The organism is Streptomyces sp. NPDC006435 (genome assembly GCF_040612315.1).
Taxonomy (GTDB): domain Bacteria; phylum Actinomycetota; class Actinomycetes; order Streptomycetales; family Streptomycetaceae; genus Streptomyces.
This window is the reverse complement of record NZ_JBEXPY010000046.1, coordinates 1-57,671: the sequence shown is the minus strand read 5'-3', so window position 1 is coordinate 57,671 and position 57,671 is coordinate 1. Positions and strand designations below refer to the sequence as shown.

The 57,671-nt window shown below is 71.2% G+C and carries 51 protein-coding genes and 2 pseudogenes; 36 read left to right on the top strand and 17 right to left on the bottom strand.

Annotation, left to right across the window (positions count from 1 at the left end; genetic code table 11):
* Positions 1-205: 205 nt before the first annotated feature.
* The 3 genes from ABZZ04_RS32215 to ABZZ04_RS32205 form a co-directional block, all read right to left on the bottom strand.
* Complete coding sequence (locus ABZZ04_RS32215; RefSeq protein WP_356935764.1) at positions 206-565, bottom strand: hypothetical protein; 360 nt, start codon at positions 563-565, stop codon at positions 206-208.
* 336 nt (positions 566-901) lie between these two features.
* Complete coding sequence (locus tag ABZZ04_RS32210; RefSeq protein WP_356935770.1) at positions 902-1,096, bottom strand: DUF397 domain-containing protein; 195 nt, start codon at positions 1,094-1,096, stop codon at positions 902-904.
* A 13-nt stretch (positions 1,097-1,109) separates the two neighbouring features.
* A complete protein-coding gene (locus ABZZ04_RS32205) occupies positions 1,110-1,961 on the bottom strand; it encodes a helix-turn-helix transcriptional regulator (protein ID WP_356935763.1) in 852 nt (283 codons plus the stop codon).
* Positions 1,962-2,206: 245 nt separating this feature from the next.
* Between ABZZ04_RS32205 and ABZZ04_RS32200 the strand changes: the two genes are divergently transcribed.
* Both ABZZ04_RS32200 and ABZZ04_RS32195 read left to right on the top strand, forming a co-directional pair.
* Positions 2,207-2,674 carry an ATP-binding protein gene (locus tag ABZZ04_RS32200; RefSeq protein WP_356935762.1) on the top strand — a complete coding sequence of 156 codons (468 nt, stop codon included), beginning with the start codon at positions 2,207-2,209 and terminating at the stop codon, positions 2,672-2,674.
* Positions 2,675-2,765: 91 nt separating this feature from the next.
* Positions 2,766-3,269 carry a hypothetical protein gene (locus ABZZ04_RS32195; protein WP_356935761.1) on the top strand — a complete coding sequence of 168 codons (504 nt, stop codon included), beginning with the start codon at positions 2,766-2,768 and terminating at the stop codon, positions 3,267-3,269.
* A 111-nt stretch (positions 3,270-3,380) separates the two neighbouring features.
* Here ABZZ04_RS32195 and ABZZ04_RS32190 read toward each other — a convergent pair whose 3' ends face one another.
* The gene (locus ABZZ04_RS32190) at positions 3,381-5,234 is read right to left on the bottom strand and encodes a bifunctional metallophosphatase/5'-nucleotidase (protein ID WP_356935760.1); all 1,854 of its coding nucleotides are present in this window, start codon (positions 5,232-5,234) and stop codon (positions 3,381-3,383) included.
* A 359-nt stretch (positions 5,235-5,593) separates the two neighbouring features.
* On the opposite strand from ABZZ04_RS32190, the gene mshD reads away from it, so the two are divergent.
* From mshD to pstB, 11 genes are all read left to right on the top strand, one after another.
* Positions 5,594-6,517 carry a mycothiol synthase gene (gene mshD, locus ABZZ04_RS32185; RefSeq protein WP_356935759.1) on the top strand — a complete coding sequence of 308 codons (924 nt, stop codon included), beginning with the start codon at positions 5,594-5,596 and terminating at the stop codon, positions 6,515-6,517.
* 152 nt (positions 6,518-6,669) lie between these two features.
* Positions 6,670-7,077, top strand: a complete 408-nt coding sequence (locus tag ABZZ04_RS32180) for a GntR family transcriptional regulator (RefSeq protein WP_356935758.1) — start codon at positions 6,670-6,672, stop codon at positions 7,075-7,077.
* Positions 7,077-7,973: an ABC transporter ATP-binding protein gene (locus ABZZ04_RS32175; protein ID WP_356935757.1), complete on the top strand. Its 897-nt coding sequence runs from the start codon at positions 7,077-7,079 to the stop codon at positions 7,971-7,973. Before ABZZ04_RS32180 ends, ABZZ04_RS32175 begins: the two co-directional genes overlap by 1 nt.
* Entirely contained in the window at positions 7,970-8,950 is a 981-nt protein-coding gene (locus tag ABZZ04_RS32170) for an ABC transporter permease (protein ID WP_356935756.1), read from the top strand. Before ABZZ04_RS32175 ends, ABZZ04_RS32170 begins: the two co-directional genes overlap by 4 nt.
* A 281-nt stretch (positions 8,951-9,231) precedes the next feature.
* Positions 9,232-11,487 (top strand): RNA degradosome polyphosphate kinase, encoded by a 2,256-nt coding sequence (locus ABZZ04_RS32165; RefSeq protein ID WP_356935755.1) that lies wholly within the window; start codon positions 9,232-9,234, stop codon positions 11,485-11,487.
* Positions 11,474-12,466: a CHAD domain-containing protein gene (locus tag ABZZ04_RS32160; RefSeq protein WP_356935754.1), complete on the top strand. Its 993-nt coding sequence runs from the start codon at positions 11,474-11,476 to the stop codon at positions 12,464-12,466. Before ABZZ04_RS32165 ends, ABZZ04_RS32160 begins: the two co-directional genes overlap by 14 nt.
* Before the next feature lie 143 nt (positions 12,467-12,609).
* Positions 12,610-13,041, top strand: coding sequence for an NUDIX hydrolase (locus ABZZ04_RS32155; protein ID WP_356935769.1), 432 nt, complete (start codon positions 12,610-12,612; stop codon positions 13,039-13,041).
* A 390-nt stretch (positions 13,042-13,431) separates the two neighbouring features.
* Positions 13,432-14,565 (top strand): phosphate ABC transporter substrate-binding protein PstS, encoded by a 1,134-nt coding sequence (pstS, locus tag ABZZ04_RS32150; protein ID WP_356935753.1) that lies wholly within the window; start codon positions 13,432-13,434, stop codon positions 14,563-14,565.
* A gap of 171 nt (positions 14,566-14,736) precedes the next feature.
* Positions 14,737-15,732, top strand: a complete 996-nt coding sequence (gene pstC / locus ABZZ04_RS32145) for a phosphate ABC transporter permease subunit PstC (protein WP_356935752.1) — start codon at positions 14,737-14,739, stop codon at positions 15,730-15,732.
* Positions 15,729-16,814 carry a phosphate ABC transporter permease PstA gene (gene pstA / locus ABZZ04_RS32140; RefSeq protein WP_356935751.1) on the top strand — a complete coding sequence of 362 codons (1,086 nt, stop codon included), beginning with the start codon at positions 15,729-15,731 and terminating at the stop codon, positions 16,812-16,814. Before pstC ends, pstA begins: the two co-directional genes overlap by 4 nt.
* Before the next feature lie 27 nt (positions 16,815-16,841).
* A complete protein-coding gene (gene pstB / locus ABZZ04_RS32135) occupies positions 16,842-17,618 on the top strand; it encodes a phosphate ABC transporter ATP-binding protein PstB (RefSeq protein ID WP_148837114.1) in 777 nt (258 codons plus the stop codon).
* A 334-nt stretch (positions 17,619-17,952) separates the two neighbouring features.
* Here pstB and ABZZ04_RS32130 read toward each other — a convergent pair whose 3' ends face one another.
* Both ABZZ04_RS32130 and ABZZ04_RS32125 read right to left on the bottom strand, forming a co-directional pair.
* Complete coding sequence (locus ABZZ04_RS32130) at positions 17,953-18,951, bottom strand: inorganic phosphate transporter (RefSeq protein WP_283852999.1); 999 nt, start codon at positions 18,949-18,951, stop codon at positions 17,953-17,955.
* 5 nt (positions 18,952-18,956) lie between these two features.
* On the bottom strand, positions 18,957-19,577 hold the full coding sequence (locus tag ABZZ04_RS32125; protein WP_148837112.1) for a DUF47 family protein: 621 nt from the start codon (positions 19,575-19,577) through the stop codon (positions 18,957-18,959).
* 200 nt (positions 19,578-19,777) lie between these two features.
* Here ABZZ04_RS32125 and ABZZ04_RS32120 point away from each other — a divergent pair, with 200 nt between their 5' ends.
* A complete protein-coding gene (locus ABZZ04_RS32120; RefSeq protein ID WP_356935750.1) occupies positions 19,778-20,134 on the top strand; it encodes a metal-sensitive transcriptional regulator in 357 nt (118 codons plus the stop codon).
* A 36-nt stretch (positions 20,135-20,170) separates the two neighbouring features.
* On the opposite strand, the gene ABZZ04_RS32115 is transcribed toward ABZZ04_RS32120, so the two are convergent.
* Together ABZZ04_RS32115 and ABZZ04_RS32110 are read right to left on the bottom strand one after the other, a co-directional pair.
* Complete coding sequence (locus ABZZ04_RS32115; protein WP_356935768.1) at positions 20,171-20,362, bottom strand: hypothetical protein; 192 nt, start codon at positions 20,360-20,362, stop codon at positions 20,171-20,173.
* Positions 20,363-20,578: 216 nt separating this feature from the next.
* Entirely contained in the window at positions 20,579-21,502 is a 924-nt protein-coding gene (locus tag ABZZ04_RS32110) for a hypothetical protein (protein WP_356935749.1), read from the bottom strand.
* A 133-nt stretch (positions 21,503-21,635) separates the two neighbouring features.
* Here ABZZ04_RS32110 and ABZZ04_RS32105 point away from each other — a divergent pair, with 133 nt between their 5' ends.
* Positions 21,636-21,824: a hypothetical protein gene (locus ABZZ04_RS32105; protein WP_356935748.1), complete on the top strand. Its 189-nt coding sequence runs from the start codon at positions 21,636-21,638 to the stop codon at positions 21,822-21,824.
* Positions 21,825-21,966: 142 nt separating this feature from the next.
* Positions 21,967-23,580, top strand: coding sequence for an FAD-binding oxidoreductase (locus tag ABZZ04_RS32100; RefSeq protein WP_356935747.1), 1,614 nt, complete (start codon positions 21,967-21,969; stop codon positions 23,578-23,580).
* A 252-nt stretch (positions 23,581-23,832) separates the two neighbouring features.
* Here ABZZ04_RS32100 and ABZZ04_RS32095 read toward each other — a convergent pair whose 3' ends face one another.
* The 5 genes from ABZZ04_RS32095 to ABZZ04_RS32075 form a co-directional block, all read right to left on the bottom strand.
* Positions 23,833-24,564: a phosphatase PAP2 family protein gene (locus ABZZ04_RS32095; protein WP_356935746.1), complete on the bottom strand. Its 732-nt coding sequence runs from the start codon at positions 24,562-24,564 to the stop codon at positions 23,833-23,835.
* Positions 24,565-24,883: 319 nt separating this feature from the next.
* Positions 24,884-25,894 (bottom strand): bifunctional lytic transglycosylase/C40 family peptidase, encoded by a 1,011-nt coding sequence (locus ABZZ04_RS32090; RefSeq protein ID WP_356935745.1) that lies wholly within the window; start codon positions 25,892-25,894, stop codon positions 24,884-24,886.
* A 313-nt stretch (positions 25,895-26,207) separates the two neighbouring features.
* The gene (locus ABZZ04_RS32085; RefSeq protein WP_356935744.1) at positions 26,208-26,822 is read right to left on the bottom strand and encodes a hypothetical protein; all 615 of its coding nucleotides are present in this window, start codon (positions 26,820-26,822) and stop codon (positions 26,208-26,210) included.
* Positions 26,819-29,194: an alpha/beta hydrolase gene (locus tag ABZZ04_RS32080; protein ID WP_356935743.1), complete on the bottom strand. Its 2,376-nt coding sequence runs from the start codon at positions 29,192-29,194 to the stop codon at positions 26,819-26,821. Before ABZZ04_RS32080 ends, ABZZ04_RS32085 begins: the two co-directional genes overlap by 4 nt.
* Positions 29,195-29,473: 279 nt before the next feature.
* A complete protein-coding gene (locus tag ABZZ04_RS32075; protein ID WP_356935742.1) occupies positions 29,474-31,372 on the bottom strand; it encodes a hypothetical protein in 1,899 nt (632 codons plus the stop codon).
* 275 nt (positions 31,373-31,647) lie between these two features.
* On the opposite strand from ABZZ04_RS32075, the gene ABZZ04_RS32070 reads away from it, so the two are divergent.
* Positions 31,648-32,418: a DUF4232 domain-containing protein gene (locus tag ABZZ04_RS32070; protein WP_356935741.1), complete on the top strand. Its 771-nt coding sequence runs from the start codon at positions 31,648-31,650 to the stop codon at positions 32,416-32,418.
* Positions 32,419-32,628: 210 nt separating this feature from the next.
* On the opposite strand, the gene ABZZ04_RS32065 is transcribed toward ABZZ04_RS32070, so the two are convergent.
* Positions 32,629-34,080, bottom strand: a complete 1,452-nt coding sequence (locus ABZZ04_RS32065; protein WP_356935740.1) for an endonuclease/exonuclease/phosphatase family protein — start codon at positions 34,078-34,080, stop codon at positions 32,629-32,631.
* Between the two features lie 76 nt (positions 34,081-34,156).
* A complete protein-coding gene (locus ABZZ04_RS32060; protein ID WP_356935739.1) occupies positions 34,157-34,600 on the bottom strand; it encodes an ATP-binding protein in 444 nt (147 codons plus the stop codon).
* A gap of 196 nt (positions 34,601-34,796) precedes the next feature.
* Here ABZZ04_RS32060 and ABZZ04_RS32055 point away from each other — a divergent pair, with 196 nt between their 5' ends.
* The 9 genes from ABZZ04_RS32055 to ABZZ04_RS32015 all read left to right on the top strand — a co-directional run bounded on the left by ABZZ04_RS32055 (position 34,797) and on the right by ABZZ04_RS32015 (position 42,468).
* Positions 34,797-35,648, top strand: a complete 852-nt coding sequence (locus ABZZ04_RS32055) for a helix-turn-helix transcriptional regulator (protein WP_356935738.1) — start codon at positions 34,797-34,799, stop codon at positions 35,646-35,648.
* An 11-nt stretch (positions 35,649-35,659) separates the two neighbouring features.
* Positions 35,660-35,851, top strand: coding sequence for a DUF397 domain-containing protein (locus ABZZ04_RS32050; RefSeq protein WP_356935737.1), 192 nt, complete (start codon positions 35,660-35,662; stop codon positions 35,849-35,851).
* A gap of 45 nt (positions 35,852-35,896) precedes the next feature.
* A complete protein-coding gene (locus tag ABZZ04_RS32045; RefSeq protein WP_356935736.1) occupies positions 35,897-36,088 on the top strand; it encodes a DUF397 domain-containing protein in 192 nt (63 codons plus the stop codon).
* Positions 36,081-36,344, top strand: a complete 264-nt coding sequence (locus tag ABZZ04_RS32040; protein ID WP_356935735.1) for a DUF397 domain-containing protein — start codon at positions 36,081-36,083, stop codon at positions 36,342-36,344. The genes ABZZ04_RS32045 and ABZZ04_RS32040 overlap by 8 nt, the downstream gene beginning before the upstream one ends.
* A 76-nt stretch (positions 36,345-36,420) precedes the next feature.
* The gene (locus ABZZ04_RS32035; RefSeq protein WP_356935767.1) at positions 36,421-37,206 is read left to right on the top strand and encodes a serine/threonine protein kinase; all 786 of its coding nucleotides are present in this window, start codon (positions 36,421-36,423) and stop codon (positions 37,204-37,206) included.
* Between the two features lie 180 nt (positions 37,207-37,386).
* Entirely contained in the window at positions 37,387-38,895 is a 1,509-nt protein-coding gene (locus ABZZ04_RS32030) for a serine/threonine-protein kinase (protein WP_356935734.1), read from the top strand.
* Between the two features lie 197 nt (positions 38,896-39,092).
* Positions 39,093-40,055, top strand: coding sequence for a hypothetical protein (locus tag ABZZ04_RS32025; protein ID WP_356935766.1), 963 nt, complete (start codon positions 39,093-39,095; stop codon positions 40,053-40,055).
* A gap of 76 nt (positions 40,056-40,131) precedes the next feature.
* On the top strand, positions 40,132-41,121 hold the full coding sequence (locus ABZZ04_RS32020; protein ID WP_356935733.1) for an esterase family protein: 990 nt from the start codon (positions 40,132-40,134) through the stop codon (positions 41,119-41,121).
* A gap of 126 nt (positions 41,122-41,247) precedes the next feature.
* On the top strand, positions 41,248-42,468 hold the full coding sequence (locus ABZZ04_RS32015) for a DUF4185 domain-containing protein (protein ID WP_356935732.1): 1,221 nt from the start codon (positions 41,248-41,250) through the stop codon (positions 42,466-42,468).
* Between the two features lie 60 nt (positions 42,469-42,528).
* On the opposite strand, the gene ABZZ04_RS32010 is transcribed toward ABZZ04_RS32015, so the two are convergent.
* Positions 42,529-46,692, bottom strand: coding sequence for a hypothetical protein (locus ABZZ04_RS32010; protein WP_356935731.1), 4,164 nt, complete (start codon positions 46,690-46,692; stop codon positions 42,529-42,531).
* Positions 46,693-46,788: 96 nt separating this feature from the next.
* Between ABZZ04_RS32010 and ABZZ04_RS32005 the strand changes: the two genes are divergently transcribed.
* The 8 genes from ABZZ04_RS32005 to ABZZ04_RS31970 all read left to right on the top strand — a co-directional run bounded on the left by ABZZ04_RS32005 (position 46,789) and on the right by ABZZ04_RS31970 (position 55,898).
* Positions 46,789-47,223: a hypothetical protein gene (locus ABZZ04_RS32005; protein WP_356935730.1), complete on the top strand. Its 435-nt coding sequence runs from the start codon at positions 46,789-46,791 to the stop codon at positions 47,221-47,223.
* Between the two features lie 216 nt (positions 47,224-47,439).
* Positions 47,440-48,066: a DUF402 domain-containing protein gene (locus tag ABZZ04_RS32000; protein WP_356935729.1), complete on the top strand. Its 627-nt coding sequence runs from the start codon at positions 47,440-47,442 to the stop codon at positions 48,064-48,066.
* Between the two features lie 301 nt (positions 48,067-48,367).
* On the top strand, positions 48,368-48,676 hold the full coding sequence (locus tag ABZZ04_RS31995; RefSeq protein ID WP_283852979.1) for a hypothetical protein: 309 nt from the start codon (positions 48,368-48,370) through the stop codon (positions 48,674-48,676).
* Between the two features lie 177 nt (positions 48,677-48,853).
* Entirely contained in the window at positions 48,854-49,729 is an 876-nt protein-coding gene (locus ABZZ04_RS31990) for a hypothetical protein (protein ID WP_356935728.1), read from the top strand.
* Positions 49,719-51,056 (top strand): hypothetical protein, encoded by a 1,338-nt coding sequence (locus ABZZ04_RS31985; RefSeq protein WP_356935727.1) that lies wholly within the window; start codon positions 49,719-49,721, stop codon positions 51,054-51,056. Before ABZZ04_RS31990 ends, ABZZ04_RS31985 begins: the two co-directional genes overlap by 11 nt.
* Positions 51,053-52,594 (top strand): SCO6880 family protein, encoded by a 1,542-nt coding sequence (locus tag ABZZ04_RS31980; RefSeq protein ID WP_356935726.1) that lies wholly within the window; start codon positions 51,053-51,055, stop codon positions 52,592-52,594. Before ABZZ04_RS31985 ends, ABZZ04_RS31980 begins: the two co-directional genes overlap by 4 nt.
* 158 nt (positions 52,595-52,752) lie before the next feature.
* On the top strand, positions 52,753-54,171 hold the full coding sequence (locus tag ABZZ04_RS31975) for an ATP-binding protein (RefSeq protein WP_356935725.1): 1,419 nt from the start codon (positions 52,753-52,755) through the stop codon (positions 54,169-54,171).
* 2 nt (positions 54,172-54,173) lie between these two features.
* On the top strand, positions 54,174-55,898 hold the full coding sequence (locus tag ABZZ04_RS31970; protein WP_356935724.1) for a type VI secretion protein: 1,725 nt from the start codon (positions 54,174-54,176) through the stop codon (positions 55,896-55,898).
* 57 nt (positions 55,899-55,955) lie between these two features.
* On the opposite strand, the gene ABZZ04_RS31965 is transcribed toward ABZZ04_RS31970, so the two are convergent.
* Positions 55,956-56,516 (bottom strand): GNAT family N-acetyltransferase, encoded by a 561-nt coding sequence (locus ABZZ04_RS31965; RefSeq protein ID WP_356935723.1) that lies wholly within the window; start codon positions 56,514-56,516, stop codon positions 55,956-55,958.
* A gap of 154 nt (positions 56,517-56,670) precedes the next feature.
* Here ABZZ04_RS31965 and ABZZ04_RS31960 point away from each other — a divergent pair.
* Both ABZZ04_RS31960 and ABZZ04_RS31955 read left to right on the top strand, forming a co-directional pair.
* Positions 56,671-57,339, top strand: a pseudogene (locus ABZZ04_RS31960) (histidine kinase); the annotation flags it as partial.
* 17 nt (positions 57,340-57,356) lie between these two features.
* A pseudogene (locus ABZZ04_RS31955) lies at positions 57,357-57,542 on the top strand (LuxR C-terminal-related transcriptional regulator); the annotation flags it as partial.
* Positions 57,543-57,671 lie beyond the last annotated feature (129 nt).

The following is a 57,671-nucleotide window of genomic DNA, read 5'->3' as shown; positions in this document are numbered from 1 at the left end:
CGAACAGCCGTTCGTGCAGCCATCTCTATCAACCATGACGTCGCTTGTGCAATCAGCAAATTAGCAATCGGCCAACTATGGCCGACATCAGGCACCCACAGGTCACGTCCTCGCACCATCACTCCACGGGCATCCGACCGACCCCATCAGACCTCACCGGACGTTCGCAGTCGCCATGCTTCCGGCCACCGATTCGCCACCGCGACTACTCCGGCGGCAGATCCTCGGCAACCGCAGGAAAATTGAAGCCCGGACGTACGGTCCACTCGATCCAGGCGTCGCCACAGCTCAGCGAGAAGCCGCAGGGCTCGCCGCGGTGGAGAGCGCCGATGGCGCCGACGCAGCCGCCGCCGTCGACCCAACTCAGCGCGCGGTGACGTTCGAGCGGGTGCAGGCCGGCAGTCAGCGCCCGCACGTTCAGCCGGATGAAGCGGATCGCCTCGGCGGGGTCGAGTGCCATGTGCCGGGACACCTCGGCGATCTCGTCCGCCTCCATCGTGCGGTAGGTGACCCGCTCACACCAGAACACGCGCGTCGCGGACGGTAAGGGTTGCTGGTCGAGCACGGGACCCCTCCTGGCGCCTCATCGGAACCGCCCCGCGCCCGCAGCCGGCGTGACGAGCCGCGAGCACAGGGCGGTCCTTCGGAACTCCGCCCAACTGGCGCAGAGATGAACGGAGTTGTGCATCCCGAACGCCGACCCACCGAGGCCCGGACCAACCGGAAGCACACCCCGAAGCTAGCGTTTTACGCGAGAGCGTTTCAAGCGTTTGACGTCTAACGGGTGAGACCAGTCCGCGCGACGCATGAAACTCAGCCACCCACCTCAAGGCCCCGCACACGCAACGGGCGGCCCCCATCTGCGCCGATGGGAACCGCCCGGTAGCGAGGACGCTAGAGATCAGGCCAGATCGTCGAACTCACCCTCCTTCGCGCCACCCAGGAAGGCTCGGAGCTTCACTCGGGTCGTACGGATGATCACGTCGGGGTTGTCGCTCTCGCGCATCAGGATCTCGCCACCGTGCTCGGCCAGCTCAAGGCAGGCGTTGCCCTCGGCATTCGATGACTTCGACGACTTTCGCCACTGGATTTCGATTGTTCTCACGCCTTCATACTTGTAGTGCGATGGTACGAATGAAGTCCCGCGTCTTCTCCGGATCGAGAGAACGCTCTTCGGTCCGATTCAGAGCGGCCCGCCAGTTCTCGAGACTTGTTTCGGCGTCCAGGAACTTCGATCCGGTCGAGGTGTCCGTCTGCACTGTGTCGAGCTGCGGCACAGGACCGTAGAGATATTGTGCCGAACTGCTGGCGTGCGGGAAACCGCCCGCCGCGAACGGGATCGCGCGGACAGCCACGTTGTCCCGCTCCGACTGGAGCAGCAGATAGTCGAGTTGGCTGCGCGCAATGGCGGAGCCGCCATAGGTCATCCGCAGCGCCGCCTCGTGGATCAGGAACACGCATCGGGGCTGATCCGCTCGATCGAGTACGTCCCGGCGCTTCAGCCGATGGGAAAGCAGCCGCCGTTGACGCGTCGGGCTGGGCGGTGGGACAGCTTCCGCGAACACGGCCCGCGCGTAGTCCTCGGTCTGGAGCAGCCCGGGAATGTGCATGATCTCAATCGCCCGGAGACCGACGGCGTGATGTTCCAGCTCGGCCAGATCGAGGGGATCGCTGGTGAATTCGCCCCGGTAATCCTCCCACCAGCCGTTTATGCGCTCCCGCGCCATCTCCGCGAGCGCGTCGATGTACGCCTCGTCGGAACAGCCATAGTGCTCGGCCCAGGTGCGAACCCGCTCCGTGCTGACGCCGAACCGCCCGGACTCGATGTTGCTCACCGTGGTGCGGTCCGTGCCGAGCATCGCACCCGCCTCCGTGAGCGAAAGCCCCATGCGCTCCCGCATCTTGCGCATCTCGGCACCCAGTCGGCGCTGGCGCGCCGTGGGCGCCTTCCTTGATGGCATCGACTTCTCCTCTCCCCGGGCCAGTGTGGACCGTTACCAACCGGGACGCACATCGTTCATGACATTACACAGATGCGTCCAACGCGTGAGACGTATCGGCTATGGTCGCCACACCTCGCGTCGCACGCCGGTGAACCCGAAGTGCAGCTGTGCTCAGGTGTGTTGAGCCATGCCCGTACACGGCCATCGCCACGGACGACGAGTGACGCACGCCCGTTCACACCGCACCGCGTTGGGAGAACGACATGCCCCACGGCCATGGCCACACCACTGCCTACTCCGCGCCCCCGGGCCCGCAGGGCGGCGAGATCTACCGGCTCGTCCTGCCGAACACGTCCGGCGCCGCGAAACTCTCGCGTGACTTCGTCACGTCGCTGCTGACCTTCAGCAGGCACTGCGCCCTGGTCGACGACGCACGCCTGTGCGTCACGGAAGTGGTGACCAACGCCCATCGCCACACGCGCACTTCGCTGATCCGGGTCCGTGTGACCGTCCGGCGCAAGCAGGTCACCGTCTCCGTCGCGGACGACGACCACTGGGCCCTGCCCGAGCCCCCGGCCTTCCGCGAGGTGCGTGGTGAACAGGAAGGCGGGCGGGGGCTGTTGCTCGTGGAACGGCTGGCGTTCGCCTGGGGGATGACCGTGCTGGGCGGCTGTCTGCCGTACCGGAAGGCGGTCTGGTTCACGCTCACCCGAGCCGGGGCGACGCCCTGAATCGTCATCGTCCGGAAATCCGGAAATACCGAAGGACCGACAGTCGCGGCTGTCGGTAGGGTGCATGCAGGCCACCGGAGAGGAATGGTCGATGGGTCTGTTCGACAAGCTGACCGGTACGAGGCGTCCCGCCGACGGCGTGGCGCCGCTGCCCGCCCACGAGGTCCGGGATGCGCTGCTCGCGCTCGGCGAGCAGGACGTGCCCTGGCTGGTGCGGGACGGTGCGGCGGAGGGCGCCGACCTGGTGGCGGAGTGGCGCATCCTGGAACCCGCCTGGCGGACCTTCTTCCTGCGTACGCAGGTGGAGGAGCTCCTCCAGATGCGCCTGCGGTTGGCCCCCGACCGGCGCGAGGTCCGCTCCGTGGACCGGATGTGGCAGGTCACCTGGGCGGGAGACAGCCCCAGCATCGCGCTCTCCGCCGAGGCGGCCCGCGGCCGGGTGAGCACGAGCAGCCGGAGCTGGACGATCGGGGGCGGGGAGGACGGTCCGATGGAGACCTTCCGCGCCGACAGCTCCGATCTGAAGGACCCGGTGCGCGACGCGGTGCTCGCGGCGGGGTGGACCTGGCGCGGGGTGGCCTTCGGGAAGCTCTGACGACGGCGGGGAGAACGAGGCCCCGGCAACCCCTCATACGCAGAAGAGCGGTGGGTCCGCCGACCCACCGCTCTTCCTCACCCGCGTACGGGAGTCACTGGGATCACCGCGTCACTGGATGACCGTGATCCGGTCCGCCGCCGGCGGGGCCAGCGGGGCGTCGGCCGTGGAGTGGGCCGCCAGGTAGGCGTTGAACATGTCCAGGTCGGAGGCGCCGACCAGCTTGTTCGTGCCCTCGCCGAGCGCCGCGAAGCCGTCGCCGCCGCCCGCCAGGAACTCGTTCATGGCGACGCGGTAGGTCTTGGCCGGGTCGATCGCCTCACCGTTCAGCTTGATGGTGTCGGTGACCACGCGGTCCGCGCCGGACTTCGTCATGTCCAGGGTGTACGTGAGGCCCTTGGAGATCTGGAGGATCTTCGGGCTGGCCTCGTTGGAACCGCTGACCTGCTGCTGGAGCGCGGTGACCAGCTGGGCGCCGGTCAGGTCGACGACGTTCATCATGTTGGTGAAGGGCTGCACGGTGAAGGACTCCCCGTACGTCACCACCCCGTCGCCCTCGGCACCGCTCGCCTTGTGGACCAGGTCCGCGCGGATGCCGCCCGGGTTCATGAACGCGACGACCGCCCCGCCCTTGTCCGCCGGGGCCAGGCCCTCCAGCTGGGCGTCGGCGATCAGGTCGCCGAGCGGCTTCTCCAGGGCTGTGGAGCCGCGGCCGTTGATGTCGGCACCGATGTAGCCCTGCGGCTTGTTCGCGATGGGCGCCGCGAGGGCGTTCCAGCGGGCGATCAGGGCCGTCATGTCGTTGGCCTTGGGCTGGTCCCGGCTGACGATGTGGTTCGCCGACTTCGGGTTCTTCGCACCGGCCGACTTCACCGACGTGCGGACGATGTCCTTGGTGCGGCGGTCGTAGGTGAGCGTCGTGTCGGTGTAGAGCTTGCCGAACGAGGACGCCGAGGTGACCATGCGCGGGTTGCCCGCCGGGTCCGGGATGGTGCAGACGTACGCCTGGTGGGTGTGGCCCGTGACCAGCGCGTCGACCTTGGGCGTGATGCCCTTGGCGATCTCCGTGATCGGACCGGAGATGCCGTCGCCGGGGCCGGAGCTGTCGCAGTCGTAGTTGTACGAGGTGGAGGCCGGGGCCCCGCCCTCGTGGATCAGCGCGACGATGGACTTGACGCCCTGCCGGTTCAGTTCCCTGGCGTACTTGTTGATCGTCTCGACCTCGTCGTGGAACTTCAGGCCCTTGACGCCGTTGGCCGTGACGATGTTCGGCGTGCCCTCCAGGGTCACCCCGATGAAGCCGATCTTGACGCCGTTCTTCTTCCACACCGTGTACGGCTTGAGGATCGGCTTGCCGGACTTCTCGTTCGTCACGTTGGCGGCGAGGTAGGGGAAGTCGGCGCCGCCGAACTCCTTGCCCTTCTCGTAGCAGCCCTCGTCCGGGTGGCAGCCGCCGTTCTGGAGGCGGGCCAGCTCGGTGGCGCCCTCGTCGAACTCGTGGTTGCCCACGGTCGTCACGTCGAGGTCGATCTTGTTGAGCGCCTCGATGGTCGGCTCGTCGTGGAAGAGACCGGACAGCAGCGGGCTGGCGCCCACCATGTCACCGCCGGCCGCGGTGATCGAGTACGGGTGGCCCTTGCGCGCGGTGCGCAGCGAGGACGCGAGGTACTCGACACCACCGGCCGGGATCGCCTTGGTCGTGCCGTCGGGCTGCGTCTCGGTGACCGTGCCCGCCGAGCCGGCCGGCGGCTCCAGGTTGCCGTGCAGGTCGTTGAAGGACAGCAGCTGTACGTCGACGGTACGGCCCTTGTGGTGCCCGTGGCCGTGGCCGTGGCCGTTCCCATGACCCTGGCGGTCCTGGGCTCCGGCGGGCATCGCGGCGACGAGCGCGCCGACCGTGGCGAGCCCGGCCGCGGCGGCGAGCACCCGCCGGGACGCGCGGTTCTTCTGCGGTGTCGCTGACATCGGTCCCCTTGTGAGTTCAGCGTGAGGTTTGACAGTGGTGACGAGTCTGGAGACTTCGTGCCGCAGCCTAGGGTCAACGCGCGTAGCGCGACAGATGTTCGGGGTTACGAACTGGTTGCCATGCGGTCGGTATCGGGATGAAGCGGAACACATCACCCGTACGGGGCAGGCGAGATGCGGGCGAACGCGCCGAAGACGCACTCCGCCCGCCCGTCTCCCCGTCCCCGTCCGCCCCTCGCTCCCGCATCCGCCCGTCCGCCCCTCGCCCCCCTCCCCCGTTCCCGCCGCCGCGCCCCGCCCGCCACCCGACCGCACCCGCGTCCCTCCCCGTGGCCACCCCGTCCCCGTAGGCTCGTGGCATGACGACTGACGCACCTCTCCCCGCTCCCGGACGTGAGATCCGGACGCTCGACGAGCTCTCCCCCGAGCAGGCCGCAGCCGTGTCGGACCTGCTCGCGGAGGCGGCCCGGTCCGACGGCAGGCAGGCCGTGTCCGAGCAGGGGCGGCTGCAGCTGCGGGGCGGGCGGCGGGAGGGCGTGCGGCACCTGCTGCTCCTCAGCGGAAGCACCCTGGTCGGGTACGCGCAACTGGAGGACACCGACCCCGTCGAGGCCCCGGCCGCCGAACTGGTCGTGCACCCGGCGTACCGCGGGCAGGGGCACGGGCGGGCACTGGGCGCGGCACTGCTCGCCACGACCGGGAAGCGGCTGCGGGTGTGGGCGCACGGCGGGAAGTCCGCGGCGCGGCACCTCGCCCAGGTCCTCGGCCTCTCGCTCTTCCGCGAACTGCGGCAGCTGCGACGCCCGTTGGTGCCGCCGGCCATCGCGGAACCGGTGCTGCCGCCCGGCGTCACCATCCGCACCTTCGTGCCCGGCGAGGACGACGCCGCCTGGCTCGCGGTGAACCGCGCCGCCTTCGCCCACCACCCCGAGCAGGGCTCGCTGACCCAGCGCGACCTGGACGACCGCAAGGCGGAACCCTGGTTCGACCCGAAGGGCTTCTTCCTGGCCGAGCGCGACGGCGAGCTGATCGGCTTCCACTGGACGAAGGTGCACGCCGAGGAGCAGCTCGGCGAGGTGTACGTGGTCGGCATCCGGCCCGACGCGCAGGGCGGCGGGCTCGGCAAGGCGCTCACCGCGACCGGGCTGCGCCACCTGGCCGCCGAGGGGCTGCCGACCGCGATGCTCTACGTGGACGCGGACAACAAGGCGGCCCTGGCCGTCTACGAACGGATGGGCTTCACCACCCACGAGGTCGACCTGATGTACCGCACGGAGTCCTGAGCACGTACCGCACGGAGTCCTGAGCCGGGTACGACACCCGGTCCCGGGCCGGGTACGGCACCCGGGTCGGACCGGCTTCCGGGGGCGGCGTTCCTTGACGCCGCCCCCTCCTTGCGCCACCCTTTCACTACTCAACTAGTGAAAGGGTGGAAATGGCAGAGTCCGCAGCGGTCGAGTACCGCATCGACCGGCGCAGCGGCGTCGCCACGTACCTCCAGATCGTCCAGCAGACCAAGCAGGCCCTCCGCCTCGGTCTGCTGGAGCCCGGTGACCGCCTGCCCACCGCACGCGAGGTCGTCGAGGCCACCGCCATCAACCCGAACACCGTGCTCAAGGCGTACCGGGAACTGGAGCGCGAGGGGCTCGTCGAGGCACGGCGCGGGCTGGGCACCTTCATCACCCGGAGCCTCGGCGGCGCGGCGGCCGCCGACGACGCGCCGCTGCGCGCCGAACTCGCCGACTGGACCCGCAGGGCCCGCGCGGCCGGGCTGGAGAAGGACGACGTGAGCGCGCTCTTCACCGCCGTACTGGACAGCACTTTCGAGGGGGATCGAGCCTGATGACAGGCGTTGCGATCGAGGCCGCCGGCCTCGGGATGAAGTACCGGGGCAGAGGCGGGGCCCCGGCCCTGCGCGACTGTTCCTTCCGGCTGCCCGCCGGGCGGGTGTGCGCCCTCGTCGGACCCAACGGGGCGGGCAAGTCCACCCTGCTCTCCCTCGCGGCCGGGCTCCTGCGCCCGTCGGAGGGTTCGCTGCGGATCCTGGGCACGTCCCCGGGGGAGGCTCGCGCGCGGGTGGCCCACGTGGCCCAGGACAGGCCGCTGTACCCGCGGCTGACGGTCGCCGAGACGCTCTGGGCGGGCGCCGAGCTGAACGCCGCCACCTGGGACCGGGACATCGCCGAACGCATCGCCGGCCCCCTCCCGGCCGGTACCAGGGTCCGCGCCCTGTCCGGCGGTCAGCGCACCCGGCTCGCCCTCGCGCTCGCCCTCGGCAAGCGGCCCGAACTGCTGCTGCTGGACGAGCCGATGGCCGATCTCGACCCGCTCGCCCGGCACCAGTTGATGGGCGTGCTGATGGCCGAGGCCGCCGAGCGCGCCACCACCATCGTGATGTCCTCGCACATCCTCACCGAGTTGGAGGGCGCCTGCGACTACCTCCTCCTCGTCGACGGCGGCCGCGTCCGTCTCGGCGGCGAGACGGACGACCTGCTCGCCGCGCACACCCTGCTCACCGGCCCCGTGCGGGACCTCGCCCCGCACACCGTGGTCGAGTCCCGCACCACGGGACGGCGGCAGACCGCGCTCGTCCGGCGGGAGGGCCCGGTGGACCCGGCCTCCGGCTGGGAGGTCGCCGAGCCGTCGCTGGAAGAACTGCTGCTGGCACACCTGCGGGCACCCGACGCACCCGCGCTGCTCACCCCGAGCGCGGCGGCCGGCCGGGCGGTGGCCGCATGAGCCTCACCGTTCCGCGCGTCCGTGCCGTGCCCGCCGAACTGCGGGCCCCCGTAAGGGTCCTGGTCCACCAGCACCGTCGCGCGCTGTGGGCGGCCTGCGCACTCCTGGTCCTGGGCATCGCCCTCGTGGTGGGGCTGCGGATCTGGGTCGCCACCTCGTACGAGCGCTGCGCCGACGGCGACACCACGCGCTGCGGCGACGGCACCTACCTGCCCACCTACGCTCGCACCACCGCCGAGACGTTTCTGGCGGACGGCGGGACCGCCGTCCTGGTGCTCGCCGGGCTCATCGGTGTCTTCGTAGCAGGTCCGCTGATCGCCCGCGAGCTGGAGAACGGCACCTTCCGGTTCGTCTGGGCCCAGTCGGTGTCGCCCGCCCAGTGGCTGGCCGCCCGGATCGCGCTGCCCGCGGCCCTGGCGGCCGCCGGGACGACCGTCCTGGTCCTCGTCTACCAATGGGGCCTGTCGGCCCTGCGGGGCGACACCCAGGACCTCGGCCGGTACGCGAGCGGGGTCTACCCCGCCCTCGGCCCGACCGCCGTCGCGTACGTCCTGCTGGCCGTGGCCGTCGGTGCGCTGTGCGCCGTCCTGGTCCGCCGCACGCTCCTGTCCATGGGCCTCACCGCGTTCATCCTGGCCATCGTCATGCTGGGGTTCGGCAAGCGCCGCCACGAACTCTGGCCGACGGTCCGCGCCCTCGGCCGGCACACCTGGGAAGGCAGCCCCTGGGTCGTCGAGACGGGCATGCTCACCCCGTCGGGCCGGGAGCTCTACTGGAAGGACTGCTTCGGGCTGGGGCTGAGCCCCGACGAGCACGCCAGTTGTCTGACCGACCGGGGCGGGGTCACGCTCTTCACCGACTACCATCCGGCCTCGCACTTCTGGCCGCTGCAACTCGTCGAGAGCGCCGTCCTGCTCGCCCTCGCCGCCGTCGCCGTCACCGTCGCCTTCCGCGTCCTGCGCCGCCGCCACGGCTGAGCGGACCGCACGGGGCCGTGCCCGGGCGCCTTCGGGCACCCGGGCACGGCCACACCGCTTCCTGCACGTCATGTCGCCGTTACCGGCCATTCAGAAGCGCTTGCAAACCTTTCAGGATGCAGCCAGCTGTGCCGACCCCCCGCAACGGGAGAGATCCCGGCGACGACCGCGCGAACCCGACGGGCCGTGCGAGCCGTACGGGCGCCGCGAACCGCGCGTTTCCCGCGATCTCCAAGCCCTCCGGCGCGCCCTTCGAGCCATCCGCGCGGAACAATGGGTCCATGAGCCAGCAGCCCAGCTCCGAGGTCCCGGTCCAGCCCGCCGTGCAGCCGTCGGTCGGCTCACTCGCCGCGCACCGGCCGCACGCCGTCGCCACCGCTTCCTCCAACGGGGCCGCGCTGTCCACCGCGGCCGACCTGGACCCCGACATCGACAACGACGCCGACGCGTACGAACCCGATGTGGACGGCGACGAGCTGCCCCAGGGCCGTTTCCTGGACCGGGAACGCAGTTGGCTCGCGTTCAACGAACGGGTGCTCGAACTGGCCGAGGACCCCGCGACCCCCCTCCTCGAACGGGCTAATTTCCTCGCGATCTTCGCCTCGAACCTGGACGAGTTCTTCATGGTCCGGGTCGCCGGGCTGAAGCGCCGCATCGCCACCGGTGTCGCCACCCGGTCCGCCTCCGGACTCCAGCCCCGCGAGGTCCTCGACCTGATCTGGACCCGCTCGCGCGAGCTCATGGCCCGGCACGCCGCCTGCTACCAGCAGGACATCGCCCCCGCCCTGTCCGACGAGGGCATCCAGCTGATCCGCTGGCCCGAGCTGACCGAGAAGGAGCAGGCCCGCCTGTTCACCTTCTTCCGGCAGCGCGTCTTCCCCGTGCTGACCCCCCTCGCCGTCGACCCGGCGCACCCCTTCCCGTACATCTCCGGGCTCTCGCTCAACCTCGCCGTCGTCGTGCGCAACCCGGTCAGCGGCCACCGCCACTTCGCCCGGGTCAAGGTGCCGCCGCTGCTGACCCGCTTCCTGGAGGCGTCGCCGCAGCGGTACGTGCCCATAGAGGACGTGATCGCCGCCCACCTCGAAGAGCTCTTCCCGGGCATGGAGGTCCTCGCCCACCACATGTTCCGGGTCACCAGGAACGAGGACCTGGAGGTCGAGGAGGACGACGCCGAGAACCTCCTCAAGGCCCTGGAGAAGGAGCTCATGCGGCGCCGCTTCGGCCCGCCGGTCCGCCTGGAGGTCGAGGAGTCCATCGACCCGTACGTGCTCGACCTGCTGGTCCGCGAGCTGAAGGTGTCCGACGCCGAGGTCTACCCGCTGCCCGGACCGCTCGACCTCACCGGACTGTTCGGCATAGCCTCCCTGGACCGGCCCGAGCTGAAGTACCCCAAGTTCGTCGCCGGCACCCACCGCGACCTCGCCGAGGTCGAATCCGCCTCCGCGCCCGACATCTTCGCCGCGCTGCGCGAACGCGACGTGCTCCTGCACCACCCCTACGACTCGTTCTCCACCTCCGTCCAGGCCTTCCTGGAACAGGCGGCGAGCGACCCCGACGTCCTCGCCATCAAGCAGACGCTGTACCGGACGTCGGGCGACTCACCGATAGTGGACGCCCTGATAGACGCCGCCGAGTCCGGCAAGCAGGTCCTCGTCCTCGTCGAGATCAAGGCCCGCTTCGACGAGCAGGCCAACATCAAGTGGGCCCGCAAGCTGGAGGAGGCCGGCTGCCACGTCGTCTACGGACTCGTCGGCCTCAAGACCCACTGCAAGCTCTCGCTCGTCGTCCGGCAGGAGGGCGACACGCTGCGCCGCTACTCCCACGTCGGCACCGGCAACTACCACCCCAAGACGGCCCGGCTGTACGAGGACCTCGGCCTGCTGACCGCGGACCCGCAGGTCGGCGCGGACCTCTCCGACCTCTTCAACCGGCTCTCCGGCTACTCCCGCCGCGAGACCTACCGCCGCCTCCTGGTCGCGCCGAAGTCCCTGCGCGACGGGCTGATCGCCCGGATCAACAAGGAGATCGCCCACCAGCGGGCCGGGCGGACCGCCTACGTCCGCATCAAGGTCAACTCGCTGGTCGACGAGGCGATCGTCGACGCCTGCTACCGGGCCGCGATGGCCGGGGTGCCGGTGGACATCTGGGTGCGCGGCATCTGCGCGATCCGCCCCGGCGTCACCGGCCTCTCCGAGAACATCCGGGTCCGCTCCGTCCTGGGCCGCTTCCTCGAACACTCCCGGGTCTTCGCCTTCGGCAACGGCGGAGAACCCGAAGTGTGGTTCGGCAGCGCCGACATGATGCACCGCAACCTCGACCGCCGGATCGAAGCACTGGTCCGGGTCACCGACCCCGCCCATCGCGCCGCGCTCAGCCGTCTCCTGGAGACCGGCATGGCCGACACCACCTCCTCCTGGCACCTGGGTCCCGACGGGAACTGGACCCGGCACTCCACGGACGCGGAGGGCCAACCGCTGCGGCACGTACAGGAAATGCTCATTGACGCCCGGAGGCGCCGGCGTGCGACGCCATGACCACCAGACGACGCAGGCGGACCTCACGGCGGGCGCGGTGCTCGCGCCCTACCTCCAGGAACAGGCCGCCGAATTCCTCCGCAGCCTGCGCCTGCACCGCGAGAGCAGCGCACCCACCGACGCCGGCGGCCTCGGCGCCGAACAGGCATCCGTGGCGCTGCGCCGCTCGGCCCGCCGGATCAGCGGCACGCTGCACACCTTCCGGGCGACGCTGGACACCGCCTGGGCCGAGCAGCTGCGCACCGAACTGGCCTGGCTCTCGGGCACCCTGGCCCGGGAACACGCCTACGCGACCCGGCTGAACCGGCTCCTCGAAGCACTGCACGCGCTGTCCGGCACCTCGCTGCCCGCCGCCCGCAAGGGCTCCGACACCGCCGGGGACAAGGAGCGCGCCGCCCTCGGCGTCGGCGCCGCCCGCGCCGGGGCGCTCCTCGAACGGCAGCTGACCCTCGCCCGTACCCGCGCCCACTCCGCGGCGCTCCAGGCGCTCGGCTCCGCCCGCTTCCACGCGGTGGCCGACGCCGTGGCCCTGCTCGCCTCGGAGGTGCCGCTCGCCTCCTCGGCCGGGGCCCCGGCCGAGGAGATGCTGCACGGCCCCGCCGACCGGGCCGAACAACAGCTGCTCGGCGCGGTGGCGGCGCTCCCCTCGGACAGGACGGCCGAACCGTACAACGAGGCGCAGGACGCCCCCTGGCACCGGGCCCGGCTGCTGCTGCGGCTGCACCGGTACGCCCACGAGGTGGTGCGGGGCGCCCCCGACCCGGTCCTGACCGCGGCGGGCCGCGCGCTGGATCTGCACCGGGACGCGGCGGAGGCCGCCGCGGCGGCGTCGTCGGCGGCCCGCACCCCCCGCATCGCCCCCGCGACCGCGTACGCCCTCGGGGTGCTCCATGCCGACCAGCGGCACGAGGTGGAGGCGGCCCGCGGCGTGTTCCGGGAGAGCTGGCCGTACGCCTCCGCGGCCGTGGCCGGGCCATGAGCGGGACGGCCGGCCACGGCACCGCGGGCCGTCCCGCCGCCCACGACCGGGACCGGGACCGTGGCCACGGCCCTGCTCCCGACCCGCCCGGTCGCGCCCCGGACCCGTCCGGTCGCACCCGTGGCACCCGCAAGCACGGGCCGGTGCTCGCCGCGGGATGCGTGCTGTGGCGGCGCGCCGAGCACTCCGGCGAGCTGGAGATCTGTCTGGTCCACCGGCCCCGCTACGACGACTGGTCGCACCCCAAGGGGAAGCTGAAGCGCGGCGAGCCGGCGCTGGCGGCCGCCCGGCGCGAGGTGCTGGAGGAGACCGGCCACCACTGCGTGCCCGGCGCCCCGCTGCCCACGGTCCGCTACCTCGTCGACGGCCGCCCCAAGGAGGTCTTCTACTGGGCCGCCGAGGCGACCGACGGCGCCTTCGTGCCCGGCAGCGAGGTGGACCGGGTGTGCTGGCTCTCCCCCGCGGCGGCCCGCACCCGGCTCACCCGGGACCGCGACCGGGACGTGCTCGACGCCCTGCTCACCGCCCTGCCCGACGGCCGCCCCGACCACCCCGGCCGCACGCCCGGCAGCTGAGGACGCGCCCGTACCCGTAGCACCCCGTCCCCCGTACCGGCCCGACGTCCCGCACCCCGTCCCCTCCCCGTACCTGCCCGGCCGTCCGGGCACGCCTCCGTGCCCTCCCGTACCCTCCCGTGCCCTCCGGCGCCCGAGGACACCCCCCGCGCCCCGTACACCGTCCGCGGCGCCCGGGGGCGTCCCCGCACGCCCTCGCGCCCCCGCCCGGCGGAACCACGTCGCCCCGCACGGTTCACCTTCCGTTCACTCTCCCCCGTAGGCCACTTCACCTGTCCTGCCTAACTTCGGCAGTGCACGGTGCGCGGCGCGAGGCCGGAGCACCCACCACATCGCACGCCGTCGTAAGAACGAAAAGACCTCGGCGGCTCCTGGAAGGAACACCCGAAAGTGAAGCTTCAGCGCAAGAACCGGCTTCGTGCCACCGCGCTCGGTGCCCTCGCCGTCTCCGGCGCCCTGGTCCTCACGGCGTGCGGTTCGGACGACAACAGCGGTTCCACCGGTGGCAACGGCGGCAAGACGAGCGCCGCGTCGAACATCAAGTGCGACGACGCCAAGGGCCAGCTCCTCGCCTCCGGCTCCAGTGCGCAGAAGAACGCCATGGACCTCTGGGTCAAGAACTACATGGCGGGCTGCTCCGGCGTCGAGGTCAACTACAAGTCCTCGTCCTCCGGCGAAGGCATCATCGCCTTCAACCAGGGCACCGTCGGCTTCGCCGGTTCCGACTCGGCGCTGAAGCCCGAGGAGGTCGCCGAGTCGAAGAAGATGTGCAAGGGCGGCCAGGGCATCAACCTCCCGATGGTCGGTGGCCCGATCGCCATCGGTTACCACCTGGAGGGCGTCGACAACCTGGTGCTGGACGCCCCCACGCTCGCCAAGATCTTCGACACCAAGATCAAGAAGTGGAACGACCCGGCGATCGCCAAGCTCAACAGCGGCGCCAAGCTCCCGGACAAGGACATCCAGGCCTTCCACCGCTCCGAGGACTCCGGCACCACGCAGAACCTCGGCAAGTACCTCGGTGCCGCCGCCCCGAACGACTGGAAGTACGAGGCCGAGAAGAAGTGGCCGGCCCCGCAGGGCCAGGCCGCGTCCGGCTCCTCCGGTGTCGCCGCCCAGGTGAAGCAGGTCGACGGCGCGATCGGCTACTTCGAGCTCAGCTACGCCACCTCGCAGTCGATCTCCACCGTCGACATCAACACCGGTGGTGCCGCCCCGGTCGAGGCCACCTCGGAGAACGCCTCCAAGGCCATCGCCGCCGCCAAGATCAAGGGCACCGGCAAGGACCTGGCCCTGGAGCTGGACTACACCACCAAGGCCGAGGGCGCCTACCCGATCGTCCTGGTGACCTACGAGGTCGTCTGCGACAAGGGCAACAAGCCCGAGACCCTCTCCACGGTCAAGTCCTTCCTGAACTACACCGCCGGTGACGAGGGCCAGAAGCTCCTCTCCGAGGCCGGCTACGCGCCGATCCCGGCCGAGATCAACGCCAAGGTCCGCGAGACCGTCGCGTCCCTCTCGTAAGCACTCCCCCGCAGAAAACCGAGTACGCCGCCGGGCACACGGCCCGGCGGCCCCCGGGGCAACACCCGGCGGACCGGTCCGGCGCACCCCTCCGGACCGGCCGCCACCACCCATCCGGTGCACCGCCGCCAGGGGAGCCGACGCCGCTCCCCCACACAGACCGGAAAGACCATGGCTTCCACCACACCGATAGACACGCCGCCGGCCTCGCCGGCGGCGCGCAAGCGCACCGGTCAGAAGACCGGACGCGCGGGCGACAAGGTCTTCCTGAGCCTCTCGACCGGCTCGGGCGTACTGCTGCTCGTGATCATGGCGTCGATCGCCGTGTTCCTCACCTACCGCGCCTCGATCGCCATCTCCGACAACGAGGGCAACTTCTTCACCACCCTCGACTGGAACCCGGCCGGCGACCCGCCGGTCTTCGGCATCGCGGTCCTCCTCTTCGGCACCGTCGTCAGCTCGATCATCGCGATGGTCATCGCCGTCCCGGTCGCCGTCGGCATCGCCCTGTTCATCTCGCACTACGCGCCGCGCAAGCTGGCCGCGCCCATCGCCTACGTCGTCGACCTGCTCGCCGCAGTGCCGAGCATCGTGTACGGCATCTGGGGCGCCCTCTTCCTCGTGCCGTACCTGGAGGGCCTGAACCTCTGGCTCGACCAGTTCTTCGGCTGGACGTACATCTTCGAGAAGACCGAGGTCGGCATCGCCCGCTCGCTCTTCACCGTCGGCATCCTGCTCGCGATCATGATCCTGCCGATCGTGACCAGCGTCAGCCGCGAGGTCTTCCTCCAGGTCCCGAGGATGAACGAGGAGGCCGCCCTCGCGCTGGGCGCGACCCGCTGGGAGGTCATCCGCCTCTCGGTGCTGCCCTTCGGCCGCTCGGGCGTGATCTCCGCCTCGATGCTGGGCCTGGGCCGGGCGCTCGGCGAGACGATGGCCGTCGCCACGGTCCTGTCGCCGAGCTTCATCATCTCCGCGCACGTGCTCAACCCGGGCGGCGGGACGTTCGCCCAGAACATCGCCGCGAAGTTCGACGAGGCCGACCAGTTCGGGCGCGACGCCCTGATCGCCTCGGGTCTCGTCCTCTTCGTCCTCACCCTGCTGGTCAACGGCGCGGCCCGGCTCATCATCGCCCGCCGCAAGGAGTACTCGGGGGCCAACGCATGAGCCAGGCAGTGAACACCGACATCCAGGAGCGGCCCGCCCCGGCGGCGCCCGCCCGCCCGAACGGTCTGAGCAGCCGGGCGCTCCCCCGCTGGGCCCCGCTCGGCTTCGCTGCCGTCGCGATCGCGCTGGGCGTGGGCATCGGCGCCGCGGCCGGCTGGCAGAGCCGCACCCAGTGGGGCCTGTTCTCCGCCCTGCTCTTCCTCGTCATCTCGTACGTCACGACCTCGGTCGTCGAGAACCGGCGCCAGGCGAAGGACCGGCTGGCCACCAGCATCGTCTGGGTGTGCTTCCTGCTCGCCGTCGCGCCGCTCGCCTCGCTGCTGTGGACGACGGTCAGCCGCGGCGCGGAGCGCCTGGACGGGTACTTCCTGAGCCACTCGATGGGCGGGGTGCTCGGCTCCGACGCGACCGGCGGTGTCTACCACGCGCTGATCGGGACGCTGGAGCAGGTCGGCATCGCCACCCTGATCTCCGCCCCCCTCGGCATGCTGACCGCCGTCTACCTGGTGGAGTACGGCAAGGGCGCCCTGGCCAAGGCCGTGACCTTCTTCGTCGACGTCATGACGGGCATCCCGTCCATCGTCGCGGGCCTCTTCATCCTCTCCATCATGCTGATGGCGAAGATCCAGCCGTCCGGTCTGATGGGTGCGCTGGCGCTCACGATCCTGATGATGCCGGTCGTGGTCCGCTCCACCGAGGAGATGCTCAAGCTCGTCCCGAACGAGCTGCGCGAGGCCTCGCTCGCCCTCGGCGTCCCGAAGTGGCGCACCATCCTGAAGGTGGTCCTCCCGACCGCGATCGGCGGCATCACCACCGGTGTGATGCTCGCGATCGCCCGCATCGCCGGTGAGACCGCGCCGATCATGCTGCTGGTCTTCGGCAGCCAGCTGATCAACCCCAACCCGTTCCAGGGTGCACAGTCCTCGCTCCCCTTCTACATCTGGGAGCAGTACAAGGTCGGTACCGACCAGTCGTACGACCGTGCCTGGGCCGCCGCGCTGGTCCTGATCGCCTTCGTCATGATCCTCAACCTGGTGGCCCGCGGCATCGCCCGCTGGAAGGCCCCGAAGACCGGCCGCTGACGCGGCACGAAAGAAGCAGTGATTCAGATGGCCAAGCGTATCGACGTCAGCGGCCTGTCCGCCTACTACGGCTCCCACCTCGCCATCGAGGACATCTCGATGACCGTGGAGCCCCGCTCCGTGACCGCCTTCATCGGCCCGTCCGGCTGCGGCAAGTCCACCTTCCTGCGCACCCTGAACCGCATGCACGAGGTCACCCCCGGTGGCCGCGTCGAGGGCAAGGTGCTGCTGGACGACGAGAACCTCTACGGGCCGAACGTGGACCCGGTCACCGTGCGCCGCACGGTCGGCATGGTCTTCCAGCGCCCCAACCCGTTCCCGACCATGTCGATCTTCGACAACGTCGCGGCCGGCCTGCGGCTGAACGGCTCGTACAAGAAGAGCGAGCTGTCGGACATCGTCGAGAAGTCCCTGCGCGGCGCCAACCTCTGGAACGAGGTCAAGGACCGGCTGAACAAGCCCGGCTCCGGCCTCTCCGGCGGTCAGCAGCAGCGTCTGTGCATCGCCCGCGCGATCGCCGTCGAGCCGGACGTGCTGCTGATGGACGAGCCGTGCTCCGCCCTGGACCCGATCTCCACCCTCGCCATCGAGGACCTGATCGGCGAGCTGAAGGAGCGCTTCACGATCGTCATCGTGACGCACAACATGCAGCAGGCGGCCCGCGTCTCGGACCGCACGGCGTTCTTCAACCTCGCTGCGGTCGGCAAGCCCGGCAAGCTCATCGAGATCGACGAGACGGAGCGGATCTTCTCCAACCCGTCCGTCCAGGCGACCGAGGACTACATCTCGGGACGCTTCGGATAGGCGGGCCACCCGGCGACGGAGCCGGCGTGGGCCGGGGGCGTGGGTGGTCGCGCCCGGTGGTGGGTCTCCACCGGCGGACCGTCCCACCCCTCCGGCGAACCGGCCTCGTCCCCAGACTGCCTTTGGGTGCTGCATGGCGGTGCCACCCGTAAGGCAAAGGGTCCGCCCCGCTCCCCGTGAAGGGAGCGGGGCGGACCCGTCTTCTCCGCCGTGCTCCGTACGGGGGCCTCGCCCCGTACCGTCCCCGGACTCCGCGACCGTTCCGGACCCCGTGGCTTCCGGCCTTCGTACGGGAGCCTCGCCCCGTACCCGTTCCGGTCCGTTCCGGTCGGCCTCAGCCGAAGAGCAGCACCACGACGCCGTAGCTCGCGGCGGCGACCAGGGCCGCGGCCGGCATCGTGATGAACCAGCCCAGGATGATGTTCTTGGCGACGCCCCAGCGGACCGCGTTGACCCGCTTCGTGGCGCCCACACCCATGATCGCGGAGGTGATGACGTGCGTCGTGGAGATCGGTGCGTGGAACAGGAACGCCGAGCCGAACATGATCGACGCGCCGGTCGTCTCCGCGGCGAAGCCCTGCGGCGGGTCCAGCTCGATGATCTTGCGGCCGAGCGTGCGCATGATGCGCCAGCCGCCCGCGTACGTGCCCAGCGAGAGCATCAGCGCACAGACCAGCTTCACCCAGACCGGGATCGGATCGCTCGGGCTCTCCACGTCGGCGATGACCAAGGCCATCACCACGATGCCCATCGTCTTCTGCGCGTCCTGCAGACCGTGGCCGAGCGCCATGCCCGCCGCCGAGACCGTCTGCGCGATCCGGAAACCGCGCTTGGCCTTGTGCGGGTTGGTCTTCCGGAACATCCACATGATCGCGACCATCACCAGATAGCCGACGACCAGGCCGATGACCGGCGAGAGGAACATCGGGATGACGATCTTGTCGAGCACCCCGTCCCAGTGCACCATCGTCCCGCCGGCGAGCGCCGCGCCGACCATGCCGCCGAACAGGGCGTGCGAGGACGAGGAGGGCAGCCCGAAGTACCAGGTGACGAGGTTCCAGATGATCGCGCCGACGAGCGCGGCGAAGAGGATTCCCATCCCCTTCTGGCCCTCGGGCGTCGCGATCAGGCCCTCGCTGACGGTCTTGGCGACACCGCTGCCGAGGAACGCGCCGGCCAGGTTCATCACCGCGGCCATCGCCAGTGCCGCGCGCGGGGTGAGCGCGCGCGTGGAGACGGACGTCGCGATGGCGTTCGCCGAGTCGTGGAAGCCGTTCGTATACGTGAAGCCGAGCGCGACCCCGATGGTCACGATCAGCGCAAAGGTGTCCACGTGGTTCAGGACTCCTTGACCGCGATGGTCTCCACCGTGTTGGCGACGTGCTCGAACGCGTCGGCAGCCTCTTCCAGCACGTCCACGATCTGCTTGAGCTTCAGCACCTCGATGGCGTCGTACTTGCCGTTGAAGAGGTGGGCGAGCAGCTTGCGGTGGATCTGGTCCGCCTGGTTCTCCAGGCGGTTCACCTCGATCCAGTACTCGGTGAGGTTGTCCATCGTCCGCAGCCCCGGCATCGCCTCGGCGGTCAGCTCGGCCGCGCGGGCCAGCACCTCGATCTGCTGGGCGATGCCCTTGGGGAGTTCCTCGACCTGATACAGCACGACCAGGTCGACGGCCTCCTCCATGAAGTCCATGATGTCGTCGAGCGACGATGCGAGGTTGTAAATGTCCTCGCGGTCGAACGGCGTGATGAAAGAGGAGTTCAGCTGGTGGAAGATCGCGTGGGTCGCGTCGTCCCCCGCGTGCTCCGCTGCCCGCATGCGCTCCGCGATCTCGGCCCGGGAGGCAGAGTCCGCCCCGAGCAGTTCCATCAGGAGTTTCGAGCCCGTGACGATGTTGTCCGCGGAGGCGGAGAACATGTCGTAGAAGCTCGTCTCCCTGGGGGTCAGACGAAAGCGCACGTGGGGTCCTCGGGGTGCTTTGGATTCGGTCAGGCTGATGCTAGGCGCATCATCCGGCCACGGCTAACCGGCATTCTTCAGTGTCGCGCATCGAACACCGCGATCGGCACGGGCCCCCGGTCACGTTTCAGAGGAATTCGTTAGGATATACCCACCAGGGGTATATGAACGGCAGGGTAGAGAGAAAAAGGGAGGCAGTAATGACCACCACCGAGACCGCCGGAACCACCGCCGCCGCCGAAACCGAATCGGTCGTCACCGATCACGACCACGGCATACACGGCTATCACCACCAGAAGAGCGAGCACCTCAAGCGGCTGCGCCGGATCGAGGGCCAGATCCGCGGGCTCCAGCGCATGGTCGACGAGGACGTCTACTGCATCGACATACTGACCCAGGTCTCGGCGTCCACGAAGGCGCTCCAGTCCTTCGCCCTCCAGCTGCTGGAGGAGCACCTGCGGCACTGCGTCGCGGACGCGGCGGTCAAGGGCGGGGAGGAGATCGACGCCAAGGTCGAGGAGGCCACGAAGGCGATCGCCCGGCTGCTGCGCACCTGAGAGCCTGCCGCCCCGCGTCCGCCACGGCCCCGCACCTCACCCCCGGCGATCGCCCTGCCGGGGGACGGCGGCCCGTTCGGCGATCACGCGCACTTCCAGCACCTCGTCGATGCGGTCCGGGCTGAGCCGCTCCCCGATCGCGGCCGAGGCGGCGATCATCAGCTCGCCGCAGAGCTCGATCTCGGCGAGGGCCACATGGTCGGACACGGTCGGCGCGCCGAGCGTCATCACGTCACTCACCTCTCACTGCCGTCGCCGAATTGCCGGTGCCCGCCCGGCGGGCAGCGCCGGTCCCGGCACCAGCGTAGGGAGCGGACCATGCGTCGCGCATGGCACGGACGGACCATTTCGCACCGCCGGCATGCCCATTCCCGTCCCCTCGCGCCCCCGCCGCCGCCCCTCGTCCGGGTCCGCGCCCGCGGTGACCGCCGGCTCCGTGCCAGGTCAGCGCTGCCGGATGCGTCCGGTGTAGATGTCGCGGCCGTCCGGCAGCCGTACGGAGACCGGCACCCCGAACCCGGACAGCAGTGTGGTCGACACCACTTCCACCGCGGGCCCCTCGTCGGCGAAGCCGAACCGGTGGCGCACCTTGCGCAGCCGCCCCTGGTCGTCGAGGTACGCGTCGAACCGCACGGTGTCCCTGCGGAACCCTTTCGCCGCCGCGCGCAGCGCCCCGCGCGACTCCGGCGCGGCCTCCCGCGCCGCCCGCCCGAGATCCGCCGTCCCCCGGTAGTGCCGCACGGGCACCCCGTCGAGCACGGTCCTGCCCACGTACGTCACCCGGTCCGCCCCGCGCAGCAGTTCGGCGGCGGCCATCGGGTCGGTCACCCCGCCGGTGACGAGATTGCCGTCCGCCAGGGTCGTGGTGTCGACCCTGACCCACTTGTCCGCGGGCACCCCCGCGCCGCGGTTCATCATGTAGAGGGCGCCGGGGGCCATCAGTTCGGTGATGGGGCGGTGCTCGGCGGTGCCCGCGGCGCCCTGGGGCAGCACGACCGTGAGCCGGCCCGTGCGGTGGCGGAAGTCGTACACGCCCCGGCCCCGGATCGTCACCCGCGTACCGCCCGCCGCGGTCTCCATCGTCGTGCGCACCTCGGCGCTCCCGGCGGCGGCCCCGGAACCGGCGGCCCTGGAACCGGCCGCGGCCCCGGACATGATCGCCGTACCGGTGCCGGTCACCGTGCCCGCGAGCACCGCGGCCGCACGGTGCACCGCGTCGAGGGAGTCGGCCCGGCCCCGCTCGTCGGCCACGGCCCGGTCGCCGCCACCGCCGCCCGAGCACCCGCCGGTCGCCGCCATCACGCCCGCCACGGCAAGGGCGCAGACGGCCCGCGCACCACCCTTGGACCTGTGCTGCTGCACCAGCATCGCCTGCCAACCCCCAACGATGTAACGCTTGCCCGAGAGGCCCGTTCGTTCCGGATTAACGACGCCCCGTGTCCCCCGTCACGCCGTTCCCACGGGCCTCACCTCAGAGGGCCGTGACCAGTACCGTGGACGGGTGTACGACCGACACGCCGATGAGGTCCTCCCGCTTCCCCCCACCCCCGCACCCGTCGCGCACGAACCGACGACGGTGGAACGCGGCTCCTTCTGCACCGCCCGCTGCGTTTGCGGCTGGTACGGCCCGGCCCGTCGCTCCAGGGACCGCGCCCGCACGGACGCCGCGGAACACCTGGCGGCCCCCTGAACCCACCGCCCCTCTTCCCCTCTTCTTCTCTCCCTCCCCTTCCCTGTACCTCCCCGTCCCTGACTCGTTCCGCCGTTCCCCCACGCCCGGCCCCACCGCCCACCGGTCGGCCGGCCCATGCGCGTCATGAATCGGAGACCCGATGACCCCGCCGTCCCCGCCCGCCCGGCGCACCCTGCTCACCGCGGGCGCCGCGGCGGCCCTCGCCGGCGTCACCACCACCGCGTGCGGCGGCCCGCCCGCTCCCGCCCCGGGCGCCTCCGGCACCCCGGGCCCGCGCCCCGCCTCGCCCACCCCGTCCGTCCCGTCGTCCCCGTCGCGAACCGCCTCCGCCGGGTCCGCCGACTGGTCCGCCCTGGCCGAGGGCCTCGACGGCAACCTCGTCCGGCCGCAGGACGCGTCCTATCCGACCGCCCGTCAGCTCTACAACACCCGCTTCGACGGCCTGAAGCCCGCCGCCGTCGCCTATGTCGGCCACGAGGCGGACATCCGCGAGTGCCTGGCCTTCGCCCGCCGCACCGGCACCCCGGTGTCCATCCGCAGCGGCGGCCACTCGTACGCGGGCTGGTCGAGCGGGAACGGACACCTCGTCATCGACGTCTCCACGCTGTCCCGCGTCGAGCGGAACGGCACGATCGGGGCGGGCGCCAAGCTCATCGACGTCTACCGGAACCTCGCCCGCGGCGGCCGGACGATCCCCGGCGGCTCCTGCCCCACGGTCGGCATCTCCGGCCTCACCCTCGGCGGCGGACACGGCGTCACCGCCCGCGCATACGGCCTGACCTGCGACAGCCTGACCTCGGCGACCCTCGTCACGGCCGACGGCAAGACCCTCACCGCGGACGCCGGGAACCACCCGGACCTCTTCTGGGCGCTGCGCGGCGCGGGCAACGGCAACTTCGGCGTGGTCACCGAGCTGACCTTCCGCACCAGCCCGGCCCCGCAGACCGTCACCGCCTACATGTCGTGGCCGTGGTCGCGCGCCCGGTCCGTCGTCACGGCCTGGCAGGAGTGGGGGCCGTCCCAGCCCGACGAGATCTGGTCCGCCGCCCATCTCGACGCGGGGCCGGGCGGCGTCACCCCGACCGTCTCGGTCGCCGCGTTCAGCCTCGGCACGTACGGCGACCTCCAGAACGCCGTGGACCGCCTCGCCGACCGGATCGGCGCCCCGGCCTCCTCCGTCTCGCTGCGCCGCCGCGGCTACGAGGAGTCGATGCTGGTGTACGCGGGCTGTTCGGGCATATCCGAGAACCAGTGCCGGCTGCCGGGCACGACGCCCGGCCGCACCCCGCAGGGCACGCTCGGCCGCGAGACCTACGCCGCCGCCTCCGACTTCTACGAACGCTCCCTGCCCCCGGCGGGCGTGCAGGCCCTGCTCGACCGGGCCGAGGCGTTCACCCGGATCCCCTCGTCGCGGGGCGGGGGCGCCGGTTCCATCGCGCTCACCGCGCTCGGCGGGGCCGTCAACCGGGTCTCCCCGCAGGCGACGGCCTTCGTCCACCGCGGCGCGCGCGTGCTCGCCCAGTACATCGGGGCCTGGGACCCCGGCACGGCGGGCAGCGCCCAGCAGGACTGGCTGAAAAACACCCATGTGTCGATGCGCCGGTACGCATCCGGGGCGGCGTACCAGAACTACACCGACCCGACGCTGACCGACTGGCGCCGCGCCTACTACGGCTCGGCGGCGGACCGTCTCACCAGGTTGAAGAAGCAGTACGACCCCGGGCGCCTCTTCTCCTTCCCGCAGGCCCTCTGACTCCGCGGCCCCCCGACACCCGGTCACGGGCGCCCCGCGAACGGGAACGGGCACGGACGGGCGGGTACGAGGACGGGCGGCTCCCCTTTCGGGAAGCCGCCCGTCGGCCGTTCTCACCGACCCGTGCACCCGGCCCCGCGGCGCCGTACCCGTACCCGTACCCGGTCCTGCGTGTGCTGCGGGGCCGTACCCGTACCAGGCCGCCCTGCGGGGGCCGTACCCGTACCCGGTCCTGCGGGCCCGTACCCGGTCCTACGCCGCCAGGTCCTTCTCGCCGCCGACGCCGCCCGTGCCCGGCCGCGGCTCGGGAATCCCGAACGTCCCGGCCCGCCCGGTGGCCGGGGCGACCTGCGTCTGCTTGCGCGAGCGCACGAGCCACCCGAACCGGTCCACCCGCGCGACGGCCGTCACCAGCGGCGTCAGCAGCATCATCGCCAGCGGGGCCAGCAGCAGGGCGACGGCCGTGCCGAGCGCGAATCCGCCGATGACGTCGGTCGGGTAGTGGACGCCCATGTAGACCCGGCAGAAGCCCTCCGCCAGGGCCAGCCCGATCGCGGCGAAGCCGAACTTCCGGTTGGCCACGAAGAGCCCGACGCCCAGGGCCATCGCCATCGTGGCGTGGTCGCTGACGAAGGAGAAGTCGGTCTTCCCCGTCACCAGGACGTCCAGCCCCTGGTGGTCCTTGAACGGGCGGGGGCGCTCCACGAATCCGCGGATCGGGATGTTGATCAGCAGCGCGATCCCGGCGGCGAGCGGTGCCCAGACGATCCCGGCGACCGCCGTCACCGAGTCGTCGGCCGTGCCGCGCCGGCGCACGCTCCACCAGCACCACAGGACCACCAGGACCATGCCGAGCATGATCCCGTACTCGCCGACGAACTCCATGACCCGGTCGAACCAGGTGGGAGCGGACTTCGCGAGTCCGTTGATGTCGTAGAGCAGGCTGACGTCGGGGTTCGACCCATCCACTGCGAGTCCAGCCATCTGACGCGGCCCCTTGTCTTGTCTGCTGCCGCGGACACACCCGTGTGCCCGCTCTGACGAACCCCCGTGTCGGTTCGATCACTGCGTGGATCACTGCTGCGTGGATCGGTGCTTCTCGCCCGCTCCGCCCGTGAGGGCTTCCCCGGCGGGCGTCGCTCGGTCGGTGCGCCGCCGCCCCGGTCCATCCAGGGAACGACCTCCTCCGTGCAGGCGTTCCTCTCTCCACCGAATGATCACCATGACGTTATCGAAGAGAGACTCATCACCGCAGCTCAGGGCCCAGGCTTCACGGAGAGTTCCGGCCATCGCCGTCGCCGCGTCATGCCGCGGGCCGGGTCTTCGGGAGGGCCGCGGCCCCGTCCTTGGTGACCCGCGTCGCCCCGAAGTAGTCGGGGGTGTCGATCTTGTCGAACCGGATCACGGCCCCGGTGTACGGAGCGTTGATCATGTACCCGCCCCCGACGTAGATGCCCACGTGGTGGATGGCCCGCGAGTTGGTCAGGTCCTCCGAGAAGAACACCAGGTCGCCCGGGAGCAGCTCGTCCCGCGAGGGGTGCGGCCCCGCGTTGTACTGGTCGTTCGCCACCCGGGGCAGTTCGATGTCGACGGTCCGGTACGCGGCCTGGGTCAGCCCCGAGCAGTCGAACCGCCCGTTCTGCTCGGGCGTGCCGTTCCCGCCCCAGAGGTACGGCGTGCCGAGCTTCTTCTGCGCGAAGTAGATCGCCCCGGCCGCCTGCTGCGAGGGCTGCACCCGCCCGACGGGCCGGGCGAAGCTCTTCTCCAGGGACCGGATGATGTCGACGTAGTTGCGCGTCTCCTCGATGTCCGGGACGCCGCCGGCCCGGATCACCCGGTACGCGCCGGCGTTGTACGCGGCCAGCATGTTGTCCGTCGGGTCCCCCGGCACCTTCTTCACATAACCTGCGAGTTCGCAGTCGTACGAGGCGGCGGAGGGAATCGCGTCGGCCGGGTCCCACACGTCCCGGTCGCCGTCCTTGTCGCCGTCGATCCCGTGCCCGGCCCAGGTGCCCGGGATGAACTGGGCGATGCCCTGCGCGGCGGCGTGGCTCTCCGCCCGCGGGTTCCAGCCGCTCTCCTGGTACAGCTGGGCGGCCAGCAGCGCCGGATTGATGGCGGGGCAGAGGTTGCCCCACTTCTCCACCAGCGACTGGTACTTGGCGGGCACCGCCCCCTTGGCCAGCGCGACGGCTCCGCCGCCGCCGGAACTCGCGAGTCCGGCGGCGGCGGAGTACGTACCGACGACGAGCAGTGCCACGAAGGACATGGACACGCCCGCACCGATGCCACCGACCACCCAGAATTTGCGCACCCCTCAACCATCCCCCATCGGGGACGGGTTCATGGGCGGTTTCGACGGTGTGTACGAGTCAACCGGGTCACAGGGGCCCCCGACCCGCCGTTCCGGCGCATCGATTCGGCACTCCGGGGCACCGACCCTTCGTTCGGGCGCACCTGACGGGCATTCCGCTCCATCGGGCGTCATGACCGGCGCACGGGTCGTCACGGCCGGCGCACGGGGAGGCCGTACGGGGCTCAGGGGGCGGCCCGGCGGGCGCACGGCCCCGTACAGCCCGATGCGCCGGGCGGGACCGTTCGTCCCGCCCGGCGCATCGGATCAGTCGTCAGGCCGACCAGTAGTCGGAGCGGACGTTGGGACTCGGCAGGGGGTAGACCCCCTTGTACGCCGGCCCGTTCGGCTGCGACTTCGGCTCGGCGACCTTCGACTCCTTCACGCAGGGGGTGTCCGCCTCGAAGAAGACCTGCCCCTTGGCACGGACGCTCACGCTGATGCCGAAGCCCGTGTCCGTCTGCGCGTAGACCGCCGGGAACACCTCGTCGGTGTTCTTCGCCTTGATCCGGTAGTCGCTCTCGCGCCAGAACTTCTCGACCTGGTCCAGGAAGTCCTGGCGCCGGTCCGCCGACACGACGGTCATGACGGTGCGCCTGCGCGTCACGTCACAACTGCCCTTCGTCGTCGGACCGTGCGCCCACTGCACCTCGGGGTCGATCTTCTTCAGCACGGCGTCGAGCATGCCGTCGGACGTCTCGGCAGCCTCCTGCATGTCCATGCCGTTCCCCTTGGTGCCGTTGTCGCTCCTGGCGCTCCCGGTGTCCGTGACGCCCTTGGCCGCACCGGTCCTGCCATTCGTACCCGACCCGGCCTGCTCGCTGCCACAACCGGACAGCGCGAGGCCGACCACCAGCGCCACCGTCGCGATCTGGAACTTGCGCCTCATCGGTACTCCTCAATCTTGAGCCGGTCGGCATGCCCCGACACGATAAGAGCGATGCTGTCCGCGGAGACGGCGTCCCGTGACGGGGTGAAGTAGTTGGAGTGCGAGTCGAAGCTCATGGGCTTGCCCGGGTCGACCGGGAACCGCCTGGCCCCGAACGCCTTGCTCGCCGGGTCCTTGCCGAACCAGAGGTCGTCGTCGCCCGGGTCGGCCAGATCCCCCGCGACGTAGGAGCCGGCCGGTCCGCCCAGCACCATACCGATCGCGCCCACGACCACCTGCGTCTTGGACGGGAGCTTGGTCACCGGGTCGTTCTGCGCGGCGCCCACGAAGACGTGCCCGGCACCGACGCCCAGGTCCGCGGCGTTGTCCACGCCCACACCGGGGCTGCCGACCAGGATGATGTCGTCCACCCCCGGAATGCCGCCCGGGTGCTGGGTCGCGGCACCCACGGCACGCGAGCCGTAGGAGTGCCCGATGGCCGTGATGTGCGGGTCACCGGTCCGGTTGGTGGCGACGATGCCGCTCATGAACTCGTTGTACGCCGCACCGCCCTTCTCCGCACGCCCGGTGCCCGCGACCGCCAGGCTCTGCAGCCCGTCCGGCGTCTGCGGCGCGTCGTACCCGAGCCAGACGATCGCCGCGCTGGACGGGTCGTAGCCCTGGGCGCCGATCGCCGTGTCACGGGCCCGCTTGAGGCCGCTCTTCGCGAACTCCTCGTCGAGGGCGGTGTTCAGCCCCGGCACGTAGGCCGACACGTTCTTCGAGGTGTCGGGGTTGCCGTAGGAGACGATGGCCCGCCCGTTGCCCTCGTCACCGATCCCGATGAGGTACATCGGGGGCTGGCTGCCCTCCTTGAGCTGCCGCTCGATCTCCCGCAGCCCGGCGAGCTTCTTCTGGGACTCCTTGTCGGTCTGCCCCTCCAGCTTCGAGATCAGGTTCGGCAGGTTCTTGCGGTTCGCCGCGTCCCGGTCCGCCGCCGGGATCCCGTCCATCATCCCGATCTTCTCCGGGAAGAGGTCCAGGTAACGGTCGCGCTGTTCCTGGGTCATCCCGTTCCACCAGAACTCGCGGGCGGCCGCGTTGGCGTTGTTCGGGATGCGCTCTTCCAGGTACTTCCGCTCCGACTCCCCCACCGCGGCATCGACGCGCGTACCGGAACCGGGCATCCCGGTGAACGCGCCACCGCCCTTGCTCGCGTCCCAGGCGGCGGCGATGAACTGGCCCTTGTCCCACTTGCCGCCGGCCTTCTTCGCGGCCTGGGAGTACTGGTCGACGACGCCCTTCACGGTGTCCACGGGGTGCGCGATCGTGTCGATCGCCCCGGTGATGTCGCCCATCAGGCCGTCGTCGCCGACGACGCCGGAGAGGAAACCGCCCTCGGATTCGCCGGTGGAACCGTCGACCGGATTTTGTCTACCCGCGTTGACCTCTGTAGAAGAACCGTTGGTTCCTTCCGAACCACCGGTGCCTTCGGAGCCGCTGGTGTCGCCGGAACCACCGGAACCACCCGAGCCACCCGAGCCACCGGTCGAGCCGGAACCGCCGGAGCCGGAGCCGCCGGTCGTGTCCGCGCCACCGGAGCCGGAGCCACCGGAGCCATTGCCGCCGGAGCCATTGCCGCCGGAACCGGAGCCGTTGCCCCCGGAACCATTGCCGCCGGAACCGGAGCCGTTGCCCCCGGAACCATTGCCGCCGGACGAGCCCGAACCACCGGTCACGGTCGCGCCTTCGGTACCGGACCCGGAAGTCGCGCCGTCACCGCCGCCACCACCGCCGCTCCCGCTGCCGCTTCCCTCGCCGGCCACCACGTCGCCGCCGGGCGGCGCGCAGGCGCTTCCGGTCAGCTGGCAGATGGCGTTCCGGATCTCGCCGGTCAGCTGACCGCCGATCCCCGTGGCCACGAGCCCGCCGATGAGGGCCACGACCACGAGGATCATGCCCAGGTACTCCATCGCGGTCTGCCCGGTGTCACGACGCCACTTGGCCATCCGCACGAAGCTGAACCGCTGCTTCTCGGCGCGCTGTTCGGGAGCGAGCCTGAACCAGGCACGCGACTGGGCCCGGGACAGCAGGACGAGGACGACGACGGGCAGCACCAGCTGCGTCACGCCCCGGCCGTTCTCCGCGTCGTTCAGCGTCGCCAGCGCCCCGAGGAGGAGCCAGGCGTGCACGGCGACGAGCCCGCGCCGGATCCAGACCCCTCCGGTGCGCAGGTGGAACGACAGCACGAACCCCGTGATGCCGGGCAGAGACGCGTACAGCACCATGCCCAGCAGCCGACCGTCCACCGCATCGATCGACGAGGCCACGGTCAGCGCGTCGAACGCGCCGACGACCGTGACGACGAAGAGCAATCGGACGAGAATCAGCACCGCTTGCAAGGAGCGCGACAGCGATTGTCTGCCCGGAGGGACCTCGGCGGTGCCCGTGTCGGCACCACCCTGTACCGTTAATACTCGTATGCCGGACACGGCGGGTCTCCCCAGTTTGTAAATGGGCGCAGCGACAGTTCTCCCCCTGGTATCGACATGCGACCACACCTGACCAGGGCACGGCATGGGCCCCAGGACCCAATGCCGGACTCAACGTCGCTGCCCGGCCCATCCCGTACCGCCACCGACCAGCCCGTTACGGGTCATTGGGGGCACCCCTCACCCCCCTCGGCCGTACGTCCTCGGGTCCTCCGTGGCGAGGCGTCGCAGTGCGGCGGCGGCCCGCTCCTCGGGTGAGGCGCCGTCAACCGGGATGTGCCACATGCGCTGTCGCCGGAAGTCCTCCTCCCGGCCCTGCCCGGTGTCCGGCCCCTGCCCGCTGTCCGACCCCTGTCCGCTGTCCGGTTCCGTGCGGTACAGGAGAGAGACGTCGGTGCAGTCCCGGTCGCGGAAATCGCTGCTGATCCAGTGCAGTCGGACGTCCCAGCGGGTGAGCAGGTCCGGCCGGTCGCGCAGACCGGCGGCGATCAGCCGGGCGGTCCGGTAGGCCGGCGAGGCCCATGAGTGGTCGTTCTCGGCCCGCGCGACCTCCGCGTCGTACGCGGCGGCGTCGAAGCGGCGCTCGGGCAGCTCGGGCGAGTCCCACCAGGCCGGAAGGCGCCAGTCGGACCAGACGACCTGGTCCCCGTCCCTGCGGATGGTGACGTACAGCGCCCCGCAACAGCCCTCGGCGCAGTACGCCTCGGCGAGCTGCACCTCCCGGGGTTCGTCCGTGGCCCGCAGGAGGCCGCCGTCCAGCAGATGGACCGGGGAGTTGGCGGGCCCCCGGTCGAACACCTCCGGCACCACGGGACGCCCGTCGAGCAGGATGCGCGTCTCGGCGCCGCCCCAGTCCCCGGGATCGCGCTCGAAGCACTCGAACCTCAACCTCTCCTCCGGTCCGGTGACCCGCCGGAACGGCCGCCGTGCCGTCCGCCGGATCCAGTCCACCCGCAGGCGGTGCTCGGCTGCCGCATCGGACTCCGGGTCCGGTCCGGGGCTCCGGCTCTCCTCGGGGTCGCCGTCGGGCACGACGGCCTTCCATTCGGGCCGGTCCAGCACGGATTCCAGCGCGTCCAGCAACGCCTCGCGCCGGCCGGGCTCCCAGTCGAGCAGCCGGCTCGGGCCACCGTGCAGTTCGAGGGCGACGGACAGCAGAAGCGCGTAGTGGTCGACGCCGGGCGGCAGTTCGGCGGCGTGCGCGACGAACGCCCCGTACGCGTCCATCGCTTCCGGGTAACGGAGGATCTCCGCCCGGTCGTCGTGCAGGCTCGCCGTCCAGAGCAGCAACTGACCGGACCAGGCAAGCAGTTCGGCGGCCGACGGGTCCTCGGGAAGCCGTTGTGCCCGTAGGACGTCGACGAGCCGGGTGGCTTCGATGATCCTGCGGACGCGCGTGGTCCCGCTGCTCCGCATGCCCCGGGGAAGGGCCACCAGACATCGCAGGACGGCGTTCTCGTCACCCGTCGCCAGGGCGTCGACCAGAGGGCGTTGCTCGGGCTCCTCGATGTAATGGCCCAGCCAGACCAGGGCCGCCATGGGCCGGTCGATGCCGTCGAGTGCCAGGACGGCGAGGTCGGCCAGATCCCGCAGCTGCCCGAGGACCTTCAGATACGGCACGTCCTCCGGCTCGCCGAAGCGGGCGAGGAGTGCGAGGCCGACACAGACGGGCAGGGGGGCGGTTCCCGTACGCACCAGGCAACGGCCGAGCGCACGGGCCCGGTCCTCGTCGTCGATGGTCGCCCCGGAGACCACGTACTGGACGTGGCGGTCACGGACCTTCAGTTCACGAAGGCCCCGGTGGATCTCCTCGGCGGCCCGTGCGACGTCGCCCCGGCCCGGACGGGCCTCGTCGGGAGCCGCGTCGTCCGGAAGCGTCAGCCAGGGATTCAGTACGGCTTCCAGGGCCTCGCAGGCCTCGGCCCACCTCGGTCTCTTCCGGGTGAGTTTCAGCCGGGGCGGAAGTTCGTAACCCCTTGCGGGGAGCCTGCCGCCGGGCTCTCCGCGATGGAGGCGCAGGGCATAGGCGTACAGCGAGGGCCGGGGGACGAGCGCGCTGCGCTCTTCCTGGGCGCTCAACGGGCGGAGTGGGTCTCGATTCCTTGAGTCATGCGTGAAGCCTGGCAGGGCCCCCGGACCCGCGCCACCGCTTTTCGCACCCGCCCCGCGCCGGGCGCCCGAACCCGGGAAAACGGGCTGTCCGAAAACCGACCGCGAAAACGTCAGCAGGACGTCAGTGAGACGTCAGCAGAACGTGAGCGATCCACAGGAAGCTTTAGTTGTCAAGAGGTCAGAGAGAGCGGCTAGCCGCAGGATCCGGGCCTTGCCTCACCCCTCGTCCTGGGAGAATTTCCATGCGTACGCTCCGCACCCGCAAGAACACCGCCGCTCTCGGTGTCGTCACCGCCGTCCTCACCCTGGCCCTCACCGCCTGCAACGGGGACGACGGCACGCAGTCCGCCGGCACTGCGGGCAGCGACGCGTCGGCCACCGCCTCCACCGACACCTCGAAGACCGGCGGCGCCTCGAAGGGCACGGACTCCGAGGGCACCTCGAAGACCGGCGGCTCCTCGCAGAACGCCGGTTCCTCGCAGAGCGCCGGTTCCTCCTCCGGGAAGTCGGACAGCTCCGGCGGCAGCGCCGCGAGCGGCGGCGGCAACACCAGCGACAGCTACGCCTACAAGCACCCGTGCAAGAGCGACTACCTGTCGTTCCGCGTGTACCCCCGCGAGGGCTCGACCACCCAGCACGTGATCGAGGTCAACAACATCGGTGCGGACTCCTGTGGCCTGAGCTACTTCCCGCAGGTCAGCCTGGGTGCCGAGAACGCCACGGACCACAGCGGCGACATCAAGCCGGCGGTTCCCGGCGGCCTGGGCGGCGCCCCCGCGTACGCGGTCAAGCCCGGGACGGCCGCCATCGCGGTGATCGACCTCAACCCGGGCGGCAAGAACGGTGTGACCTGGGTCAACGAGATGAGCGTGCTGGCCGACGGCGAGCACATGGCCAACGCCGACACCCAGAACTTCCCGCTCGGCCCGGACGTCAAGGTCGACAACCCGAAGCTGGGCCTGTACCAGAGCTCGATCGCCGAGGCCGTGAGCTCCATGGAGTCCGCGGGCTGATCACGCCCCACTGAACCGGGCCGTACGACGGATGCCGCGGGGCGCGCCACCCCTGCCCCACGCCTCCGTCGTACGTCCCACCCCGTCCCCCGGCGTCGAGGGCCCGGAACCACCGCGATGGTGAATCCGGGCCCTCGGCGTCGTTCGCGGTGCCGGCGTCGCCCGCGATAAAGGGCTACCGTCCGGGGCGTGCCCGGACCGGGATGCCGGTCACTTGGGGGGCAGCGCCACCGTGCCGTGGATGGAGTAGTGGTCGGACAGTCCGACGTAGGTCTGCACCGAGCACGCGCTGAACGAGTAGGGGCTGAAGATGTAGTCGATCTTCTCGCCGTCCTTGGTGTCGTCGCCGTCGTAGACGCCGTTCCTCTCGTCGCACTCCTGGTACCGGTCGTACATCGGCGTCAGCGCGCTGAAGCCCCGGGCGGGCGGGCTCACGTTCAGGTCACCACCGAAGACCGGCCGGTAGCCGCTCTGGTCGGCCTTCTCCATGAGCATCGCGGCCTGCTTCGGCTGCCATTCGCGCTCGGGGTCGTCCCAGTTCTTGCCGCCGGTACTGAAGTGCGCGGAACAATACATGGCGGCCTGGGAGGGAACGCTCGCGCAGATCGCCGCACGCTGCTCCGCCTTGCGGGTCACGCCCTTGTCGTTCACGTACGTCTTCGGGGACGGCAGTTCGTACGCCTGGTACCAGGAGTTCTCGTCGGGCACCGCGATGGCGACGCCGTACGCCCCCCGGTCGTACCCGTCGGCGTCCATGCACTCCTTCTGCGCCTTCAGGCCGGTCCCGTCGACGTTGTAGGTGACCGGCGCGAAGCGCACGTCCCAGTCGTAGGGGCCCTCCTCCAGCTTCAGCTCGACCGGTTTGGCGTGCTTCTCGCAGAACTCCTGGAAGAAGATCACGTCCGGGTAGGTCGCGGCCTTGTCCATGCGGTCCTTGATGCCCGCGGCGAGGGCGTCCTTGCCGATCGGCTTTCCGCCGTTGCACGGGCTCACGGTGTTGATGTTGCCGCAGACGTTCCAGGACATGACCTGCGCCACGGACGCGGCGGCCGGTCCGGCGGCCGGCGGTACGGCTTCTCCGGAATCCTTCTCGCCCTCCTGGATCCCGGCCGCACCGGCCTTCTCCAGGGTGAACCGCTCCCACGAGCCCACCTTCTCGGAACGGGCCCGCAGGAGCCCGTAATCGCTCCCGGTGTCGTTCGCCTCCGCGGAGACGTACATGTCCTCCGCCTGCCCCAGCAGCGCGTACTTCCCGTCACCCAGCGACTGGAGGGTGAACCGCTCCCAGCTGCCGATGTTCGCACCGCGGGCCCGCAGCATCCCGTTGTGGGTACCGCCGTCCTCGATCTCGGTGCTGGCGAAGTAACCGCTGGCCTCGAATCTCAGGCTGACGGTCTTGCCCTCGTCATCGGTGTGCAGCGTGAACCGCTCCCAGGCGCCCGGCTTGTCGCTCCGGGCGCGCAGTTTGGCCCACTGGTTTCCGGTGTCATTGATCTCGGCGGAGACGTACTTGCCGGTGGCCTCCGACAGCAGTACCCACTTCTGGCCGGCGGACTTGGCGATCGCCTCGGTGTCCGCGGCCGACGCCGCGGGCGCGACCGCCACCATCACACCCAGTACCGCCGCGAACGCGGCGACCCAGCTCAGTATTCGACGAAACAACTTCCCCTGCTTTCTCTGTTGCTTGTGAGCGGTTCAGGATCATTCCACGCGGGTTTCTCCTGGCTCCGCTCCTTCCTCACCCCTCCCGTTCCTTTCCCTCGCATTCCACCCAGAGCAGTTTTCCGCCCTGTCCGGGCAGCCCGGTCCGCATGAGGTGGGCGCCCCAGCGCTCCGCGTAGAGGGTGACGAGGTACAAACCCCGGCCGCGTTCGGCCAGTTCGTCCGGGGTCGGGGCGCTGCGGTGGAAGGGGGCGGGGATGTACGGGTCGGTGTCCCACACGCTCAGCCGGACCCGGCTGCGCCCGGCGTCGCGCAGGCGCAGGGAGTACGGGCCCGAGGAGTACAGGTAGGCGTTGGTGACCAGCTCGCTCGCCAGCAGTTCGGCGACCTCGGTCAGTTCGCGCATGCCGTGCACGCGAAGGACGTTGCGCAGGGTGGCACGGGCGACGCCGGGGGCGCGGGGATCCTGCGGGAGTTGGAGTGTGTACGTCCAGGGCGGGGATACCGTGGAACCGGCCATGGAAGTCTCCATTCACGGAGGGAGGTTGAAGGTTGCGCTTCGATGTGCCCGGTGACGAGGTCGCTCCGTCGAGCGGGGTGCTTCCGGGCGGGTGGCCTGAGACACAGGCTAAGGCTCAACATGGAATACATTCCATGAAATTCTTGGAATGCATTCCAGATACCCTCGTGTGGGTGACCAATCCGGGGAGCAAGTGATGTCAGCCAGCACCACGCCGACGGCCCGCCGTCAACGGCTGGGCGCGGAACTCCGCAAGTTGCGTGAGCGCGCCGGGATCACCGCGACCGAGGCGGCCAAGGTCATCGGCGGCAACCAGGCCCGCATCAGCAACATCGAAGCCGGCCGCTACGGCGTCAGCGCCGAGCGGGTGCGGACGCTGTCCTGCCACTACGAATGCCCGGACCACGAACTGGTCAACGCGCTGGCCGCCATGACCGGCGATCGCAGACGCGGCTGGTGGGAGGAGTATCGCGAGATCCTCTCCCGTGGCCTGCTGGACCTGGCAGAACTCGAACACCACGGGACCGCGCTGCACACCTCGCACACGGCCGGACTGCCCGGACTGCTGCAAACCCCGGACCACGCACGCGAGGTCTTCCGCCAGGTCGTGCCCGCCCTGTCCCCTCCGGAGATCGAGCACCGACTGTCCTTTCGCATCAAGCGTCAGAACGTCGTCCTCCGGGAGAACCCGCTTCCGTACCGCGCAGTCATCCACGAAGCAGCCCTGCACATGGAATTCGGCGGATCGACCGTGGCCGGGCAACAACTGGCGTATCTCCTGGCCATGAGCGAGCGCGAGCACATCACGATCCAAGTGGTGCCGTTCAAGGCGGGCGGATACCCAGGAGCGGGCCAGCCCGTCTACTACGTCCACGGCCCCGTTCCGCAGCTGGACACCGTCCAGCTGGACCAGGCACACGGCATCGTCCTCCTGGACGCCGAAGCCCAACTCCACAAATACCGCCAGGTCCTGTCCCGGCTGGAGTCCCTTGCCCTGGGCGTCTCCCAGTCGCGGGACCTGATACACAACATCGCCCAGAACCTGTGAAGGGATCCGAGTTGCCGACTCACCTGTGGCAGAAGTCCTCGTACTGCGGCGAGGGCGAGTCCTGCATACACGTGGCCGCCCCCGCCCCCGGCACGGTCGGGCTCACCGAATCCGGCGACCCCGCCGGGACCGTGCTCCGCACCACGCCCACCGCCTGGGCCGCCCTCGTACACGCCGTCAAGGCGGGCCTCCCCCGTGACTGACACCCCCGGCCCCGGCATCCCCGACGGCCTGTGAAAGGAGCCGAGATGTCCGCGTACGCCTGGCAGAAGTCGTCCCACTGCGCGCAGGGCGAGGCATGCATACACGTGGCCGCCCCCGCCCCCGGCACGGTCGGGCTCACCGAATCCGGCGACCCCGCCGGGACGGTGCTCCGCACCACGCCCGCCGCCTGGGCCGCCCTCGTACACGCCGTCAAGGCGGGCCTCCCCCGTGACTGACACCCCCGGCCCCGGCACCCCCGACGGCCTCACCTGGGTCCGGGCCGCGCCCGAGGACGCGGAGGGGCCCGGTCCCTGGATCGAGATCGCCTTCGGGCCGGACGGGCTCGTCCTGCTCCGGGAGACCGGCGACCCCGCCAACGTCGTCACCACCACCCGGGCCAAGTGGGAGGCGTTCGCCAAGGGTGTCGTGGCCGGCGAGTTCGACCACTTCGCCGAACCCGTCGACGGGGACGGGGCGGGGGCAAGGAGCTGAATCCGGTGCGGCGGCCGGTGGGATGGGTAGCGTTCGAGAGCGTGGGAGTCACCCGACACGGGGCGAGGTGGGGGCACTGAGCGGGATAGTGATCTATCTGCCGCAGCGGGGCGGTGTCGGCGGAGGATCGCCGTGCGGCGCCCCGGTGACGTTGCGGCTCGGCCCGGGGGAAACGGCGCGCTTCGGGCGCGGCTCCGCGACGATCCCGGTCGAACTGCGCCTGGACGACGAGGCCATCTCGCGACTGGCCGGTGAGATCCGGGTGACGGACGACCACTGGCAGCTCAGCAACCACAGCACGACCCAGAGCTACCTGGTGGAGAACCCGGAGGGGGCCGGGGAGTACCTGCGGGTCCCGCCCCGCCGGGCCGGCGCCCCGATCCCCTTCGAGTTCTCCCGGGTCGTGCTGCCCACCCGCCGCGACACCACCGTCGCCTTCCAGGTGTTCGCCCCCGACCACGTCTACCTGGACCCCGACGGCCCGGCGGGCCCGTGGGACGGCCGCACCGTCATGGCGTACTCGCTGGACGAGACGGCCCTGTACTTCCTGGTCCTGGTCGCGCTCTGCGAACCGCGGCTGCGCGACGAATCGCCGGTCGCGGTCCCGACCACCCCGCAGATCGTCGAACGGCTCCGGGGGCACCCCGCATGCGGTCGGTTGCGGGCACGGGCGGTCAGCTCGCACATCGACTACCTCGCCGAGGAGAAGATGCGGATCAGCACCCCGGCCGGGAACGGACCGGGAGGAGCGCGCCGCAACGGGAAACGGGAGGCGCTCGTCGGGATCGCGCTGCGGTTCGGACTCGTACGGGAGGAGCACCTGGCGCTGCTCCCGCCCCGGACCGCCACCCACCCCAGGTAGCGGGGAAAGCAACCCAAGTGGCGTTGCAGCACGGGTAGTTGGGCCGTTGACCCGCGAAACGCTGCGAGGTCCCGGGACGCTGCGGCAGGATCACGAAGAGCCGCGGACCCATGGAATGCCGCGGGCCCACCGTGTGCGGCGGCACGCATCGGTGCGGGCGGGGGACCGGAGGCGGAAACGGTGCATGCGCGGGGCGACACATCGGGGAGCGACCACACGGAGCCGCTCCCGCGCGGCTACCGGGTCGGCCGCTGGGAGGTCACCGGGCCCATCGCGTCCGGCGGCTGGGCGACGGTCTACGCGGGTCGATCGGTCGAGGGCCCGGCGGAGAAGCCGATCGATGAACCGGCCGACGAACCGGTGGAGGTCGCGCTCAAGTTCCTGCCGACCGCGGGACTCGCGCCGCGTCAGGCCCGCAAGGTCGCGGAGACCGCCCGGCGCGAGGTCGAACTCGGTCACCGGGCCGGGCATCCGGGGCTGATCCGCCTGCTGGACTCCGTCGTGCTCAACGATCCCGACCGGGCGTTCCTGGACGGGGCGATCGTGCTGGTGATGGAGCGGGCCGAACGCAGCCTGCGGGAGGTGTTCGACGCCGGGGTCGCGGAGACGGACGTGGCCCGGCTGTTCACCGGGATCTGCGAGGGCCTGGCCCATCTGCACCGCAGCGGCTGGGTGCACGGCGACCTCAAGCCGGAGAACATCCTGCTGATGGCCGACGGCACGCCCCGGCTGTCCGACTTCGGCCTCGCCGCCGAACTGACCGGCACCGACGGCACCCACGGGTACGCGCCGCCGATGGGCACCCCGGACTACCTCCCGCCCGAGCGCTGGCGGGCCCCGCTCGGCGAACACGGCGTGGAGGTCCGTCCCAGCGCCGACATCTGGGCCCTGGGCATCATGATCCACGAGGCGTTCGCGTCCGGCGCCTCGCCGTTCCCCGGCGCGACGCCGACGGCGCGCGGCGCGGCGGTCCAGGAGTACGCCGCCGGGCGGACGCCGCTGCGGATCGACAGCGCGCTGCCGCCGTTCTGGCGCGCCCTGGCCATCGACTGCCTGGCCCCGACCCACGCCGAACGCGCCGAGCACAGCGCCGAGAGCGTCCTGGCACGCATCACCGCACGGTCGCCGTCGTCCCGCCCGACGCCATCGCCGTCGTCACCGTCGCTGTCACCCTTGTCGCCCCGCCCGGGACGTACGCCCCGTTCGACACGTACGCCCCGCCCGGCACGTCGCCGCCGGTGGTTCCGTGCCGCACCCGTGGCCGTCGCGGTGTGCGCGGTGGCCGCGACGGTCTGGTCGCACGCCGTCGGCGACGCCGCGTCGGGCGCGCTCGGCGAACCGGCCGGACGGCTCCGGGTGTTCAACGCCGACGACGACTGCCGGGGCCGTACCGACCGGAGACCGCAGTGCAGCCTCGGCCTGGCGATCGACCCCCTCCGGCCGTACACCATCGACAACGTTGTTCCGACCCGGGTGTGGCACGACGACGTCCTCGCCGTCTACTGCCGCCTCCCCCGGGGGACGCCCATCATCGACGAGTCCGACGCGAGTTCCACCCAGTGGTACCGGGTCCGGCTGCCGGCCGGTTCCGACCGCGCCTCGGCCTGGCTGCCCGCCGTGCGCACGACGGACCACCCCCGAGTACCCGACTGCGCGCCGCCGAAGTCGCCCCGGCCGCCCGTGCGGTGAGTGTCGGCGCCCGCTCCGTCGGCTGTCACTCCGGATCGTTCCGGATGTGCCGGACGGCCACCCCGTGACTACCTTGCGGACCGCCGGCCGACGGGCCGCACAAGGCCGTTCCGACGCGAAGGAGCAGACACGTGCGTGGCTCGACCGAACGACGACGAGTGATGTGGAGATCAACGGTCCTGCTGATCGCCGTGGCCATGTCCGGCCTCGGCAACCCGACGGCGTTCGCGCAGGACGCGGGCGGCGTACCGGGCCCTCTCGGGAACTCCGCCCCGGCCGAACTCTTCTGCGACATCCCGGCGAACCGGGACATCGCGGTGACCCGCAAGGTGTACGAGGTCGGGCAGCGCCGCGGCGTGTCCGCCAAGGTGATGCTCGCCGGGTTCGAGACGGGCTGGGTCGAGTCCCGCATGAACAACCTGGCCTGCGGGGACCGGGATTCGCTCGGCGTCTTCCAGCAGCGGCCCTCGATGGGCTGGTGCCAGCCCGCCCAGTGCCTCGACGTCGACTACGCGGCGAACAAGTTCTTCGAGGTGGCCCAGCAGATGGAGCCCGATTGGGCCACCGCGGGCGAGCTGGCCCAGGCCGTCCAGCGCTCCGCGTACCCGGAACGCTACGGCCAGGCGGAGGGCTACGCCCGGGAGCTGATGGCCGAGGCGTTCCGGCCGTACGGCACGATCGGCGCGAAGTACACCGCCATGGGCGGCAGCGGCGGACCGCTCGGCGCCCCGGTCCGCGCCGAGGAGAACTCCTCGCTCGGCGGACGCTTCCAGCTCTTCCGCAACGGCATCATCATCTGGCACCCGGACGTGGCCCACGCGGTCCACGGCGACATCCTGCAGAAGTTCTGGGACACGGACGCGGAACGCCGCTGGGGATTCCCCACCATGGACGAGGCGGACGCCGCACCGGCGCCGGACGGCACCCGGGGCCGCTACCAGTTCTTCGAACGCGGCCTGTTCCTCTGGTCCCCGCAGACCGGCACCCACACCGTCCACGGCGCGATCTACGACGCCTTCCACGCCGCCGGGCACGAGGCCGCACTCGGCTACCCCCTCACCGACGAGACCGACGAGGCGGGCGGCGGCAAGGCGCAGAAGTTCCAGAAGGCCACCATCCACTGGAACCCCGACAGGGGCACCTGGATCACCGACAACTGACCCCCCACCCTCCCCCCCTCCCCCCCCTCCCCCCTTCTCCCCCTTCTCCCCCTTCTCCCCCTACCAGGAGGTCATCTTGAGCGAGCACCGCCCCACCCGCAGAAGTGTCCTGAAGACCGTCGGCGGGCTCTCCGCCGCGGCGGCCCTCGGCGGGGCCGGCGTCCTCGGGACCGCGACCGCGGCCCAGGCGGCGGGAGACGGCTTCGGGCTGCGCATCGTGGACCGCAACGAGAGCAACAGCCGCATGTGGTACTACCGTTTCCAGACCGACGCGATCGGCTGGAACCCGGGCGTCAACGTCCTGCTCCCCGACGGCTACCACACCAGCGGACGCACCTACCCCGTCCTCTACCTCTTCCACGGCGGCGGCACCGACCAGGACTTCATCACCTTCGACCGCATGGGCATCCGCGACTGGACCGCGGGCAAGCCGATCATCGTCGTGATGCCCGACGGCGGGCACGCGGGCTGGTACTCCAACCCGGTCAGCTCCAACGTCGGCCCCCGAAACTGGGAGACGTTCCACATCGCCCAGCTGCTCCCGTGGATCGACGCGAACTTCCGTACGTACGCCGAGTACAACGGCCGTGCCGTCTCCGGGTTCTCGATGGGCGGCTTCGGCGCGCTGAAGTACGCGGCCAAGTACTACGGCCACTTCGCCTCGGTCAGCGCCCACTCCGGTCCGGCCAGCCTGCGCCGCGACTTCGGCCTGGTCACCCACTGGGCCAACGTGTCCTCCGCCGCCGTCGAACTGGGCGGCGGCACGGTCTACGGCGCACCGCTGTGGGACGAGGCCCGGGTCAGCGCCGACAACCCGGTCCAGCGGATCGAGAGCTACCGCAACAAGCGGGTCTTCATGGTCGCCGGCACCAGCCCCGACCCGATCAACTGGTTCGACACGGCCAACGAGACCCAGGTCCTGGCCGGTCAGCGGGAGTTCCGCAGCCTGCTGGGCAAGGCGAACATCCCGCACGAGTGGCACGAGGTGCCCGGCGGCCACTTCGTCCGCCCCGACCTGTTCAAGCGCGACCTCGACGGCATCGTCGCCCGGCTCCGCAAGGCGTAGGCACGACCGGCGAACCAATGAACCGCCGGACCGGCGGGCGACGCGGAAAACCCGTCGCCCGCCGGTTCGTTGTGCTTCCGAAGCCCCTCACCACCACCGGACCCACGGACCCACGGAGGACCACCCATGCCCACCCCCTCGCAGCCGGACCACCGGAACGCCGCCCACCGTCACACCACCCGTCGATCGGCGCTCAAGGCGGGCATGGGCCTCGCCCTGGGAGCCGGCCTGCTGGGTGCCGCCCCCGGCGCGGCGGCCGCCGACGGCCGGTCCGCCCGGCTGCTCCAGACGGGCACGCCCCTGTGCGAGCAGCCCGGCGACTCGGCGAGCGCGCAGGGACTCGGCTCCGGGGACCTGGCGATCCCCTACCACCGGGAGCACGACAACACCTGGGGCTACGTGTTCGGCGACGCGTTCGGCGGGATCGCCCAGGCCGACCCCTACCTGGGGTCCCCGGTGATCCTGAACCAGGCGTCCTTCGACGCCTCCGGCGGGACCCCGATCTCGTTCTCCTGGGCGATGCCCACCGGGGGCGCCGCCAAGCAGTGCTTCGACTACGCGCACTGGGCCGACAACGGGCACGGCTTCGAGATCACCCGCATCCCGAACGACTGCATCGAGTTCGGCGGCCGCACCTACATCCAGTACACGTCCGTGGCCCTGTGGGAGAACATCCCGGCCGGGTACGACGGCTCGCTGATGTCGGGCGTCGCCTACTCGGACGACTACGGCGTGACCTGGCAGGACTACCCGTACCACTGGGCCGGCGACACCCAGGGGACGAACCAGTCCATGTACGGGATGTGGTCGTTCGCGGGCATCGACCCCGACGGCTGGCTGTACGTCTTCTCCAAGCGCTGGAACGGCACGCACTCGAACACCGCCGACGGCGGCGCGATCCAGCTGTTCCGCATCCGGCCGGACGAGTTCCGCGCGGGCAACTTCGGCGCCCAGGAGAACTGGGCTTTCCTGGAAGGCCGTTGGCAGTGGACCCGGGCGGCGGCCCCGTCGGTCATGCTGTCCGGGAACAGGATCGGCGAGTTCTCCGTCAAACGGATCGGCGACACGTACTGCATGAGCTACTTCGACGTGGACGACTACTCGATCTGCACCCGCACCGCACCCCGCCCGGACGCGGTGTGGACCGCCCCCAAGGTGCAGATCGTCGGCGACGCCCTCCCGCCGCACCACTGGGGCAGGCCCCAGCTCCCGTTCCTCTACGGCGGATACATCCACCCCGGCAGCGCGAGCGCCACGTCCCTGACCCTGATCGCCTCGCAGTGGCAGTCCGTGAACCACGGCAAGACGCCCTACCGCGTCCTGCAGTACGACGGCATCCGGCCCTGACGCGCGCAGAACGCCGCACGGGGCTTCAGGATTCGCCCTTCACATCCGGGCCCGGTGGCGTCACCCGCCGGCCGCCGCCCAGGCGCGGGCGAACCGTTCGTGCGCGGGGGCCGGCACTGCGACAGCGGCGGCATCGGCGGTCGAGGCCGTCGGGGACGTCGCGGCGGGGCGTGGGGCCTTCGCGGCGGTGAGTTCCTTGCGGACGGCACGGTGGTGGTCGAGGGTCCAGCCGTTCCAGCGGCGTACGGTGCGGTCGGCCGGGCGGTCGAGGGCGTGCAGCTGGAGGTGGAGCGCCGCCGCGTCGCGGCCGACTCCGAGGGACTCCGCCACCTCGTCCACCAGGTCCGGGACGCTGAAGAGCGGGTCGGCCTCGTACTGGCCCGGCGGGACCGGGGTGGCCGCCGAGCGGTCCGCCAGGGCGCGCAGGGCGGTGAGCAGGCCGGCGGGCACGTCCGCGAACAGGCCGGCGGCGGCGTCCTGGAGCGAACCGTCGGGCACGTCCGTGAGCCGGTCGAGCAGGGCGCGGGCACCCTCCGCGGCCGGGTCGCCGACCGGCCGCTCGGTGAACGCCCAGGTGAGGGCGGTGACCGCGGCCCGCACCCCGTCGGCGTCCAGCGGGGTTTCCGGCAGACGCCCGGTGAGCAGGGCGGTGGCCCAGGCGTCGGGCAGGCCGTGGTCCTTGGCCAGCGCGGCGGCATGGCTGCCGTCGTCGACGTACCCGGTGGCGGGGAGCCGTTCGGACCATTCGGCGGCCATCCGGTCCGCGGCGGCGGTCATGCCGCCGGGGGCCCAGAGCTCCGCGGGGTCGGCGGGCACGGCGGCGGCGAGCACGGCACGCCGCCCGGCGGGGCCGAGGCGGTGCCGCAGGTCGTCGTACGCGTACACGGTGTTCCGGTCGGCCTTGTACGGCTTGGTCCGGCACAGCTTCAGGTGCGCCGCGTAGTCGTCGCTGCCGAAGAAGCCGTCGACGACCAGGGCGGCGATCGCGCGCGGCACCCCCGTACGCCAGCGGAACAGGTCCACGGCCTCCTCGGGCACCGGCAGCGGGCCGCGTTCGGCGAGAAGGGCGAGCAGGCGGGGGAGCCGGGCGGTGTCGTCCCCCGCGACGGTGCGGGTCTCGCACTCCTCGGCACCGGTGGGCTCCGGGTCGGCGGCCCGGTGCAGGAAGGGCAGCAGGTCGCTGCGGACCGGGCCGGAGGCCACCGGGGCCCCGGACGCCCGGAGTCCGGCGACCCCGGCCTCGGGCGCGCGGCCGGTGCGCCAGGTGGTGCCCCGTTCCGCGAACGGCTGGCGGCTCCACACGTCGAGCAGCGCGGTGAGCGCCCCCCGGTGCTCGTCCGGGGTGGCCGCGACGACCGCCCGCCAGGCCACGGCGTCGATCCGGCCGGTCAGCACCGCCCATTCGGGCGGCGGGGCGGGCAGGGCCAGCACCCGCACCTCGTCGTCGATCTCGCCGCGCAGATACCGGCCGTCGGCGGCGACCGCCGTGAGGAGCGCGGGCTGCGGCTGCGACGGCCGCTTCTCGTAGCCCCGCAGCTGGGGCAGCAGGCCGTGCAGGGCCGGGACGAGCCGGGTGTCGGGCACCGGGTCGGGCAGCTCGACGACCGGTCCGGCGCGCATGACGGTCACCCGGTGCGCCAGCTCCCGGAGGCGTCGCAGCACGTCGGCGGCGAACCGCGCGGCGCGGGTGACGCCTTGTCGGACACGGGGATCGGTCACCCCGGGCGGCGCCACCTCGGCGTCGGACGACAGCAGTTCGAGCACGGTCTCGTCGGTGACCGCGCGCAGCGCGTGGGAGGACCGTTCGTCGCGCGGGACGAGGAAGTGCCAGAAGGCTGGCGGCGGCACGGGCCCGGCCTGCTCGCCGAGGGTGGCCCGGACCGGTCCGCCGTGGCGGGCACCGGGGAAGCCCTGGACCTGCCAGAGCAGCGAGTTGTCCTCGGCGGCATAGCAGCGGACGGTGGTGGTGCCGACCACGACGGTGTCCTCGCCACCGGCCGGGAGGCCGAGGATGCCCCACGGGCGGCGGCCCCAGACGGTGGTGCGGTAGGACGCGGTGCGGCCGTCGACGGACCTCAGCTCGAACTCGCGGGGCGAGGGACCGGCGTACGGGGTGTGGTGGTCGATCCGGCAGCCGGTGAGCCGGCCGTCCTGGCCGAGCGGGGACGGCGGGGCACCGGGCGGCAGTTCGGCGAGGATGCGGTAGTCGCGAAGGGGTTGGGTGCCGTCCGGTGACGCGTCGGGCGCGTGGAAGTCGGGCAGGGTCCGGTCGGCGGTGGGCACACCGGTGGCCGGGTCCAGACGGGCCCACCCCTTGCGGTGCTCCTCGCCGAATATTTCGCTGCCCCAGAAGTCCCGGCCGTCGTACATCTGGTAATCGCGGTGGAGGTGGCTGATGCCCGAGGTGTCGCCGGGGCGCAGGACGTTCTCGCCGTCGAACCGGCCGCCGCCGTCCGGAGTCCGGAACTGGTAGCCGAGGCCGCCCTGGATGCTGCCGCCGTAGGGGCGGAGCCCGTGGGGCTGTTCCGGTTCGAACGTGTCGGTGGGGCTGCCCGACCAGTACGCCGTCATGGCGGAGCCGCCCTCGCCCGCGCTCGGCCAGGAGACGAGGAACTGGCCGCCGGCCCAGTGCACCGTGGGGAAGGCGGCGCCCTCCGGCAGTACCAGGGCGTGCTCGCCGCACCGGCCCGCGGGGTCGACGGCGAACGCTCGGCGCTCCCCGTACACCGTGAGCACCGGCCAGGTGCAGGTGACGTGGACCGTCTCGTCCGGCCCGAATTCGGCGAGGGCCTCCTCCAGGGCGGGCCAGCCCAGCTCCTCGGGCAGCCCCGCGCGCAGGACACGGGCCAGCGGGCCGGTGAGGTCCAGTGCGTCGAGGGCCTCCTCGATGCCGTCCAGGGCGACGGCGGTGGGCCGGTCGAGGAGGTCGTGCAGCTCGTCCACCGCCTCGTCGGCCGCGGCGAGCCCGCCGCCGCGCAGGGTGTCGAGCAGCTTCTCGATCCGGCCGTGCACCTCGGCGGCGATGCCCGGGTTGCGCGGGAGCCGGCTGATGGCCGTACCGCCCCGGGACCGGAGCCCGGCGTGGACCGTGCCCTCCAGCCGGGGGCCGAACACCGGGTCGGCGGCGAGGGCCCGCAGGTCGCGCGGCGACTCCTTGTCCCAGAACTCCAGAGGGATGATGGGGCCGGGGTCGTGGACGGGGACGCCCTCGGCGAGGCAGACGTCGAGCAGATCGGCATCCAGGTGCTGCCACCGGTAACGGTCCTCGTGGAGCCGGACCGGGGTGCCGTCCGCCTTCAGCCGCGGGGCGAACCGGGTCACCAGGTCGAAGAGTTCGGCGGGCATGGACTGACGGGTCACCCCGCCACCGGCGACGGGGCGGTGGGAGTACTGGGCGGAGTACCGCCGCAGCCACTCGCCGAGGCCGCCCTCCGGGGTGATCCGGCCGGTCGCGGCGGCGTCGGCGGCCCCGCAGCCGATGAGCAGCCGCAGCCAGGCCGCCGCGTCGTTCTTCGAATCGGGGAACAGGTCGAGCAGGGCGGTGGCCGTGCCGTCGGCCGGCCGGTGGGCGGCGAGCGGGGCGAGCGCCGCGTCGAACAGCCGGTCCGGCACGGCCTTGCCGCGGGCGGCCGCGAGCACCTCGCCCAGCACCCGCGACTCCTCGTCGGCGCCGAGACCGGCCGCGCGCGCGGAGCCCCGGACCCGGCGGGCCAGATCGGCGGGAAGCTCGCCCGGCGACGCCGACCAGACGGTCAGCAGCCGCACGAACTCGCGGTGCGCGTCGCCCGGTTCGAACACCCCGGCCAGCCAGGCCGGGGCACCGCTGATCTCGGTGGCGGGAAGCGCGCCGAACCTGGCGAACAACTGAAGGTTCGCCCACCGCCAGTCGGTGTCGACCGGAAGCTCGTGGGTGCGTTCCGCGGCCCGCGCGTACCCGTACGCACGGGCCGCGGAACGGCGGTGCGTCTCCAGCATCCAGTGCCCGATGGTGTCCCAGAACCACGGCAGATGGGCGGCCGGCAGTCCCCGGGTCAGACGCGCCGCCCCGTCCACGAACCGTCCGGGCTTCTCCCACGCCTTGTACCGGTCGCTGTCCGCCTCCGCCAGCACGTCGCGGGCGTCGCCCTCGGCGCCGGGGGCGTGGACGCGCGCCCAGTCGACGTACGTCTCGGAGACGCGGTGATTGGCCGGGAGCGGAACGGAGGGTCCGGTGCTGCTGGTCATGTGTACGAGTCTGGCAGGCGGGACCGACAGCCCCGCGCGGCCACCGGCTCCCACACCTCCGGGGCCGGTGTCGGAGGGGCTGGTCATGGTCCCGGTATGCCTGCCTTCCGCGACTTCAACTTCAAGCTCCTGGTCATCGAGAAGCTCATGTACGAGGACAAGACGCTCACCCCGGCCTTCAGCATCGCCGAATGCCTGAAGGCGAAGGGGATCGACGACCCACAGCTCTACGCGTACGACAACGACCTCGCCTGCACCGTGCTCGACGAGGCCCGCGCCCACTTCGAGACGCTGGAGATAAGCGAGGAACTGCTGGCGACGGTGGACACCCTCCTCATCGACGGCGGGCTCCAGGTGTACTGCGAGTGCTCCCCGGTCTGGGACGGCGAGGACGACCTGTTCGACGTGAGCTCGCTCGACGACCTCGACCTGCTGCCGAACCTTCGGCGGATCGTCGGCGCCGAGAACTGCGGGCTGGGCGTCCCGTTCAAGAAGGAGGTCCTCGCCGCCCGGGGCATCGTCTCCGACTGAGGCCACGGGCACGACCACCGCACGCCCCGCCGCTGCCGATGCCTGCCGCACGGCGCCCGGCCGGTCCGGGCCTCCGAGCCGGTCCGGGCCTCCCGGCCGGTCCGATCCTCCGGACATGATGATCCGACAGGTCCGGTACATGGCGGATCCGGTAGATGATCCGGACATGTGTCCGGTCACGTGTCCGATCTGCGTGGCGCGGGAATGATCAGCGGCATGAACGACGAGCCGGGCCGGATCCTCCACTGGAACTTCTTCATAGGCGGCCACCTGAGTGCATCGGTGCCCGTGCGCCTCGTCGAGCGCACCGACAGGGGCCAACTGGTGTGGATGGAGACCGGCACCCCGATGTGGCGCACGAAGCTCCCGGACGGGGCACACCTGCGGGACATCGCCCCGGGCGACCGCCCCGCCGACGGATACCCGGTGGTCGCCGACCGGTGGCCGATGGGCAACGCGCTCTTCTACCAGCCCGACGACGCCGCGCACTCGGTGCTCTGGCTCTTCGGCCGCCGGCAGAAGTTCCGCGGCTGGTACGTGAACCTGGAGCGCCGGGTCCACCGCGGCGACGACATCGACATCGCCGACCACGAACTCGACATCAACGTGGCCCCGGACCGGAGCTGGCGGTGGAAGGACGAGGAGTCCTTCGCCGAGAAGACCGGCGATCCGGCCTACTGGTCGGCCGACGAGGCATCGGCCATCCGCGACGAGGGCCACTCGGTCGCACGACTTGCCGAGGCCGGAACGTTTCCCTTCGACGGCACCTGGTGCGATTTCCGGCCACCCCGATCCTGGAGAACTCCACCCCGGCCACCCGTGCCGCGTCACCCGCTGCTCTGAGCACCCCTGCTCCGACCGGGTCGAAGACCCGCCGGGGCCTGCGCAAAAGTCTCGGCCAGGGTGGCGGGATGGCAGTCATTGCCCGGGGTCACCCTCCGTGATACACAGAGTAACCATACGTATTTGGTCACATATCGCTCCGATCCGCAGGTCAGGACGATCGGACCGGTCAAACGTGCGGGATCCGGGTAAAGAGAGCTGTCAAGCCGTCGTGCGAGAGCAGTTTCATCAGCGAAGATAGAGAGTGACCCGTGCCGCGCGGCAGGGGGCAACGAACTACCCAACAGGGGCGGTGACTTACATGATCCTGGCAGCGGAAAAGGGCGACATCACCACCATCATCGGCGGAATCGCCCCGAACTGGGGGCCGTTCGGGTCCTTGGGCAACGAGGCCCGCGTAATGATCGAGGTCGTGATGGCCATCGCCATCCTGCTCTGCCTCGGCATCGCGGTATGGGGTGCGGCGAAGCAGCGCATCGGCGCCACGGCCCTGCGCGACACGTTCAGCGCCGAGCAGGGCAAGGGGCTGATCGTTGCGGGTCTGACCGGTGTGTTCATCATCGGATCGCTGGGAACCGTGTTCACCATCGTCTACGGAATGGCTGTCTGACCGGCAGTCGGCCCGCGCCAGGGGCGATCCCGCCCATCCCCACCACCCGTCCGTCGTGCCCACCGGCAGAGGTTGCGTCTCCCTGATGTCGACTCATCACACCGCGTCCGCGCGGAAACCTGCACGGCTACCGTCGTACTACCCGGTTCAGGAAACGGTTGAGGGGGCGTACGCGGCATGAGCCACGGCGACGAGAGCGGCTACGGCGACGACGCCGTCCGTACCGATGATCCTTACAGCACCATCGGCGGTACGCGCCAGACCCGTACCCGGCTTCCCGACGGCGAGGGCGACGGCTACGGCGCCTCCCGCCGCCCCGCCCGCAAGCCACGCTCCCTCGTCACGGTGGTCGGCGTGGTCGTCCTCCTGCTCGCGGCCATCGCCTTCGCCAACATGGGCGGGGGCAAGGGGAACGACGACGACGGCGGCGGTTCGGGGGGCTCGGGAAGCAAGCCGGACTCGTCGTCCACGGCGGCCACGGGAACGAAGCCGGTGACGGGGAAGAACGACACGATCCCGTCGGGGTTCGCCCACGACGAGCAGGGGGCACAGAGCGCGGCGGCGAACTACGTCGTAGCGCTCGGCTCGACCGACATGTTCGACAAGGACCGGCGCCGCTCAATCGTCACCGCCGTGTACTCCCCGGAAGTCGCGACCGCTCGCGAAGGCGACCTCGACAAGGTGTACGCGGGGCAGGACTTCCTCGCAGGCATCGGGCTCAAGCCTGACGGTACGGCGCCCGCAGGACTGACCTTCGTCTCACGCTCCAACCCGGCCGGCACGAAGGTAGTGAAATTCGACGGCAACACCGCGAGCATCGCCGTCTGGTACTCAGCCCTGTTCGGGCTGGCTGGTGAAGGTTCCAAGAACCCCGTGTCCGAGAGTTGGTTCACCAACACCTTCAACCTGACCTGGGTCGACGGTGACTGGAAGGTCACCGATTTCACGCAGAAGGACGGCCCCACTCCGGTCGGCCGTGATCAGGCCGCTTCTCCTGCCGAGGAAATGGCCGACGCCGTGGAACAGTTCGGAGGGTTCACGTATGCCCGGTAAACAGTCCAGCCGAGCTCTCTCACTCACAGCGGCAGTGGTCGGCCTGCAGACGGCTCTCGTCATGCTGGCCGGCCGCGCATTCGCTGAGCCCTCTCCGAGCCCGACACCGACGTCGACACCGAGCAATGACGCCTGTGACCTGATCCGCGGCCCCGCCAAGGACTACTGCGAGAACGGCGACGGCAACGCCCCCTCCAACGGCGTCGCCCCCTCCGGCCTGAACGACTCGCTCGACCCGCTCTCCTCCCTCGCCCGCGGCTGCGCCGACGCCGCCGCGTGGATCGTCGGCAAGCTCAGCGAGGCCGTGAAGAGCACCGCCAACGTCGACTTCACGAACACCAAGTTCCTCCAGCAGTACGCGATCGTCTTCGCCGCCTCCACCGTCCTCACGCTCATCCTGTGGCTGCTCGCCGTGGCCAAGCGGGCGATCCGCGGCGTGCCGCTGACGACCGCGATCTCCGAGGCCGTCGGGTTCCTGTGGCTGACGGTGCTCGCCTCCGCGTTCACCCCGCTGATCCTCTACACGGTCGTCTCCGCGACCGACGGCGTCACCGAGGTCATCGCCACCTCCTCGGGCGGGCAGACGGACGTCTTCTTCGGGTCGTTCGCCGAAGCGCTCAAGAAGGGCACCGACATCGGCGGCGGGCCGATCATGCTGATCGTCGTCTCGCTCGTGTCGATCGTCGCCGCGGGCATCCTCTGGCTGGAGCTCGTCATCCGGGCCGCCCTGCTCTACGTCGGCGCCCTGCTCGGCACCGTCGTCTACGCAGGGCTCGTCGACAAGAACATGTGGGGCCACGTCCGGCGCTGGGCGGGCATCATGATCGCGGTGATCATGGTGAAGCCGGTCATCGCCGTCGTGCTCGGGCTGGCCGGCGCGCTCTCCCAGAACGACGGACCGGACGCGATCTCCGCCGTCGTGTCGGGCCTCGCCATCATCCTGCTGGCGATCTTCGCCTCCGCGATGATCTACCGGTTCGTCCCCGGCTTCGGCGACGAGATCCAGGGCGCCCGCACCAACCGCAAGCAGGCCACCGACGGCTCCCAGGCCGCCGCCCTGGTCAGCTCCCCCGCCGCCCTCGTCTCCCAGGGCATCAAGACCCACAGCGGCCGCAGCGGCTCGGACGGCGGCAACAGCGGAGGCGGCAGGCCCGCCAACCCGATCAGCGGCGGCGTCGCCGCGCACGGCTCCCGCGGCTCCGGCGGCACCTCCACCGCTCCCTCGCCGCGCAGCGGATCGGCACCGACCTCCGGCACCCCGCACAGCAGCCGCACCCACCGGGGCGGCGGATCAGGCAACAACAGCACGGGAGGTGGAGTGCGTTGACGACTCCGTCCCACACGATCGCACCCCGCCGCACGTATCTCATCGGCCGGGCCCGGCCGAACGCGATCGTCGGCAAGAACCGCGAGACCGGCGAGATCGCCCTGATCATCGTCGGCGCGTTCCTCGGCATGATGAGCGGGCTGATCGTCCCCTACCTGGGCCCGCGGATCATCCTGCTCGTGGGCTTCCCGTTCCTCGCCCTGGCGATCGTGTACCTCCCGTACAAGCAACGCACCTTCTACAAGTGGTTCGAGATCAACCGCAGCTACAAGCGCACCCTGCGCCGCGGCACGACCTACCGTTCCGCCGCCATGGAGGCGGGCGTCGGCGTCGACGGACGCGAGGTCGAGATCGGACCGCCCCCCGGCATCGGCCGGATCAACTGGATCTCCGCACCCTTCGGACCGGACGAGATCGCCGTGCTCCTGCACGCCGACCGCCGCACCGTCACCGCCGCGATCGAGATCGAGGGCCCCGGCGTCGGCCTGCGCGACAGCGAGGACCAGGAGGCGCTCGTCGACCGCTTCGGCACCCTGCTGAAGCACGTCGCCAACGGGGACGGCTTCGTGACCCGCCTCCAGATGCTGGCCCGTACCCTCCCCGCCGACCCCGACGCGCACGCCAAGGACGTCGCCCAGCGCGGCGACAAGTCCTCCCCGGTCTGGCTGCAGGAGTCGTACGACCAGCTCCAGTCCATGGTCTCCACCTCCAGCGAGCAGCACCGCGCCTACCTGGTCGCCTGCATGCACTACACCCGCGAGCTGGCCGCCGAGGCCAACGCCATGGCCCGCGCCGCCCGGACCGGCCGCAAGATCGACCGGGACGCCGGACTCGCCGTCGTCATGGCGCGCGAGCTCACCGACATCTGCGCCCGCCTCGCCGAGGCCGACATCCGGGTCCGCCAGCCGCTCGGGCAGAGCCGGCTCGCCTCCCTCGTGCACTCGATGTACGACCCCGACCACCCCATCGACCACATCCAGGCCATGACCAAGCGCAACGCCTGGCCGGCCGAACTGGACGCGGTCGAGCCGACGTTCCTCCAGGCCAAGACCCGCGAGTCGGTCACCCGCGCACCCTGGTGCCACTCCACGGCCTGGGTGAAGGAATGGCCGATGACCCCCGTCGGCGTCAACTTCCTGGCCCCGCTCCTCGTCCACACCCCCGACGTGATCCGCACGGTCGCGGTCTGCATGGACCTCGAACCCACCGAGATCGCCATCGAGCGAATGCTCACCGAGAAGACGAACGACGAGGCGGAAGCCAGCCGCCAGGCCAAGATGAACCGCACCGTCGACCCCCGCGACATCGCCGCGCACGGCCGGCTCGACCAGCGCGGTGAGGACCTCGCGAGCGGCGCGGCCGGGGTGAACCTGGTCGGGTACATCACCGTGTCGTCCCGTTCGCCCGAGGCCCTCGCCCGCGACAAACGGACGATCCGGGCCTCGGCCGGCAAGTCGTATCTCAAACTGGAGTGGTGCGACCGCGAGCACCACCGCGCCTTCGTGAACACGCTCCCGTTCGCCACCGGCATCCGCTGACCACCGACCGCCCGACCGCCCCGACCACCACCGGCCACCACCCGTCGGACCGTCCCCACCACCGGTCACCGGCCATCACCGCCGCCCGCCGTCCACCACCCACCGCCCGCCACCCACGGGCGACGACCGAGAGAAACGAGAGGGAGGTCGGTCACGCCATGCGAGACCCGCTGTCCGCACTGTCGGACGCCTTCACCGCCTTCCTCTTCGGGAAGGTCGAGACGACCAGGCTGCCCGTCCGCACATCGACCGGACAGGCCCAGGCCGTCTACCTGCCCACCGCGGCCCCCGGCCTCGGCGACTCCGGCGTGATCATCGGCCGCGAGGTCTACTCGGGCAAGGGCTACATCTACGACCCGTTCCAGCTGTACGGGCAGCAGCTCCCCGCCCCGCACTGGCTGGTCCTCGGCGAGTCCGGCAACGGCAAGTCCGCGCTGGAGAAGACCTACGTGCTCCGCCAGCTCCGCTTCCGCGACCGCCAGGTCGTCGTCCTGGACGCCCAGGGCGAGGACGGCGTCGGCGAGTGGAACCTCATCGCCCAGGAGCTCGGCCTCACCCCGATCCGCCTCGACCCGACCGCCGCGCTCAACGGCGGCATCCGGCTCAACCCGCTCGACCCCTCGATCACCACCACCGGCCAGCTCGCCCTGCTCCGCACCATCATCGAAGTCGCCATGGGCCACGGCCTGGACGAGCGGTCCGGCTTCGCGCTGAAGGTCGCCCACGCCTACGTCAACGAGACGATCACCGACCGGCAGCCGGTCCTGACCGACATCGTCGAGCAGCTCCGCCACCCGGAACCCGAGTCCGCCGAGGCGATGAACGTCGACATAGACGACGTACGGGCCTGGGGCCTGGACGTCGCCCTCGTCCTGGACCGGCTGGTCGACGGTGACCTGCGCGGCATGTTCGACGGCCCCACGAGCTTCGGCATCGACCTCGACGCCCCGCTGATCGTCTTCGACCTCTCGCACATCGACCGCAACTCCATCGCGATGCCGATCCTGATGGCGATCGTCGGCGTCTGGCTGGAGCACACCTGGATCAGGCCCGACCGGAAGAAGCGCATCTTCCTGGTGGAAGAGGCCTGGCACATCATCAACTCGCCCTTCGTAGCCCAGCTCTTCCAGCGCCTGCTGAAGTTCGGCCGACGCCTCGGCCTGTCGTTCGTGGCGGTCGTGCACCACCTCAGCGACGTCGTCGACGGGGCGGCGGCCCGCGAGGCCGCGGCGATCCTGAAGATGGCGTCGACCCGGACGATCTACGCCCAGAAGGCCGACGAGGCCAGAGCGACGGGCCGGGTACTCGGCCTGCCCCGGTGGGCGGTCGAGATCATCCCGACCCTCACCCCGGGCATCGCGGTCTGGGACGTCAACGGCAACGTCCAGGTGGTCAAGCACCTGATCACCGAGGCCGAACGCCCCCTCGTCTTCACCGACCGCGCGATGACCGAGTCCTCCGCGGCCGAACTCCTCCCGGACGACGTGCGCGCCGCCGACCTGGAGGCGGAGGAACGCGCCGCACGGATCGAGCACCAACAACGGCTGAGCGAGTCGTCCGAGTCAACGGTGGCCTGACGATGGCGGGACGCGCCGAGGAACGTACCGGCGGCGGGGGCACCGGAGGAGGCATTCCGGACGGCCTGCTGATCGGCCTGCTGGGCTTCCTGCTCGCGCTGACGCTGCTGATGTGGACGGCCACCGGCCTGGCCGGACTGTTCGCGCACGGCGCCTGGCCCGAGGGGGTCACGCTCCCCGAGACCCCTCTCGCGCTGCGCCGGCTCGTCACCGCGCCGCACGACCTCCCGGCCGCCTGGCCGAACACCCCGACGGGCGAACTCTCGGGCTACGGGCTCTTCTGGGGCCTGTTCATCGGCGAACTGATGGTGCTGCTGGTACTGACGGTGTTCGTACTGGGCGTGCTGGCCCGCTGGCGGGTCGTACGGGCCAATCAGCGCGCCGAACGCCTGGAGCAGCGGGAACAGCAACGGAACGCGTACCTGGAGCAGAAGCGGTACAAGCAGCAGGAGAGGGGCCGAGGACGGGGCCGGAACCGGAGCCGGGATCAGCGGCAGCACGCCGAACCCCCCGCCCCGGCCGTCCGCCAGGACCCGCGACGACCCGCGGACACGGCGCCGGAAGAGGCCGGGGAGACCGGAAGGACCGGAGGCGGGGTCGACGCGGCCGCGGAACCCCTTCGGTCGTTCCACGAGTCCACGGAACCCCTGCCGGCGTTCCACGAGTCCGCCGACGCACACCGACCCACCACTCCAGTACCTCCAACGCCCCCGACATCTCCGGCTTCCCCAGCACCTCAGCCCCCCGCAGGCCCCACAGCCACCACGGACGCCGCCCCGCCCGCACTCCCCTCCCCCCGTACGCCCCTCGTCGTCTACGGCCCCGCCGCCACCCGCCGCCCCGCCGCCGTCCACGCCATCCGCGAGGCCGAGGGCCCCGCACTCGTCATCACCTCCGACCCCACCGTCTGGGCCGAGACGAAGGACGCCCGCGCCAAGCTCGGCCCGGTGCTGGTCTACGACCCGGGCCATCTCTGCGACACCCCCGCCCGGCTGCACTGGTCCCCCACCGCCGGCTGCGAGCAGCCCGAGACGGCCGCCGCCCGTTCCACCGCCCTGCTGGCCCCGGTCCGGCCGCAGGCCCGTATCGACGCGGCGACCGCCGACACCGCCGAAACGCTCCTGCGCTGCTGGCTGCACGCCGCCGCCATCGACGGCCGCCCCTTCCGCCAGGTCCACCGCTGGGCCCTCGGCAACAGCGCCCACGAGCCGGTGCGCCTGCTCCGTACGCACCCCAGGGCGGCCTCCGGGTTCGCCGGGCTGCTGGAGTCCGCGCTCACCTCCCACCCTGAACGCCGGGAGATGGCACAGGAGCTGACGGTACGCGCCTTCGCCGCGCTCTCCTCGGTACACATCCGCGAGGCCTGCACGCCGAACCGTGCCGATTCGCTGGTGCTGGAATCCTTCGTGGCCGAAGGGGGCACCCTCTATGTGGTGGGGGAGCCGATCGAGGACCCCCGCTCGGGGCCAGGGGCCATGCCCCTGCTCACAGCACTCGCCTCATACGTGGTCGAGCACGGCCGCCGCTCGGCCGCACGGTCGACCGACGGCCGGCTCGACCCACCAATGACGCTCGTGCTCGACGACGTCGCCGCCGTGGCCCCGCTCCCCCGGCTCCCGGAACTGCTGGCGAGCGGTCAGGACACGGGCCTGCCCGCCCTGGTGCTGCTCCGCTCCCGCGAACAGGCCCGCGCCCGCTGGGCCCAGGAGCTCACCGTCTCGCGCTGACCCCGGCCGATGTCACCACCACCGACATCGACACCGCGGTCCCCGCCGCCCCGCCGTTCACACCACCCGGTCCACCGCGTGCTCCAGTTCGCGCTTGGACGGGTCGCCCGGCATCGGCACCGACTGCCCGGTCGCCACGAAGCCGATCCGCCGGTAGAACGCCGCGGCCCGCAGATTGTCCTCGTGCACGTACAGCCGCACCCGTTCGATCCGCGGCTCCTCCAGCGACCAGGCCCAGTCCATCCCGGCCCGGAACAGCTCCTCGGCCAGACCCCCGCCACGCGCCTCGGGCCGCACGAACACCCCGACCACATGCGCCTGGTGCACCCCGGCCGCCTCCCCGAACCGCGCCTCCGCGTCCGGCCGTTCGATCAGTACGGTGATGCTGCCCTCCCACCGCCCGTCGGGCGCGACGGCCACGAACTGCCGCACGTCACCGCTCCCGTCCCCGGAAGCATTGCGCGCCCGTTCCTGCCAGAACTTGTCGGAGCAGGCCAGGCTCTGCTCGTACGTCTCCAGGAACGCGATGGCCGCGACCGGATCCTGCAGCGCGGCCAGCCGCAACTCCTTGACCCGGTCCCATTCCTCGGCGCGTACGACTCTGATCACATGTTCCATCCGCCGATCGTGCCCCTGCCATCCGACCTGCGCAAACGCTATTCCGGCACGTCCCGCCCCGCTCGTCCGCCACCCGGCACGCCCCGGGCCCGGCGTCGTACCCCGGTACTACGCGCACCGCCACGTCCCGCCCCGGTGCCGAGCCCCGCTCCTGGCCGGCGCGGTGCACCACCCGCGCAGCTGGGACCCGCTGATCGTCCCCCACGTCTGGGCCTTCGCCCTCGCCGCGCTGCTCGGGATCGTGGTCCGTACCCGCAAGGAGCACACCGAGGCCCTCGTCGACCGCGCCCACCGGTTGGAGCTGGAGCGCGACCAGCAGGCCCGGCTCGCGGCCGCCGCCGAACGGACCAGGATCGCCAGGGAGATGCACGACATCATCGGCCACAACCTGTCCGTCATCACGGGCTTCGCGGACGGGCGGTGCCTACGCGGCGGCCAAGAGCCCGGAACGGGCCGCCCAGGCCCTCGAAGCCATCGGCACCACGAGCCGCCAGGCCTTCACCGAACTCCGCCGCCTGCTCGGTGTCCTGCGGGACCACCCCGCCGAGGCCGACCGCGCCCCGCAGCCGGCCCTGGACGACATGGCCGGGCTCATCGAGGGCGTCCGGACGGTGGGCCTCCCCGTACGCCTGCACGTCCGCGGCACGCCCCCGCCGGTCCCGCCCCCACCGCGGGCCGCCAGTTGACGGTCTACCGCGTGGTGCAGGAGGCCCTGACGAACACCCTGAAGCACGGCGGCACCGCCCCGCCGCCGACCGCGGAGGTCACCCTCACGTACGGGGCGGCCGAGCTGGAAGTCCTGATCACGGACACGGGCCGGGGCACAGGACCGGGCACCGCACCGAACGGGAGCGGGAGATCCTCACCGTCATCGGCAAGGGCTGGTCCAACACCGAGATCGCCGCCCGGCTCCATCTCGCCGAGTCGACGGTGAAGACCCATGTCACGCGCATTCTCGCCAAAACGGGGTCCCGCGACCGGGTCCAGGCGGTCATCCTGGCCTACGACACCCACCTGGTCACCCCGGCCCGAAAACAAAAAACCGCCGAAAGGCGGTATCGGGTGGTGAACGCAGGAAAGCCCCGTACCTTGCGGTACGGGGCTTTCCCGGAAAAATTGTTCGGCGGCGTCCTACTCTCCCACAGGGTCCCCCCT

Bases quoted from the DNA above. Each gene is read 5' to 3' on its own strand.
- ABZZ04_RS32205 (WP_356935763.1), bottom strand. From the start codon at position 1,961: ATGCCATCAAGGAAGGCGCCCACGGCGCGCCAGCGCCGACTGGGTGCC.
- ABZZ04_RS32200 (WP_356935762.1), top strand. From the start codon at position 2,207: ATGCCCCACGGCCATGGCCACACCACTGCCTACTCCGCGCCCCCGGGC.
- ABZZ04_RS32195 (WP_356935761.1), top strand. From the start codon at position 2,766: ATGGGTCTGTTCGACAAGCTGACCGGTACGAGGCGTCCCGCCGACGGC.
- ABZZ04_RS32190 (WP_356935760.1), bottom strand. From the start codon at position 5,234: ATGTCAGCGACACCGCAGAAGAACCGCGCGTCCCGGCGGGTGCTCGCC.
- mshD (WP_356935759.1), top strand. From the start codon at position 5,594: ATGACGACTGACGCACCTCTCCCCGCTCCCGGACGTGAGATCCGGACG.
- ABZZ04_RS32180 (WP_356935758.1), top strand. From the start codon at position 6,670: ATGGCAGAGTCCGCAGCGGTCGAGTACCGCATCGACCGGCGCAGCGGC.
- ABZZ04_RS32175 (WP_356935757.1), top strand. From the start codon at position 7,077: ATGACAGGCGTTGCGATCGAGGCCGCCGGCCTCGGGATGAAGTACCGG.
- ABZZ04_RS32170 (WP_356935756.1), top strand. From the start codon at position 7,970: ATGAGCCTCACCGTTCCGCGCGTCCGTGCCGTGCCCGCCGAACTGCGG.
- ABZZ04_RS32165 (WP_356935755.1), top strand. From the start codon at position 9,232: ATGAGCCAGCAGCCCAGCTCCGAGGTCCCGGTCCAGCCCGCCGTGCAG.
- pstC (WP_356935752.1), top strand. From the start codon at position 14,737: ATGGCTTCCACCACACCGATAGACACGCCGCCGGCCTCGCCGGCGGCG.
- pstA (WP_356935751.1), top strand. From the start codon at position 15,729: ATGAGCCAGGCAGTGAACACCGACATCCAGGAGCGGCCCGCCCCGGCG.
- pstB (WP_148837114.1), top strand. From the start codon at position 16,842: ATGGCCAAGCGTATCGACGTCAGCGGCCTGTCCGCCTACTACGGCTCC.
- ABZZ04_RS32120 (WP_356935750.1), top strand. From the start codon at position 19,778: ATGACCACCACCGAGACCGCCGGAACCACCGCCGCCGCCGAAACCGAA.
- ABZZ04_RS32115 (WP_356935768.1), bottom strand. From the start codon at position 20,362: ATGACGCTCGGCGCGCCGACCGTGTCCGACCATGTGGCCCTCGCCGAG.
- ABZZ04_RS32110 (WP_356935749.1), bottom strand. From the start codon at position 21,502: ATGCTGGTGCAGCAGCACAGGTCCAAGGGTGGTGCGCGGGCCGTCTGC.
- ABZZ04_RS32100 (WP_356935747.1), top strand. From the start codon at position 21,967: ATGACCCCGCCGTCCCCGCCCGCCCGGCGCACCCTGCTCACCGCGGGC.
- ABZZ04_RS32095 (WP_356935746.1), bottom strand. From the start codon at position 24,564: ATGGCTGGACTCGCAGTGGATGGGTCGAACCCCGACGTCAGCCTGCTC.
- ABZZ04_RS32085 (WP_356935744.1), bottom strand. From the start codon at position 26,822: ATGAGGCGCAAGTTCCAGATCGCGACGGTGGCGCTGGTGGTCGGCCTC.
- ABZZ04_RS32070 (WP_356935741.1), top strand. From the start codon at position 31,648: ATGCGTACGCTCCGCACCCGCAAGAACACCGCCGCTCTCGGTGTCGTC.
- ABZZ04_RS32060 (WP_356935739.1), bottom strand. From the start codon at position 34,600: ATGGCCGGTTCCACGGTATCCCCGCCCTGGACGTACACACTCCAACTC.
- ABZZ04_RS32055 (WP_356935738.1), top strand. From the start codon at position 34,797: ATGTCAGCCAGCACCACGCCGACGGCCCGCCGTCAACGGCTGGGCGCG.
- ABZZ04_RS32045 (WP_356935736.1), top strand. From the start codon at position 35,897: ATGTCCGCGTACGCCTGGCAGAAGTCGTCCCACTGCGCGCAGGGCGAG.
- ABZZ04_RS32025 (WP_356935766.1), top strand. From the start codon at position 39,093: ATGTCCGGCCTCGGCAACCCGACGGCGTTCGCGCAGGACGCGGGCGGC.
- ABZZ04_RS32015 (WP_356935732.1), top strand. From the start codon at position 41,248: ATGCCCACCCCCTCGCAGCCGGACCACCGGAACGCCGCCCACCGTCAC.
- ABZZ04_RS32010 (WP_356935731.1), bottom strand. From the start codon at position 46,692: ATGACCAGCAGCACCGGACCCTCCGTTCCGCTCCCGGCCAATCACCGC.
- ABZZ04_RS32005 (WP_356935730.1), top strand. From the start codon at position 46,789: ATGCCTGCCTTCCGCGACTTCAACTTCAAGCTCCTGGTCATCGAGAAG.
- ABZZ04_RS32000 (WP_356935729.1), top strand. From the start codon at position 47,440: ATGAACGACGAGCCGGGCCGGATCCTCCACTGGAACTTCTTCATAGGC.
- ABZZ04_RS31995 (WP_283852979.1), top strand. From the start codon at position 48,368: ATGATCCTGGCAGCGGAAAAGGGCGACATCACCACCATCATCGGCGGA.
- ABZZ04_RS31990 (WP_356935728.1), top strand. From the start codon at position 48,854: ATGAGCCACGGCGACGAGAGCGGCTACGGCGACGACGCCGTCCGTACC.
- ABZZ04_RS31985 (WP_356935727.1), top strand. From the start codon at position 49,719: ATGCCCGGTAAACAGTCCAGCCGAGCTCTCTCACTCACAGCGGCAGTG.
- ABZZ04_RS31975 (WP_356935725.1), top strand. From the start codon at position 52,753: ATGCGAGACCCGCTGTCCGCACTGTCGGACGCCTTCACCGCCTTCCTC.
- ABZZ04_RS31970 (WP_356935724.1), top strand. From the start codon at position 54,174: ATGGCGGGACGCGCCGAGGAACGTACCGGCGGCGGGGGCACCGGAGGA.
- ABZZ04_RS31965 (WP_356935723.1), bottom strand. From the start codon at position 56,516: ATGGAACATGTGATCAGAGTCGTACGCGCCGAGGAATGGGACCGGGTC.